Here is a 55,376-nt window from a genome sequence, read left to right as displayed (position 1 = left end):
GATCACCAGCGCCATCTCGTCCACCGCACCGTCGCTGGCGCGCGTCGATTCGGAATTCGTCCGCCAGGCCATCAACCACCGCCTGGCCGATCACCTGGGTTCGCTCGAAGCGGCGCTGTCGACCTTCGAGCGCCGCGTCGGCGTCGGCTCGCCCGCCGACCGGGAACTGGTGAGGGCCGTCGAATCCCGCCGCACCGACATGATCGAAAACCTGCAGCGGCTCAATGATTCCGTCGCCCGGCGCATCGTCATCGAGAACAGCATCGCCGAGCATACCCGCGGGGCGCTGCGGCTGCGCGCCCGGGTCCAGGATCTGGAGAGCGCCGGGCGCGAGCGCCGCCTGGCCGTACCCTTCGGCTGGCTGACCGAGGTCGACTGGGCGCTGGGCGCGCAGCTGGCCCTGCCGGCGGCGGATAGCTCGGTCCGGATCGGCCGGCTGGAGGACGAGTTCGAACGCCATGTCGGCATCGCCACCGAGCGGATGGACAACTTCGCCTCCGTGGCGCCCGTACCCGACGAGGTGGCGTCGGTCCACGAGGCCTTCGTCCGGCTGATCGAGGCGACGCGCGTCTCCTTCGGTCTGCAGCGCGAGCTGGTGATCCTGGAGCGCCGCCAGGAGGGCCTGCTGGCCAACAACAAGCTGCTGTCCAACCGGCTCAACAGCGCCGTGTCCGACCTTTTCTTCCACATCCGCGACGACACCGAGCGGCGCAATGCCAGCATCGTGCAGCTGGAGCGCGAGAGCACCGCGATCCTGACGGTCGCGCTGGTGCTGAGCGTGCTGCTGATCGGCGGTCTGCTGTTCTTCGTGCGCAACGACGTGCTGGCGCGCCTGTCGAACCTGAAGTCGTCCATGTTCGCCTGGGTCGAGGGCGAGCGCGCGCCGATCCCCGTCGACGGCCGCGACGAGATCGCCGACATGGGGCGCGCCTTCGACTACATGGTCGGCGCGGTCACCGAGCGCGAGCAGCGCCTGACCGAGGCCAAGGAGAAGGCCGAGGTGCTGGCCGAGGAGGCCGAGACCGCCAACCGCGCCAAGTCGATGTTCCTGGCCAACATGAGCCACGAACTGCGCACGCCGCTGAACGCCATCATCGGCTTCTCGGAGATGATCACGATCTTCAAGTTCGATCCCGGCAAGAACGAGGAATACGCCGGCTACATCAACACCAGCGGCAAGCACCTGCTGGCGGTGATCAACGACGTTCTGGACTTCTCCAAGATCGAGGCCGGCAAGCGCGAACTGGAGCTGGCGCCGCTGGCTCTCGGCGAGGCCGTGGCCGCGGTCACGCCCATGATCGAGTTCCAGATGGAGGACAAGGACCTGGAGCTGCGTCAGCGGCTGGAGCCCGACGTCCGGCTCAACGCCGACGCCCAGGCCATCCGCCAGATCCTGCTCAACCTGCTGTCGAACGCCGTCAAGTTCTCCCATCCGGGCGGCGTCATCGAGGTGCGCGCCCGCGACGCCGACGGCGAATACCTGGTCGAGGTCGCCGATCAGGGCATCGGCATCTCGCCGGACCAGCTGCGGGAAATCCTCCAGCCCTTCCATCAGGCGCGCAACCAGTACCAGTCCCAGGGCGGCGGCACGGGGCTGGGGCTCAGCATCGCCGACAGCCTGATGCGCATGCACGGCGGCCGGATCGAGATCGAGAGCCGCCGCGGCGCGGGCGCCACGGTGCGCCTCTTCTTCCCCGGCCACCTGGTGCTCCGCACCGAGACCGAACCGGCGGCGCGGCTGTCAGCAGGCGCCGCGGGCTGAAGCCGCGAGACAGACAGCCGCCGGTCTGAGGCCGAGATCCTCGTCGAGGCGGTTCGGGGCCGATCGGCCCCGGGCGAGGCGCACCCTGTAGACCTGCAGCCCCTCCAGCACCCGCTGCACGTAGTTGCGGGTCTCGTAGAACGGAATCATCTCCACCCAGTCGACGGGATGAACCGCGCCGCTGCGGGGATCGCCGTTCTCCTCGATCCACTGATTCACCCGGCTGGGCCCGGCGTTGTAGGCGGCGATGGCCATGGGCAGATAGCCGTCGAACCGGTCGATCAGCTCCCTCAGATAGCTGCTGCCGAGGGCGACGTTGTAGGCCGCGTCGCGGGTCAGCCGGGCGGGCGTGTAGGCGAGCGCGATATCGCCGGCCTTCTCGCGCGCGGTGTCGGGCATGAGCTGCATCAGCCCGCGCGCGCCGACGGGACTCACGGCCTCGACATTGAAGGTGCTTTCCTGGCGGGCGATGGCGTGGGCCAGGGCGGGATCGACGAAGCGGTTGTCGCGCAGGGCCGCGTGCACCGGATAGGCCGTCTGCATCACGTCGGCGCCCGCGGCGAGGCCGATCTTTCCGAGCAGGACCTGCATGTCGGTCATGCCGGTATCGTCGGCGAAGCGCGCGGCGGCGGCGTAGTCCTTCGGCGTTTCGGCGGTCTCCACGGCGTGCGACAGCAGGGTCCGGGCCAGGGCGTTCTGCTCCACCTCCATCAGCAGACGGGACATGACCGCCAGCGGACGTTCGGCGAAGGCGCGCGTGCGCGCTTCCGCGACCGGCTCCGGCGGCGGCAGCGCCAGATCCGCCCGGCCCAGGCGCAGCGCGGCGAGCTGGCCGTAATAGGTATTGGGATGGATCGCCGCCAGCTCCAGGAACTCCTGCGCCTCCCGCGCGTTGCCCAGCTCGTGATGGGCCATCGCCGTCCAGTAGGCGCCCCGGGCGCGGCTGATCGGCGTGCCGACGCCTTCGTAGAGGGCGCGGAAATGGGCCAGCGCCGCCTCCGGCCGGCCCACGAAACGCAGCGCCAGCCAGCCGGCCTCGAACTCCAGGCGGGCGAAGTTTATGCCCTCGTCGATGCCGTGATCGCTGGCGATGCGGTAGGCGCGCTCGAAATCGCGGTCCTGGATCAGATTGCGGACCTGGATGCGCCGCTCCACCCACCAGCGGCTGTCGATTCCCGGCATCGGTCCGGCTGTCGACAGGATGTCCTGGGCTTCGCCGTTGCGGCCCTGGCGGCGCAGATAGCGCACCCGCTCATAGACCAGCCCCGGATCGTCCCTCAGCGACTGCGGCACGCGGTCATAGGCCGCTTCGGCGCGGCTGCGGGCGAAGCGCAGGCTCAGGCGCGCGTCGGCCAGCAGCCAGTCGTCCTTGGGCACCAGCGGCTCCATCCGCCCCGCCGCGCTGCTCTGCCCGTTCCAGACCAGCCGGTCGAGGCGCTTCCAGTGGTCCTCGGTGGTGAAGGCATCGCCGAAGGCGGCGAGAAGATCCGCTTCCAGCGGCTTTTCCAGATCGTGGCCGCGCCAGGCTTCCCGGGCGATGCGGAGCGCCAGCTGGCGCTCGCCGGCCCGGTCGAGCAGCAGAGCGTGGCGCACCGCGCCCTCGCCGGTCTGCGGCGGGTGGTGTGCGAAATGGGCCAGCGCCTCGCTGACGCCCGCCTCCCGCGCCACCAGCCGCTCCAGCTCGACGCGGACTGCATCCAGGCTGGGAAACTCGGGATGGGCCTCCAGGAAGGCCCGGATCGCGTCGCGGTCCTCCACGCCCTCGCGGCGGATGCGCAGCCATTGCAGCACCGGAAACAGACGGTCGTCGCGGATGCCGCCGAGAATGCGGTCGAGCGCATCCCAATCGCGCTCGCGCGCCGCGTCGAAAGCGCGGCGGTAGGCCTGGCGGTCGCCAGCGGAGAGCATGGCGCTCTCGCGGCTCTGCACGCGCCGTTCCTCGTTGGCCGGGGGCAGGGGCGCGGCTGTGGCGGCGGCGGCGGTCATGGCCGACAGGACAAGGGCGATCGCAAGAATCGGGGAGGGTCGCAAACAGGGCCTCCGTTGCTGGGTCGAGCCTGCCCGACCATATGGGGACGTCAAGCCGGATTTCGCAGGGCCGTTGCGGCCGCCGCCACAACTCGCCGCTTGCCCGGCCTCGGGCGGCGTCGCTATAAGCGGTCGTTCCGGCCCCCGGCCTTAATCGACGGAGACAGTGAGATGGATATCAAGGGATCGATCCCCGCGCTGATCACGCCGTTCCAGAACGGCGCCGTGGACGAGGCCGGCTTCCGCAAATTCGTCGAGTGGCAGATCGCCGAAGGCAGCACCGGCCTTGTGCCCATGGGCACGACCGGCGAATCGCCGACGCTGTCGCATGACGAGCATCGCCGGGTGGTGGAGCTCTGCATCGAGGTCGCCGGAGGCCGCGTGCCGGTGATCGCCGGCACCGGGTCGAACAACACCCGGGAGGCGATCGGCCTCACCCGCCACGCGAAGGAAGCGGGCGCCGACGCCTGCCTGGTGGTCACGCCCTATTACAACAAGCCGAACCAGGAAGGCCTCTACCGCCATTTCGAGGCGCTCAACGAGATCGGTGTTCCCATCATCATCTACAACATCCCGCCGCGCTCGGTGGTCGACATGTCCGTGGAGACGATGGCGCGGCTGGCGAAGCTGGAGAACATCATCGGCGTCAAGGATGCGACGGCGAAGCTGGAGCGCGTCTCCCTGCAGCGCCAGGCCTGCGGGCCGGACTTCATCCAGCTCTCCGGCGAGGACGGCACGGCGCTGGCGCTGATGGCGCATGGCGGCCATGGCTGCATCTCGGTCACCGCCAATGTCGCGCCCAAGCTCTGCGCCGAGTTCCAGGCCGCCTGCATGGCCGGCGACTACGCCACGGCGCTGGCCTATCAGGACCGGCTGATGCCGCTGCACAACGCCCTGTTCCTGGAGCCCAGCCCGGGCCCGGTGAAGTATGCCGTCTCCCGCATCATGACCGATCTCTCACCCCACACGCGGCTGCCGCTGGCGCCCATCACCGACGAGACCAAGGCGGAGGTCGACGGCGCGCTGCGCCATGCGGGCCTGCTGAACTAGATCATCGTGGGACGGGTCGTCGCGGAAAACAGGAAGGCGCGCCACAACTACTTCATCGAGGACACGATGGAGGCGGGGCTGGTGCTGACCGGTACCGAGGTGAAATCGCTGCGCGCCGGGCGCGCCAACATCGCCGAGAGCTACGCCTCGCCCGAAGGCGGCGAGCTGTGGCTGATCAACGCCCACATCCCCGAATACAAGCAGGGCAACCGCAACAACCACGAGCCGCGGCGGCCGCGCAAGCTGCTGATGCGCAGCCGCGAGATCGGCCGGCTGATCGGGGCGCGCCAGAAGGAGGGCATGACCCTGGTGCCGCTGAAGCTCTACTTCAACGACCGGGGCATCGCCAAGCTGCTGCTCGGCGTGGCCAGGGGCAAGAAGCAGCACGACAAACGCCAGGCGCAGAAGGACAAGGACTGGCAGCGCCAGAAGCAGCGCCTGCTGCGGGCGAAAGGCTGAGTCTTCTCAGCGCACCAGCCAGAGCGAGAGTCCGGGGATCCAGGTCACCAGGATCAGCACGAACAGCATCAGCCCGATGAACGGCAGCACCGAACGGCAGATCAGCAGGAAATCCTCCTTGAACGCGGTCATGGCGACGATGAGGTTGAGGCCGATCGGCGGGGTGATGTAGCCGATCTCCAGGTTGACCACCATGATGATGCCGAAGTGGATGGGGTCCACGCCATAGGCCTGGGCGATGGGCAGCAGGATCGGCGCCAGGATCAGGATGGCCGCGCCGATGTCCACCAGGCAGCCGACGATCAGCAGGAAGATGTTCAGGAGCACCAGGAAGGTGAACTGACTGTCGACGAACCCGGTCATCCACACTGCCAGCTCCTGCGGGATGCGCTCGGCGGTGAGCAGCAGATTGATCGACAGCGCGATGGCGACGATGGGCAACAGCGTGCCGAGCAACCGCGATGTCTCGACTGCGATGCCGTAGAAGTCGCGCGCGCGCAGTTCCCGGTGCACGAAGACCTCGACAAGGACGGCGTAGCCCACCGCGACTGCCGCTGCCTCGGTGGCCGAGAAGAATCCGGAATAGATGCCGCCCAGCAGGATCACCGGCGTCATCAGCGCGAAGACGCCGTTCTTCAGCGCCTGCGCAAGCTGTCCCGCCTCGAAGGGCTGGGACTCGATCCGCCGGTTGTGGAACAGCGAGTAGGCCGTCAGCACGACCGTCAGCAGCAGGCCCGGCACGATGCCGGCCAGAAACAGGTCGACGATCGATTTCTCGGTGACGATACCATAGAGGATCAGCGGGATCGACGGCGGGATGACGATGCCCAGCGTGCCGGCCGAGGCCAGTGCGCCCAGCGAGAACTTCTTCGGATAGCCCTGCGCGATCAGGGCCGGATACATGATCGAGCCCACGGCCAGCAGGGTCACCGGCGAGGAGCCCGACAGCGCCGCGAACACCGCGCAGGAGAGGATGGTGCAGACCGCCAGGCCCCCGGGCAGCCACTGGGTCAGCGCCCGCATGATGGCGATCAGCCGCTCGGCGATGGAGCCGCGGGTCATGATGTTGCCGGCCAGCACGAACATCGGGATGGCCAGCAGCACCTCCCGGTTCACGCTGGTCCACAGGTCCTCGATCAGATAGGTGAGTTCCCCGTCGCCCCAGACGAAATGGACATAGGACGCGGCGACGAACAGGATCAGGATCACGCTCTGCCGCAGCGAGAGCAGCAGCAGGACGATGCCGACGAGAATCAGGACTTCCATCGGCGGGCCTCAGACTTCGGCAAGGTCGGGGGCGGGTTTCAGATCGGGCCGCGCGGCGAAGATCAGGTGCCTGAGCGCCGAAGAGAAGAAGGCGTAGACGATGACCGACTGGATCCACCACAGCTTCCAGCGGATCACCGCCGCCTCGTCGCCGTACTGGATGGTCTGGCTGACGAACTCAATTCCGATCCAGCCCAGCCCGATGAAGATGGCGGCCGAGATCAGGTCGCCGATGCGCCCGAGCGCCGGGCTCCAGCGCTCGGGCCACCACTTGTCGGCGAATTGCGGCCGGAGATGGCTGTTGGCGGCCGTCGCCAGGCACAGCCCCAGGAAGCCCGCATAGATGGCGGCGAAGACCGCCATCTTCTGCGAGCCCCATATGGTGCTGGCGAAAACCTCCCGCGCCACGATCTCGCCCAGCAGCAGGCCGGCCACGATCACGTAGGCCAGCGCCGCCGCGAGACTTTCGAGGCGCAGCAGCCATTTCAGCAGGGCCGCCATGGCCGTGGTCAGCGCGCGGCGGGGATCAGGAGCAGGCCGTCTTGGCCTTCGTGATCTTCTCCCAGATTTCCGGCGCGTCGCCGCCGATTTCCTCGATCAGGCGCTCGGTGGCGCGTACCGACGCCTCCTTCCAGCGCGCCTTCTCCGCCGCAGGCAGGCGGTAGACGGGCGCGCCGGCGGCCTCGACCTGACCCAGCAGGTGCGCCTCGGCGCCGCGGATGCCGGCACGCAGGGCCTGGACCTGTTCGTCGATCACGCCCAGCGCCGACTTCTGCTCGTCGTCCAGTTCGTCCCAGACCTTCTTGGAGACGGTCACCGTGCCGACGTCGTGGGTGGCGTGATGGACCAGGGTGAATGGCGCCAGCTTGGGCAGCCCGATAGCGATGCCATAGACCGTGGACGTGGTGATGCCGTTGACCTGTCCGGTCTTGAGCGCCGGCACCATGTCGACCACGCCCATGGGCACGCCGTTGGCGCCCAGCTCCTCGTAGAAGAACTGGCTGGCGTTGGTGGGCGGGATGCGCAGCTTCATCCCCTGAATGTCTTCCAGCGTCCGGATCGGCGACTTCGACGAGGTGTAGCTGTGACCCACCTCGACCCAGGACAGCAGCACCAGCCCCGAATCGGCCATCTGGTCAGCGAAGATCGGGCCGATGTGATTGTCGAACATGCAGTCCGACTGCTCCGGCGACTCGAACAGGAACGCCGCGTTGAGCAGTTCGAAGCTGGGCGCGATCAGCGACGTCGCGACGCCCGACTGTCCGGAAATGTCGATGCGCCCGCGCACGGTCTGGCGGATCGCCGTCTGCTCGTCGCCCAGTGCCGAGGAGAAATAGGGCACGATCTTCAGCTTGTCGGTCCGCGAATGGATCTCGGCCACGGTGCTGTTCAGGAACTTGCCCCAGGGCGTGCCTTCCGGCGCCGCCGTGGCGTAGCGCATTTCCCTCGGTTCGGCCTGGGCCAGCCCGGCGGCCAGGGCCATCGCGGCCGCAGCCGCCAGTGCAGTCTTGCGGATCATGTGTCCGTCCCTCCCTGTTGAGAATCGGCCGGCGTTGTCCGCCGGTCCGCCATATTTCCGAAAAACTCTAGGGCCGGATTCCACGCATTGGCAAAGGTAATTATCGACTGCGCCGGGAGTGACGTAGCGGCAGGCTCGGGCGGCTTGCGAAGCGCGGCGCGGCTGGCGAATATGCAGCCCGTTTCCGGGGAGGACGCGATGAGAGACTTTTCCGACTGGACCGTCATCCACCTGGTCCGCCGCCAGGCGGCGAAACTGGGCGAGAAGACCTATCTGACCTTCGACACCGGCCTGGAGCTGACCTATGCCGGCCTCGACCGGCGCTCCGACGATCTCGCCGCCGCGCTGGCAGGCGCCGGCATCGGCGAAGGGGACCGGGTGCTGGTGCTGGTGAAGAACCGCGCCGAGTTCATGGTGGCGCTGTTCGGCATCATGAAGGCCGGCGCGGTCTTCGTGCCGGTGAACACCGAGCTCCGCGGCGCCTTCCTGCAGCATCAGTTGCAGAACTCCGACCCGAAGGCGGTGCTGGTCGATATCGACCTGGTGCATCATTTCGAGGGCGTCGACCGCGGCGAAGCGAAGCCCGCCCACGTCGTGGTCGTCGGCGGCCCGCCGCCGGCCGAGCTGCCGGAAGCGCTGCTGGGCGCGGAGATCAGCAGCTTCGACGATTTCGAGGCCACGGGCCGGGGCAGGACGCCGCCGGCGGTGGAGCCCGGCATCCACGATCTCGCCGCCATCATTTACACCTCCGGCACCACCGGACCGGCCAAGGGCGTATTGCTGCCCCACGGGCATTTCTACGTCTGGATGGACCGGCAGCTGGCCAAGCTCGGGCAGACCGCGGACGACGTCTACTACATCTGCATGCCGCTGTTTCACGTCAACGCGCTCAACCTGCAGTGCCTGGGCACGATGATGGCCGGCGGCCGGGCGCACGTGGTGCAGCGCTTCAGCCCCAATCGCTGGCTGGACGAGGTGATCGAGACCGGCGCCACCATCACCAACCTGCTGGGCGTGATGCCGGAGTTCGTCTTCAACACGCCGCCGACCGACCGCGACCGCGACCACAGGCTCCGCATGGTCACCGCCGTGCCGATCTCGAAGGAATGGGGCGCGGCGATGGAGCAGCGCTTCGGCTTCAAGATCGTGCAGGGCTTCGGCATGACCGAATGCGGCATGACCGCCCTGGGCGACGTCAACGAATCGGGACTGGAGCCGGGCTGCGCGGGCTATATCGACGACGAGTTCTACGAGGTCCGCATCGCCGACCCGGAGACCGACTGGCCGCTGGGAACCGACGAGGTCGGCGAGCTTCTCATCCGCCCGAAATTCCCGGGCATCTTCTCTGCCGGCTACTACCGCATGCCGGAGAAGACGGTGGAGGCCTGGCGCAATCTCTGGTTCCACACCGGCGACGCCTGCCGCATCGACGCCAGGGGCCGGCTGCATTATGTCGACCGCATCAAGGACTGCATCCGCCGCCGCGGCGAGAACATCTCCGCCTTCGAGGTGGAGCAGGTGATCAACGCCCATCCCGCCATCGCCGAGAGCGCGGTGGTCGGCGTCAAGGTCGAGGGCGCCGGCGGCGAGGAGGAGGTCATGGCGGTGATCGTCGAGACCCCGGGCCGGTCCGTCGAGCCGAAGGAGCTGCTGGACTACTGCGCGCCGCGCATGCCGCGCTACGCCGTGCCGCGCTTCGTGCGGCGGATCGCCGAGCTCGACAAGACCGCCTCGGGCAAGCTGCGCAAGGGCGACCTGCGTGACGCGGGCGTCACCACCGACACCTGGGACCGCGAATCCATCGGCTACGTCGTGCAGCGGTAAGGGACCTGCAAACGGCCCCCCCGACCCGCCGGCGCGGGCCACCCTCTCCTTCGGGACGAGGGAGGGACGGGGTGGGGGATGCGTCCGCACATCGCCGGTCAGGACAGGTTCAGTTCGCGTCCCCATATGGCCCGGATGGAAACATGAAGGGGCTCCCCCATGAAACGCATCATCGCGCCCGCCGGCATGGCTCTGGCCGCCGCCCTCTGCATTGCCGCGCCGGCCGCGGCGCAGGAACGCTCCCGCGGCGGCGAGCTGATCGAGGACATCGTCCGCGATGTCGCCATCCGCGTGCTGGATGCGGCCGAGGCCGAGATCCGGCGCGGACGGGGCGGGATCGGCGGCGTCGGCGCGGCGCGCAGCTATCCGCCGCTGCCCGATGACGCTTCCGACGAGATCCGCCGTGAACTCCGCCAGCTCGACGCCGAGCACGACCGCAAGGTCGCGAAGCTGGAGCAGGAGCTGCGCCGCAAGGTCGAGAAGGCGGAGGCGGAATTCCGCCGCGAGGCGGCGAAGGAGGACAAGGCCGGGAAGATCGAGGAGAAGGGCCGCAAGCTCGACGAGAAGGTCTCGGACGCCTACGACAAGTTCGAGGACAAGCTGGCCGAGGAGAACGAGCGCTACGACGAGAAGCGGGCGGAGATCCTGGGCCGCGGCTGAGCCCCACTTCGCCAGCGTCACCGGCGACACCTGGGACCGCTGACCCATCGGCTGCGTCGTGCAGCGGTAGAATTTGTGCCGAATCCTGGGGCCGGCGTCAGCCGGAGCCCGGGATCCACGCCTGAGTGTATCCGCCTGCGTGGACCGGCCAGGATGTGCTCAGGCATGGGTCCCGCGCCGGCGCTTTGCGCCGCGCAGGACTCGAACCTGGAACGTCAGGGCCGCTTCAGCGCCGCGCGTTCGTCCTCGACCCGGGCGCGGAAGGCGCAGCCCTCGATGTGGTCGTTGACCAGCCCCATCGCCTGCATGAAGGCATAGGCCGTGGTCGGGCCGACGAAGCTCCAGCCGCGCTTCTTCAGCTCCTTCGACAGCCGCGCGGAAAAGGGCGTCGTCGGATTGGCCATGATGTGCGCATGGGTCACCGGGTCGGGCCGCGCGTCCGGTTCCGGCTCGAAGCTCCAGAAGAACCGCGCGAGACCGCCCGCCTCCCGTTCCAGCTCGATCGCCCGGCGGGCGTTGTTGATGGTCGATTCGATCTTCTTGCGGTGACGCACGATGCCGGCGTCGGCCAGCAGCCGCTCCACGTCCCCCTCGCCGTATTCGGCGACGCGGCGATAGTCGAAACCGTCGAAGGCGGCGCGGAAATTCTCGCGCTTGCGCAGGATGGTCAGCCAGCTCAGCCCCGACTGGAAGCCTTCCAGGCAGATCTTCTCGAACAGGCGGATGTCGTCGGTTTCCGGCCGGCCCCATTCGTCGTCGTGATAGGCGCGGTAGTCGTCGAGCCCGCCATGCCAGCCGCAGCGGCGGAGCCCGTCGGCCCCCTCGATCAGACCCTCGCTCATTGCCGGGTCCTCAGCGGTTCGCTCCCGGCGTCCACAGCACGTCGGCGCGGCCGTCGTCGTTCAGCACCCGGCCGAGGACGAAGAGGTGGTCCGACAGGCGGTTGACGTATTTCAGCGCCGCGTCGCTGATTTCGGCCGTCTCGGCGGCGCGCCACATCAGCCGTTCGGCGCGGCGGCAGATCGTGCGCGCCATGTGAAGCTGCGCCGCCGCCGCTCCGCCGCCGGGCAGGATGAAGCTCTTCAGCGGCTCTAGGCGTCCGTTCATCGCGTCGATCTCCGCCTCCAGGCGGTCGACCTGCGTCTGGACGACGCGCAGCGGCTCCCACTTGTAGCTTTCGGCGTGGGGCGTGGCGAGATCGGCGCCGAGATCGAACAGGTCGTTCTGGATGCGCGCCAGCATGGCGTCCGCCTCGCCTTCGGTGTGCAGACGGGCGACGCCGATGGCGGCGTTGGTCTCGTCGACCGCGCCATAGGCCTCGATCAGCGGATCGGTCTTCGCCCGCCGCGAGCCGTCAGAAAGCGACGTCTGCCCCTTGTCCCCGCCGCGGGTGTAGATCTTCGACAGCGTCACCATCGCTCAGCCGTCCAGCAGGAAGGCGAGGCCCAGCATCGCGATGGCGAGCATCTGGGCCCCCACGCGCAGGCGCATCAGCTTGTTGCCGTACTTCCGGTTGAACTCCCCGCCCCGGACCATCGAGACGATGCCGGTGAACAGGACGGCCAAGACGATGAACAGCGACAGGCCGACGAGGAAATCGAAGATGCTCATGACTCCGATATAGCGCCTCGCGGCCGCCGCGTCATCCGCCCGGCGGCCCGCCGCGCGCTTTTGCTGCGCTGCGATATCCTTGACAGGCTGCTAGACAGAGCGGGCACCGAAATCATCAAGGAGAAAGAACCGTGGCCCAGCCCGTGACGGAAGCCGAGCAGATTTCCAACATCGCCTTCGGGTTCATGGCGTCGAAGGCGCTGTTCGTCGCACTGCATGTCGGCGTCTTCACCCGGCTGTCCGAAGGACCCAAATCCGCCGCCGAGCTGGCGCGGGAGGCCGGCGTGCGCGAGAACCGCATGACCACGCTGCTCACCGCGCTCAACTCCATCGGCCTGCTGGTGCGGGAGGGTTCGGCCTTCGCCAACTCGCCCGGCGCGCAGGCCTTTCTGGTCCAGGGCGCGAAGTACGACTTCGGCGACTATCTGCGCTTCCAGATCGACCGTCAGATGTTCCCGTTCATGCAGGGCCTCGAGGCCGTCGTGAAGGACGACATGGAGCCCGAACAGATCGATTCCTACGCCCGCTGGATGGACGACCCGGAGGAGGCGCGTCTCTATTCCGAGAGCCAGCATTCCGGCTCGATCGGCCCGGCCCGTACGCTTGCCCGCATGGTCGACCTGTCGGAGGCGAAAAGCCTGCTCGACGTCGCCGGCGGCACCGGCGCCTTCGCCATCGAACTCTGCCGCGCCTGGCCGAACCTGAAAGTCACCATCCTCGACTTCCCGAACGTGGTGAAGCTGGGCGAGACCTTCGTCGCCGAGGCCGGCCTGTCGGACCGCATCGACTTCATCCCCGGCAATGCGCTGGAGACCGAATGGCCGGAGGGCCAGGACGCGCTGATCATGTCGTATCTGTTCAACGGCGTCCCCGGCGAGTCGATCCCCGACCTGGCGCGCCACGCGTACCGCGTCCTCAACCCGGGCGGGCGCTACATCGTCCACGACTTCATGGTGGAGGACGACCGCTCCGGCCCGACGCTGGCGGCGCTCTGGCAGCTGCAGCACATGGCCTTCACCCCGGCGGCGAAGTCGATCACACCCGACTGGGTCAGCGGCGTGATGGAGGGTGCGGGCTTTACCGGCATCCGCGTCGAGGAGCTGATTCCGGCCATGACCAAGGTCGTGATGGCGACCAGGCCGAAGGACTGACCGGCGGCGATCCGGCGCGTCCCCGCCGGCGTATCGCAGAGGCCCCTTCGCTTCACGCTTGAGCGCGGCAGCCGAGGGGCATAGATACGCCAGCGAGGAAACGCCGGAAGAAAAGGTCAGCCGCCATGTCCGACTACACCGCGCCCGTGCGCGACATGCGCTTCGTCCTGAACCACGTGGTGGATCTCAAGGCGCTCTCGGAACTGCCCGGCTACGACCATGCCGAGCCGGATCTGGTCGACGCCATCCTCGAGGAAGGCGCGAAGTTCGCCGGCGGCGTGCTGGCGCCCATCAACTGGGCCGGCGACCAGGAGGGCGCGAAGCTGGAGAACGGGGTCGTCCGAACCGCGCCGGGCTTTGCCGACGCCTACCGCCAGTTCTCGCAAGGCGGCTGGAACGGCGTGCCCTTCGATCCGGAGCTAGGCGGCGGCGGCCTGCCCTGGGCGGTGACCATCCCGCTGACGGAGATGTGGAACGCCGCCAACCTCGCCTTCTCGCTCTGCCCGCTGCTGACCCAGGGCGCCATCGACGCCCTCGAGGCGCACGGCTCCGACGAGCTGAAGGCGAAGTATCTCGAGAAGATGGTCTCCGGCGAGTGGACCGCGACCATGAACCTGACCGAGCCCCAGGCCGGATCGGACGTGGGCGCGCTGCGCACGAAGGCCGAGCCGCGCGGCGACGGCGCCTGGCTGATCCAGGGCCAGAAGATCTTCATCACCTTCGGCGAACACGACATGACCGACAACATCGTCCACCTGGTGCTGGCGCGGACGCCGGGCGCGCCGGAGGGGACGAAGGGCATCAGCCTGTTCCTGGTGCCGAAGTTCTTCGTCAACGACGACGGCACGCTTGGCGAACGCAACGACGTCCGCTGCGCCTCGCTGGAGGAGAAGATCGGCATTCACGGCAGCCCGACCTGCGTCATGTCCTATGGCGACAACGGCCAGTGCGTCGGCTGGATGGTCGGCGAGGAGATGAAGGGCATGCGGGCCATGTTCACCATGATGAACAACGCCCGGCTGTCGGTCGGCGTGCAGGGCGTCGCCATCGCCGACCGCGCCTATCAGCGCGCCGTGCGCTTCGCCCGCGACCGGGTGCAGGGCCGCAGCCTGCGCCCCGGCGGCACGGGCGCCATCATCGACCATGCCGACGTCCGCCGCATGCTGATGACCATGAAGGGCTATTCCGAGGCCGCGCGGGCGATCTGCATCTACAACGCCGAATGCCTCGACTTCGCCCGCCGCCACCCCGACGAGAGCGTGCGCCGGATCCGTCAGGGGATGGCCGAGCTGCTGACCCCGATCTCCAAGGGCTTCGGCACCGATATCGGCGTCGAGATGGCCTCGGTCGGCGTACAGGTGCATGGCGGCATGGGCTTCGTCGAGGAAACCGGCGCCGGCCAGCACTACCGCGACAGCCGCATCCTGCCGATCTACGAGGGCACCAACGGCATCCAGGCCATGGACCTTGTCGGACGCAAGCTGACGCTGAACGGCGGCGAGCCCATGCGCGCGCTGCTGGCCGACATCGTCGCCACCGCCGACATCGCCCAGGGCGCAGGCGACCCCGCCGTGCAGGCGATGGCCGGGCCGCTGGCCGAGGCGGCCGACGCGGCGCGCGAGGCCGGCGAAAAGCTGGCCGCGATGCTGGGGTCCGACATGAACGGGGCCGGCGCGGGCGCCGCGCCGTTCCTCAGGCTGATGGGCCTGACCGTGGGCGGCTGGCTGATGACGAAGGCGGCCATCGCCGCCGCCGACCTCGTCGAGCAGGGCGCGGACGACCGGCCCTTCCTGAAGGCCAAGATCGCCACGGCACACTTCTTCGCCACCCAGATCATGGTCCAGGCCCCGGCGCTCGCCCGCGCCGCCACCGCCGGCGCGGAGCCGCTCTACGCCATCGACGACGACGTGCTGGTGGCCTGACAGGTTGGCGCGCGGGGGATGGTCTGGCCGGCCCGCGCGCCTGCTGAACCGATCGCGTTCATCCCCCTCCCTGCCCTCCCCCTTCCGGAACCTGGCTAGTTCGCGGTCAGGCCGCCGTCGACCACGACCTCCGAACCGGTCATGAATTCCGAAAGGTCGGAGGCGAGGAACAGGATCGCGTTGGCGATGTCGAGGGGCTGGCCCAGCCGCCCGATCGGGTGACGGCTGTGCATCTGGCGGATACGCGCCTCCCGCTCCTCCGGCGGCACGCCGTCGATCAGGTCCTGCATCATCGGCGTCTCGATGATGCCGGGATGGACCGAGTTGACCCGCACCTTCTTGCCCTGCCCGGCCAGTTCCAGCGCCGTGGCCTTGGTCATCAGCCGGACCGCGCCCTTGGACGCGCAGTAGGCCGCCTGGCGCGGCGCGCCGATCAGCCCGGCCACCGAGGAGAGGTTGACGATCGAGCCGCCGCCCGAGTCGTGGATCGCTCCGGCACAGGCCTTGATGCCGAGGAACACGCCCAGGACGTTGATGTCCATGACGCGGCGGAAATCGTCCACGGAGATGTCGGCGATGGTCTTCACCAGCTCGATGCCGGCATTGTTGACCATGATGTGGAGTCCGCCGAAGGCTTCGAGGGTCGCCGTCACGGCGTCGGCCCACTGGTCCTCGTCGACCACGTCATGGGTCAGCGAGATCGCCCGGCCGCCCTGCCCCTCGATCATGCGCGCCGTCTCCTGCGCGGTGGCCGCCTTGATGTCGGTGCAGGCGACCGCCGCGCCGGCCCCGGCCAGCACCGTCGCGGCCTTGCGGCCGATGCCCGAGCCCGCGCCCGTCACCAGGGCCACCCGCCCCGAAAGATCGATTTCCTGCGTCATGGTTGCTGTTCCTCCCCTGCGTTGAATCCGCCCTATTCTACGGCGTTTCGGACTCCATCCGAAGCGTCCCGGCGTTCAGACGGCCAGGTAGCGCCGGCGCAGTTCGGCGTCGGCCATGAAGCCGGCCATCGCGCCCTCATGGGCCAGGGCGCCGTTCTCGATCACCAGGCAGCGTTCGGCGATCTCGGCGGCGAAGCCGAGATTCTGTTCGGCGATCAGCAGCGTCAGCCCCTCCGCCTTCAGCGTCTTCACCGTCTCCACGATGCGCTCCAGCACCACCGGCGCCAGGCCCTCGGCCGGCTCGTCCAGCAGCAGCAGCTTCGGATTGCCGGCCAGCGTCCGCGCGATGGTCAGCATCTGCTGCTCGCCGCCGGACATGCGGCCGGCGCGCCGGCCCTGCATGCGGCCGAGCTCGGGAAAAAGCTCGTAGAGCTTCTCCGCCGGCCAGTGCGGCGCGCCCTCGCGCGGGGCCTGACGGCCGACTTCCAGGTTCTCGGCGACGGTCAGTTCGGGGAAGACCCGCCGCTCCTCGGGCACGTAGCCAAGGCCCAGCCGGGCGATCCGCTGCGGCGCCATGCGCGAGATGTCCGTGCCGTCGAAGCGCAGTGTCTCCGCGGCGCGGCGCACCATGCCGACCAGCGCCTTGATGGTGGTGGACTTGCCCGCGCCGTTGCGGCCCAGCGCGGCCACTGCCTCGCCGCGCGCGATCGCGAAGGAGATGCCGTGGATCACGGTGGCCGGGCCGTAACCGGCGGTGAGATTGGAGACTTCAAGCATCGGCGGCCTTGCCCAGATAGACCCGGCGGACTTCCGGATCGGCCCGGATCTCGTCGACCGCGCCCTCGGCGATCAGCCGCCCGCCGGCCATGACCATGACCCGGTCGGCATGGCCGAAGACGGCGTCCATGTCGTGCTCGGTGAACAGCAGCGCCACGCCCTCTTCGGCGACGATGCGGCTGACCCGGTCCATCAGCGCCGCGCGTTCGCCCGCGGCCATGCCCGCCGTCGGTTCGTCCATGAACAGGATCTTCGGCTCGCCCGACAGCGCCAGCGCCAGGTCGAGGCGCTTCACGTCGCCATAGGGCAGCGCCGTCACCGGCCGGTCGATCGCGCCGGCCAGCTCGACGCGGCGGAGCAGATCCAGCACGCGCTCCCGGTCGGCGGGCCGGCGGCTGAAGGAGTACATGCGCCCGTCGGCCACCGCCAGCGCCGTGCCCGCCGCCTCGCCCACGGTCATGGACTGGAAGCTCTGGGCGATCTGGAAGGTGCGGCCGATGCCCAGGCGGACCAGCTCGCGTGGCTTGCGCCCGGTGATCACCCGTCCGTCAAGGCGTACTTCGCCCCGATCAGCCTTCAATTGGCCGTTCAGAAGGTTGAAACAGGTGGTCTTTCCTGCGCCGTTCGGGCCGATCAGGGCCACGCGCTCGCCCGCCCCGACGCGGAAGCCGACGCCATCGACGGCGGCCACGCCGCCGAACGACCGGGCCAGATCGATGACTTCCAGCAGCGCGCTCATGCCGCCGGCCGCCGCCGCAGGCGCCTGGCCAGCCCGGTCAGCTGCGGGTAGAGCCCGGTCATGCCGCCCGGCGCGGCGATGGCGATCAGCAGGATCAGCCCGCCCAGGAAGGCGCGCCAGAACTGGAACTGGTTCAGCGAGTCCTCGAGATAGCGGAAGGTGCCGGCGCCGATCAGCGCGCCGACCAGATGGTCGACGCCGCCCAGCAGGACGACGACCAGCGCGTCGATGGATTGCGGGATCGCCGCGGCGTCGGGGAAGACGCTGCCTTTCTGATAGACGAACATGCCGCCGGCCAGACCCGCCAGCATCCCCGCCAGCGTGAAGGCGAACCATTTCTGGCGGCGGACGTCGACGCCGATCGCCTCGGCGCGGAGCGGGGCGTCGCGCCCGGCGCGCAGCGCCATGCCGAAAGGCGCGCTCGCCGCCCGGCGCAGGATCGCCACCACGATCACGCCGCCGGCGAGGGCGAGATAGTAGTAGGCGTCGTTCGACGAAGCCCAGGACGCCGGCCAGATGCCGGTCAGGCCGTCGTCGCCGCCGGTATATTCCTGCATCTGCACCGCCGCGGCCCAGACGATCTGCGCCGCCGCCAGCGTCAGCATGGCCAGATAGACCCCGGTCAGGCGCACGCAGAACCAGCCGAACAGCAGCGCAGCCACACCGGCCGCGACCGGCGCCGCGGCCAGCCCGCCGATCATGCCGACGCCGAAATGATGGCTGAGCAGGGCCGCGCCATAGGCCCCAGCGCCGAAATAGGCGGCGTGGCCGAAACTGACCATGCCGCCCGGCCCCATCAGGAACTGCAGGCTGGCGGCGAAGACGCCAAGGACGACGATGTCGGTCGCCAGCACCACCAGGAAGTCGCCGACAAACAGCGGCAGCACCGCGAAGCCCGCCAGCACGATGAGCCAGCCCCGCCCGGACAGCGCGCCCATGCGCACCTCGGGCGGCGGATGGCTCTCGGGCGCGGACGGCGGCCGGCCCAGCAGACCGTAGGGGCGGATGACAAGCACCACGGCCATGGCGGCGAAGGCGACGATCAGCGTGATCTCGGGCAGGATCAGGATGCCGAAGGCGTTCAGCATGGCGATCAGCACCGCGGCCAGCCAGGCGCCCAGGATCGAGCCCATGCCGCCTACGACGGTGACCACGAAGACTTCGGCGATGATGGCGAGATCCATGCCCTGGGCGACCGATTCGCGCGGGATCTGCAGCGCGCCGCCCAGGCCCGCCAGCCCCGATCCGAGACAGAACACGGCGGTGAACAGCCGCGCCTGGTTGACGCCCAGCGCCGCGGCCATCTCCCGGTCCTGGGTGGCGGCGCGGACCAGGACGCCGAAGCGCGTGCGTTCGAACACCAGCCACAGCACGCCCAGCGCCAGCGGCCCCATGGCGATCAGGAACAGGTCGTATTCCGGCACCGGCTCGCCGAAGATCCGCACCACGCTGTCCAGACCCGGCGCACGCGGCCCGAAACGGTCGGCCGAACCCCATATGGCCAGCGCCACGTCCTGCAGGATGAGCACGATGGCGAAGGTGGCGACCAGCTGGAACATCTCCGGCGCACGGTAGACGCGGCGCAGCGCAGTGAATTCGATCAGCCCGCCCACCGCGGCGATGATCAGCGCCGTCAGCGGCAGGGCGAGCCAGAAGCCCACCTCCTTGCCGAACAGGCCGATGATGTCCAGGGCGACATAGGCCCCCAGCATGTAGAGCGTGCCGTGGGCGAAGTTGACGATGCGCGTGACGCCGAAAATCAGGCTGAGCCCGGCCGCGACCAGAAACAGAGACGAGGCGCTGGCCAGGCCCGTCAGCGCTTGCGCGAAGTAGAATCCCATGGGCCGGAAGTAGGCGCGAGGCGGCGCGGAGGGTCAAGCCGCTTGGCCGGCCGAGGCCCTTTCCCGGGCATACCCCCGGCGGTCCGGATCGTGTAACGCTGTGGCGCCGGGCCACGGAGCGGGAGGAACGCCGCATGCAGACCGCCGCCGCCTATCTGGGCGCCGCCATCGCCGAGATCGCCGGATGCTTCGCCTTCTGGGCCTGGCTGAAGCTGGACAAGCCGGTCTGGTGGATCGGTCCCGGCCTGGTCTCGCTGGCCCTGTTCGCCTGGCTGCTGACCCTGGCCGACAGCGCCGCGGCCGGCCGCGCCTACGCCGCCTATGGCGGGGTCTACATCGCCGCCTCGCTGGCCTGGCTGTGGCTGGTCGAGGGAGTGCGGCCCGACCGCTGGGACCTGATCGGCGTGACGCTCTGCCTCGCCGGCGCGGCGGTGATCATCGCCGGCCCCCGGCCGGTGGGCTGACCAATTCGGCAAGCGAAGAAATGCCAGCTTCGCTTCGTCGTCATGCCCGCCTCCGTGCGGGCATCCGGTTAATCGTCCGACTCGCGGCGAAGCCGCTCCGGACCCCCGCACAGGACGGGGGTGAGACGGTGAGCGAGTGCCGCTTCCGCGAAAAGACGGATCGGGGGCCCGGAGCCGCCTCAGGCGGCTTCCGAGCGGGTTTCGTCCATCTGGTCGGGGTGACAGCCGGCGCGCTTCAGCTCCGGTCCCAGCCGGCCGGCCAGCCACATGAAGTACATGCGGAAATCGCTGACCAGCGACCAGAAGGGATAGCGGAAGGTCGCCGGGCGGTTCTTCTCGACGAAGAAGTGCGCGAACCAGGCCGGCGCGTAGCCGGCCACGACCGCCGCCAGCAGATACCACGGGTTCAGGGTCAGCGCGGCGGCGAGCAGGAACAGGATCGACAGCGTCGTGCCGACATAGTGAATGCCGCGGGTCGCGGGCAAGCTGTGCTGGTTCAGATAGAAGGGCCAGAACTGGCGGTATGACGTCGGATGCGTCGTCAAGCTGAAGCCTCCGGAATGCGACAATCTGGGCGACCATGGTTGTTGACGTTTACGTAAGCGTCAACTACATCTCTGCGCAACCGGCCCCGACCCGGGGCGCCAGCGATCAAGGCAGAGACTACACAAATATGACCGATACGGAAAGATACAGCATCCGCGAGCTGTCGGATGAATTCGACGTGACCCCGCGGACGCTCCGCTTCTATGAGGACAAGGGGCTGCTCGGCCCGGAACGCAAGGGCCTGCAGCGTATCTACGACCGCCGCGACAAGGCCCGGCTGGCGCTGATCCTGCGCGGCAAGCGGCTCGGCTTCAGCCTGGCGGAGATCCGCGACTGGCTGAACCTCTACGAGCTGCGGGACGGCCAGGTGGCCCAGGCGCAGATGCTGCTCGCCGCCTCCCGCGAGCGCATGACCGCCCTGGTGCAGCAGCGCGAGGACATCGAGGCGACGATCCGGGAGCTGGACGAACAGATGAAGTTCGTCCGCGACTGGCTGGCCGAACGCGGCCTGCCGGCCGAGGAGCAGCCGGCGGAAGCCGCCGACTGACGACGCGATCCGCTGGCGCGCCCGGCCGGAGGAACGGCCGGGGCCGCCGGCCCAGAAGAAACCCGACCGGGAGCGACAGAAATCATGAAGAACGTGGTCATCGCGGGCTATCAGCGCTCGCCTTTCACCTTCGCGAGCAAGGGCGGCCTGGCCAAGGTCCGCCCCGACGAGACGGCGGCCCAGGTGGTCAAGGCGCTGGTCGAGAAGTCCGGCGTCAACCCCGACGACCTGGAGGACCTGATCCTCGGCTGCGCCTTCCCCGAAGGCGAGCAGGGCCTGAACGTGGCGCGGCTGGTCTGCTTCCTGGCCGGCCTGCCGCAGTCGATCGGCGCCACCACCGTCAACCGCTTCTGCGGCTCCTCCATGACCTCGGTGCACATGGCGGCCGGCGCCATCCAGATGGGCGCGGGCGACGCCTTCATCTGCGCCGGCGTGGAAAGCATGACCCGCGTGCCGATGCCGGGCTTCAACCCGATGCCGCATCCGGGCCTGTACCAGAACTATCCGGAAGCCTATATCGGCATGGGCATCACCGCCGAGAACCTGGCGAAGAAGTTCTCCATCTCCCGCGACGAGCAGGAGGAGATGGCCGTCGAGAGCCACAGGCGCGCCGCCGAGGCGCAGCAGGCCGGCCGCTTCGATGACGAGATCGTCGCCATCACCGACCGCAACAACCGCGTCGAGGCCGACGGCTGCATCCGCCCCGGCGCCACCAAGACCGACCTGGAGGGACTGAAGCCCGCGTTCGACCAGTCGGGCACGGTAACCGCCGGCACCTCCTCGCCGCTGACCGACGGCTGCGCGGCGGTGCTGGTGTGCTCCGAGGAATACGCCGACGCCAACGGCCTGGAGAAGCTGGCCCGCATCCGCTCCGTCGCCGTCGCCGGCTGCGCGCCGGAGGTCATGGGCATCGGCCCGGTCCCGGCCACGGAGAAGGCGCTGAAACGCGCCGGCCTGACCGTCAAGGACCTGGACATCATCGAGCTCAACGAGGCCTTCGCGGCCCAGGCGATCTCCGTCCTGCGCGAGACCGAGATCGACTTCGGCAAGACCAACCTCGACGGCGGCGCCATCGCGCTGGGCCATCCGCTGGGCGCCACCGGCGCGCGCATCACCGGCAAGGCCGCGGCGCTGCTGAAGCGCGAGGGCAAGGAGCTGGCGCTGGCCACCCAGTGCATCGGCGGCGGCCAGGGCATCGCGACGGTGCTGGAGGCCTGCTGAGATGACGGAGATCAACAAGGTCGCCGTCATCGGCGCCGGCGTCATGGGCGCGGGCATCGCCGCCCATGTCGCCAATGCCGGCATTCCGGTCGTGCTGCTGGACATCGTGCCCGAGGGCGCCGACGACCGCTCCTTCATCGCGAAGACGGCCGTGGAGCGCATGCTGAAGACCAATCCCGCGCCGTTCATGCACAGGAAGAACGCGCGGCTGATCGAGACCGGCAATCTGGAGGACAATCTCGATCTCGTCGCCGACTGCGACTGGATCTGCGAGGCGATCGTCGAGAACCCGAAGATCAAGCGCGACCTCTATGCGCGGCTCGACAAGGTGCGCAAGGCCGGCTCCGTCGTCACCTCCAACACCTCGACCATTCCGCTGGAGGTGCTGACCGAGGGGCTGGGCGAGGGTTTCGCGCAGGACTTCGCCATCACCCACTTCTTCAACCCGCCGCGCTACATGCGCCTGCTGGAGGTGGTGAAGGGGCCGCGGACCCGCGACGACGCCTATGCCGCGCTGAAGGCATTCGGCGATGTCCGGCTGGGCAAGGAAGTCATCGAGTGCAAGGACACGCCGGGCTTCATCGGCAACCGCATCGGCATCTTCTGGTCCACGGTCGCCACCCGCCAGGCCTATGACATGGGCCTGACCGTCGAGGAGGCGGACAGCATCGTCGGCCGGCCCACGGGCGTGCCCAAGACCGGCATCTTCGGCCTGGGCGACCTGACCGGCATCGACCTCGGCCCCCACGTCATTGCCTCCATGATCGACCTGGTGCCCGCCGAGGATCCGCTGCACGACTTCGTCAGCCAGGATCACCCGCTGACGAAGCTGACGGCGAAGATGATCGAGGAGGGCTATACCGGCCGCAAGGGCAAGGGCGGCTTCTACCGCCGCGTCAGGCAGGACGGCCGCACCATCAAGGAGACCATCGACCTGCGCAGCGGCGAATACCGCCCGACGCAGAAGGCGGATTTCGAAAGCGCGAAGGCGGCGAAGAAGGGCCTCCGCGCCCTGGTCGAGCATCCCGACAAGGGCGGCCAGTACGCCTGGGCGGTGCTCAGCCACGTGCTGAGCTATTCGGCGGCGCTGGCCGAGGAGATCGCCGCCGACATCCGCTCCGTCGATCTGGCGATGAAGACGGGCTACGCCTGGAAGTGGGGCCCGTTCGAGATGATCGACATGCTCGACGCGGGCTGGCTGGCCGACAGGCTGGCCGGGGAGGGCCGGCCGGTGCCGGCGCTGCTGGAGGCCGCGCGCGGCAGGAGCTTCTACCGGGAGGAGGGCGAGAAGCTCTCCATCCTGGGTTTCGACGGCGAATACCGCGACGTCGACCTGCCCGAGGGCGTCTGGATGCTGGCCGACATCAAACGCGGCCGGCAGCCGGTGAAGTCGAACGCCTCCGCCTCGATCTGGGACGCCGGCGACGGGGTCGCGGTGCTCGAGTTCCACTCCAAGATGAACGCCCTCGACGAAGGCTCGATCGAGATGATCCGGCAGGCGGCGAAGATCGACAAGCTCGGCTTCAGGGCGCTGGTGGTCGGCAACGACGCCGACAATTTCTCCGTCGGCGCCAATGTCGGCGTGGCGCTGTTCGGCGCCAACGCGGCCATGTGGCCCCTGATCGAGAACGGCGTCGCCGAGGGTCAGAAGGCCATGCAGGCGCTGAAGAACAGCCCCTTCCCCGTGGTCGCCGCGCCCGCCGGCATGGCGCTGGGCGGCGGCTGCGAGGTCTGCCTGCACGCCGACGCCATCCAGGCCCATGCCGAGACCTATATCGGACTGGTCGAGGTCGGCGTCGGGCTGCTGCCCGGCTGGGGCGGCTGCAAGGAGCTGACGATCCGCAACATGACCAACACGAAGCGCCCGGGCGGGCCCATGCCGGCCCTCTCGGCCGCCTTCGAGGCGATCAGCACGGCCAAGGTCGCCACCAGCGCCCAGGAAGCCCGCGACATGCAGATCCTGCGCGAGGGCGACGGCATCACCATGAACCGCCGCCGCGTGCTGGCCGACGCGAAGAAGAAGGCGCTGGCGATGGCGGCGGACTACACCCAGCCGGAGCCGATCGTCGTCAACCTGCCGGGACCGACGGCGCTCGCGGCCATGAAGATGGCGGTCGAGGGCTTCTACCTGCAGGGCAAGGCGACCGAGTACGACACGGTGATCGCCGAGCAGGTCGGCCGCGTCCTTTCCGGCGGCGATACCGACATCACCGAGGAGGTGACGGAGAAGAAGCTGCTGGAGCTGGAGCGGGAAGGCTTCATGACGCTGATCCGCAACGAGAAGACGCTGCAGCGGATCGAGCACATGCTGACGAAGAACCGCCCGCTCAGGAACTGACACGCAGTGTCACCCCCGCCCCCCGAACGGGGTCAGGGGCAGGCCTGTGCGGGGGTCCGGTGCGGCGTCGCCGCAAGACTGTTTGATTGCCGGATGCCCGCACAAGGCGGGCATGACGACCCGGCGAAGGCGCGAACCAGGGAGACGAGGAAATGGCGACGTATCAGGCGCCCGTGAACGACTTCAAGTTCCTGCTGCACGAGTTCATCGACCTGCAGCGCTATGCCAACCTGCCCGGCTTCGCCGATGCGACGCCGGACCTGGTGGACGCGATCCTGGAGGAGGGCGCGAAGTTCTTCGAGAACGAGATCCAGCCCCTCAACCAGATCGGCGACCGTCAGGGCTGCACCCGCCATGACGATGGCTCGGTAACAACGCCGGAGGGCTTCAAGGAGGCCTACAAGGCCTATGTCGAGGCCGGCTGGGGCGGTCTGACCGCCGATCCGGAATTCGGCGGCCAGGGCCTGCCCCACGTGCTGGGCTTCGCGGTCTCCGAGATGGCGTCCTCGGCCAACATGGCCTTCTCGATGTATCCCGGCCTCACCCACGGCGCCTACGAGGCGCTGCGCCACTGGGGCTCGGACGAGCAGAAGCAGACCTATCTGCCGAAGCTGGTCTCCGGACAGTGGACCGGCACCATGAACCTGACCGAGCCGCACTGCGGCACTGATCTCGGCATGATGCGCACGAAGGCCGAGCCGCAGGACGACGGCAGCTTCGCGATCACCGGCCAGAAGATCTTCATCTCCGCCGGCGAGCACGACATGTCGGAGAACATCATCCACCTGGTGCTGGCGAAGATTCCCGGCGGCCCGGAGGGCATCAAGGGCGTCAGCCTGTTCCTGGTGCCCAAGTTCATCCCCGACGAAAACGGCGATCCGGGCACGCGCAACGGCGTCGTCTGCGGCTCCATCGAGGAGAAGATGGGCATCCACGGCAACGCCACCTGCGTGCTGAACTATGACGGCGCAACCGGCTGGCTGATCGGGGAGCCCCACAAGGGCATGCGGGCCATGTTCACCATGATGAACGCCGCCCGGCTCGGCGTCGGCATCCAGGGCCTCAGCCAGGCCTCCGTCGCCTACCAGAACGCCGTGTCCTATGCGATCGACCGTATCCAGGGCCGCTCGCTGACCGGCGCGAAGGCGAAGGACAAGCCCGCCGACCCGATCATCGTCCACCCCGACATCCGCCGCATGCTGATGAAGCAGAAGGCCTTCGTCGAGGGCGCCCGGGCGCTGGCGCTCTGGACCGGGCTGATGATCGACTTCGCCGAGAAGCACCCGGACCCGGAGGAGAAGGCGAAGGCCGACGATTTCGCCGCCTTCATCACGCCGGTGGTCAAGGCCTACCTCACCGACATGGGTTTCGAATGCGCGGTCGACGCCATGCAGGTCTATGGCGGCCACGGCTATATCCAGGAATGGGGCATGGAGCAGTTCGTGCGCGACGCCCGCATCGCCCAGATCTACGAGGGCGCCAACGGCATCCAGGCGCTGGACCTGGTCGGACGCAAGCTGCCCGAGGGCATGGGCCGGCTGATGCGCCGCTTCTTCCACCCCGTCGACGCCTTCATCCAGGACAACGCCGGCGACGCCGCCCTGCAGCACTATGTCATGCCGCTGGCGAAGGCCTTCGCCAGGCTGCAGTCGGCGACCGCCGATCTGGGCCCGAAGATGATGGCCAATCCCGACGAGGCCGGCGCGGCGTCCACGGACTATCTGCGCTGCGTGGCGCTGGTCGCCATCGGCTTCATGTGGGCGCAGATCGCGAAGAAGGCGCAGGAGAAGCTCAACGCCGGCGAGGGCGACGCGCAGTTCTACAAGTCCAAGCTGGCGACGGCGCGGTTCTTCATGGACCGCATGCTGCCCGACGTCCACGCCCACGCCGCCAAGGCGGGCGCCGGCGCGGCGACCCTGATGGCGCTGGACGAGGAAGCCTTCGCCGCGTTCTGAAGGCGGGCGGCCGAGCCACCCGAGTCCTGGACGGACCACAGGTCCGATCCGGGAGCCATGCCGGAGCTGGTCCGGGCGCGCCGTCTCCGGCGGAGAGGCTCAGGCGTGGGTCCCGCGCCGCCGCTGCCGCGGTGCGGAGGACGCCGGAGCGCACCGGCCCTCGCCCATCGAGGGGGAGGAAGAACGCCGTTTCAGCCGAGGCGCGTCTTCAGCTCCGCCAGCACGGCCTCGAACATCGCCGGCGTCAGCCGGCCCGTGTTCACGTTGTAGCGCGAGCAGTGATAGCTGTCGGCCAGCAGCAGGCCGTTCGGCAGCTCGTGCACGGCGCCGTGTCCGAAGGGATGGGCCGCGAGCTTCAGCCCGAAGGTCCTGAGCACGGCGTCATGGGCGATGCGGCCCAGCGCCAGCAGCGCGCGGAGCTCCCCCATCGCCGCGATCTCGGCCTCCAGGAAGGGCCGGCAGCTACGGGTTTCCTCGGGCGTCGGCTTGTTCTGCGGCGGCACGCAGCGCACGGCGTTGGTGATGCGGCAGCCTTCCGGACGCAGGCCGTCGCCGGGCCGCGCGCCATACTCGCCGCGGGCAAAACCGGCCCCGATCAGGGAAGGGTAGAGCAGATCCCCGGCATAGTCGCCGGTGAAGGGCCGGCCGGTGCGGTTGGCCCCCTTCAGCCCCGGCGCCAGGCCGACGATCAGCAGCCGCGCGTCCAGCGGTCCGAAGGCCGGCACGGGATCGTTGTGGAAGCCGGGATGGGCGCGCCGGTTGTCGTCGCGGAAAGCCGCCAGACGGGGGCAGCGCCGGCAGTCCGCGGGCGGCTCATGCGCCTCGGGCGCCGCCATCAGCGGACGAGCGGGTCGTCGAATTCGTCGTCGCTGTCGTCATAGTCCGGCTCGGCGGCGTTCCCGTGCCGCTGGCTGAAGTTCTCGCGGCGGTTGCTCACGGGGCGGCCGCCCTCGCGGGCGATCAGGGGCTGCAGGTCGACCAAGTCGACGAACTGGTCGGCCTGGCGGCGCAGTTCGTCGGCGATCATCGGCGGCTGCGTCTTGATGGTGGAGACCACCGTGCAGCGCAGGCCCTTGCGCTGCACCGCCTCCATCACCGAGCGGAAGTCGCCGTCGCCGGAGAACAGGATGGCGTGGTCGATGAATTCGGCCATCTCCAGCATGTCGACGGCCAGCTCGATATCCATGTTGCCCTTGACCTTGCGCCGGCCGTCCTGGCCGACGAACTCCTTGGCGGGCTTGGTCACCATGGTGAAGCCGTTGTAGTCGAGCCAGTCCACCAGCGGCCGCAGCGGCGAATACTCCTGATCCTCCATCAGCGCGGTGTAGTAGAAGGCCCGGACCAGGGTGCCCTGGCGGGCGAATTGCGCGCGCAGCTTGCGGTAGTCGATGTCGAAGCCCAGGGTCCGCGCGGCGGCGTAGAGATTGGCGCCGTCGATGAAGATGGCGACCTTTTCCGTGGGGTATATGCCCAGATCGACCTCTGCCATTTCAAAAATCCCTTCAATGATCTATGCACTGGCCCGGCGGCCCGATCACGACACCGCGGTGCCGCGTACGAACACGCCGGGGACGATGTTCAAAGTTAGTGCTGACATAGGCTGGCGGGGGCGGGAATGCCAGTGATTTCCACTGCCGCGGAGCCGGCGTTTTTCCGCGAAAGGAGAGCCGTTTGATCATCATCGGCCTGGGGGCGAATCTGCCCCATCCGGAACACGGAGCGCCTGCGCGCACGCTGGAGGCCGCGCTGGACGAACTGGCGCTGAGGGGCGTCGGCCACAGCGCCCGCTCGCGCTGGTTCGCCAGCCCGCCCTGGCCCGCGTCGCTCAGCGGCCAGCCCTGGTACGTCAACGGCGCGGCGGCGCTGGAGACCGCACTGGGTCCGGACGAACTGCTGCGCACGCTGCACGAGGTCGAATGGGCCTTCGGGCGGGTGCGGACCGAACGCTGGGCGCCGCGGCGCATCGATCTGGACCTGATCGCCTTTCACGGCGTCAGCGCCCGGGCCTGCGGCGAGCACGGCATCGCCGCCCTGCCCCACCCGCGCATGAGCGAGCGCGCCTTCGTGCTGCTGCCGCTGAAGGACATCGCGCCGGACTGGCGTCATCCGGTCAGCGGACGCCATATCGACGAGATGATCGCGGCCGCCGACCGCTGCGGCGTCGAGCCGCTGGAGGCGCGGGTCGAGAAACACCTTGCGAGCGGGGCCGCGGGCAGCTAAATATCCGCCCTTCTCGGGAATTCTGAATGATCCAACGGAGGCCCCATGGCCCGCGTTACCGTCGAAGACTGCATCGACAAGGTCGACAATCGCTTTGATCTCGTGCTGCTCGCCGCCCAGCGCGCCCGCAGCATCTCCAATGGCGCGGAGATCAAGGTCGAGCGCGACAACGACAAGAACCCTGTCGTCTCGCTGCGCGAGATCGCCGACGACAAGCTGTCGCCGGACGACCTCATGGAACAGCTCATCGCCAGCTACCAGCGCCGCATCGAGCGCGACGAGCCCGAGGAGGACGACCTCGCCGAGCGCATGCGGCGCGAACTCGCCGCCCTGGCCGCGGGCGAATCCACCGAGGGTTGAGCTGACGCCCGCCCCGGGTCATCCGGCGGCGCTGCGCCGGCCGCCGATTCAAGGATAGACTCGCCGTCATGATGCGGCAGATGGAACTGGTGGAGACGGTCCGGGGCTACGACCCCGAGGCCGACGAGGACCTTATCAACAAGGCCTATGTCTTCGCCATGCGCGCCCACGGGGCGCAGAAGCGCGCCTCGGGCGACCCCTATATCAGCCATCCGCTGGAGGTCGCGGGCATCCTGACCCGCTACCGCGTCGACAGCCAGTCGATCGTTACCGCCCTGCTGCACGACACGCTGGAGGACACTCTCGCCACTCGCGAGGAGATCACCGGCCTGTTCGGCGACGAAGTGGCGCGGCTGGTCGACGGCGTCACCAAGCTGTCCAAGGTCGAGCTGGTTTCCGACGAGACCCAGCAGGCGGAGAACTTCCGCAAGCTGCTGCTGGCCATGTCCGACGACATCCGGGTGCTGATGGTGAAGCTGGCCGACCGGCTGCACAACATGCGCACCATCGGCTATCTGAAGCCGGACAAGCGCCGCCGCATCGCCCAGGAAACGATGGAGATCTACGCCCCGCTGGCGGAGCGGGTTGGGCTGAACGAGATCAAGGACGAGCTGCAGGACCTGTCCTTCCAGGTGCTGGAGCCGGATGCCTACGACACGGTGATGGGCCGGCTGCAGAAGCTGCGCGCCCACGCCGGCGACCTGATCCAGCGCATGAAGACCGAATTGGCGCAGAAGCTGTTCGCCGCCGGCCTGAGCGCCGAGGTCACCGGCCGCGAGAAACGGCCCTTCTCCATCTGGCGCAAGCTGGAGCAGAAGAAGATCAGCTTCGAGCAGCTGGCCGACGTCTTCGGCTTCCGCGTCATCGTCACCGATCCGGCGGACTGCTACCGGGCGCTGGGCGCCATCCACCGGGCCTATCCGATGGTGCCCGGCGAGTTCGACGACTACATCTCCACGCCCAAGCGCAACAACTACCAGTCCATCCACACGGTGGTGATCGGCCCGGAGCGCATGCGCACGGAAATCCAGATCCGCTCCCGCGAGATGCACGAGCGCGCCGAATACGGCCTCGCCGCCCACTGGCGCTACAAGACCGGCGGCAAGGGCCACGACCTGCAGACCCAGAAGGAGGAGCGCTGGCTCAAGGAGCTGCTGGAGATCCTCAACGACGCCGCCAGCTTCCGGGAGTTCCTGGAGCACACCAAGCTGAACATGTACGCCGACCAGGTGTTCTGCTTCACGCCCAAGGGCCGGCTGATCCAGCTGCCCCAGGGCGCGACGCCGATCGACTTCGCCTATGCGGTGCACACCGATCTCGGCAATACCTGCGTCGGCGCGAAGGTGAACGGCCAGATCAAGGCGCTGCACACCATTCTGCGCAATGGCGACCAGGTGGAGATCCTGACCTCCAGCGAACAGACCCCGCCGGCATCGTGGGAAAGCGTCGCCGTCACCGGCAAGGCCCGCGCCGCGATCCGGCGCACGCTGCGCCAGAAGACCCGCGCCGAACATCTCAGCGTCGGCAAGCGGCTGCTGCGCACGACCTTCGCCGGCGCCGGCCGCCGCTTCCGGGAGAAGGATCTCGGCAAGGCCCTGCTGACCCTCGGCTTCGGCTCGATCGACGATCTCTACACCGCGATCGGGGAGGGCGTGGTCGCGCCCCGTGACGTGCTGGCCGAGATCTATCCGGCCGAGAAGAAACGCCGCCGGCGCACGAAGCGCAAGGCGGACGCCGCCCGCGAAGGCGCGCTGCCGATCAGGGGGCTGCAGCCGGGGGTCGCGGTGCACTTCTCAGACTGCTGCCACCCGCTGCCCGGCGACCGCATCGTCGGCATCGCCCATCAGGGCCGGGGCATCCACATCCACGTCATCGACTGCGGCAGCCTGGAGCTGGTGCAGGACATGCCGGAGCGCTGGCTGGACACCTCCTGGACCGGCGATACGGAAGACGAGCAGCTCTATGTCGGGCGGATCGAGGCGGAGATGGTGAACCGGCCGGGCATGCTGAGCCGCACAACCGCGGTGATCGCCCAGCACGACGGCAACATCGTCTTCCTGCGCATGACCAAGAGCCAGTCGGACTTCGCCGTGCTGACCCTCGATATCGAGGTCCGCGACGTCCGCCATCTCAACGACATCATCGCCGCGCTGCGCCACGAGCCCGGCATCGACCGGGTGGAGCGCCCGCGCTCCTGATTTCGCCGGCAGGCGCGGCAGCGGGCGGTGCGGCCTGCGACGATCCTTGTGATGGATGGAACGACAGCTTTGCTTCGGCGTCATGCCCGCCATTGTGCGGGCATCCGGTCAGGGCCATAGACTTGCGGCGAAGCCGCTCCGGACCCCCGCACGGCGGCGGGGGTGACAGGTTGTGTGGACAAGTGGCCGGGACAACCCGGCGATCACCGAGCCGCCCACGCCTCCAGCCGGGCCATCCCGGGGCGGCGCAAATCCGGCGCCCCTGGAGCCGCCCGCCCCGCCGGCCCTTCGCCATCCTGCGCAGCGCGGTTTCTTCAGGTGTTCATCGAATCGAAGAAGTCCTGGTTGGTCTTGCTGTCCTTCAGCTTGCCGAGCAGGAACTCCATGGCGTCGGTGACGCCCATGGGCTGCAGGATGCGGCGCAGCACCCACATCTTCGTCAGCGTGCTCTTGTCGACCAGCAGCTCCTCCTTGCGGGTGCCGGAGCGCGTGATGTCGATCGCCGGGAAGGTGCGCTTGTCGGCCAGCTTGCGGTCCAGGATGATCTCGGAGTTGCCGGTGCCCTTGAACTCCTCGAAGATCACCTCGTCCATGCGGCTGCCGGTGTCGATCAGGGCGGTCGCGATGATGGTCAGCGAGCCGCCTTCCTCGATATTGCGCGCGGCGCCGAAGAAGCGCTTCGGGCGCTGCAGGGCGTTGGCATCCACGCCGCCGGTCAGCACCTTGCCCGACGACGGCACCACGGTGTTGTAGGCGCGCGCCAGGCGGGTGATGGAGTCCAGCAGGATGACCACGTCGCGCTTGTGCTCGACCAGGCGCTTGGCCTTCTCGATCACCATTTCCGCGACCTGGACGTGGCGCGCCGCCGGCTCGTCGAAGGTCGACGAGATCACCTCGCCCTGCACGGAGCGGGACATGTCGGTGACTTCCTCGGGCCGTTCGTCGATCAGCAGCACGATCAGGTAGACGTCAGGGTGGTTGGATTCGATGGCGTGGGCGATGTTCTGCATCAGCACCGTCTTGCCCGTGCGCGGCGGCGCAACGATCAGCGCGCGCTGGCCCTTGCCGATCGGGGTGACCAGCTCGATCACCCGGTTGGAAAGATCCTTCTTGGTCGGATCCGCAAACTCCATGTGCAGCCGCTCGTCGGGATAGAGGGGCGTGAGATTGTCGAAGGCGACCTTGTGGCGGACCGCTTCCGGATCCTCGAAGTTGATCTTGGCGACCTTGAGCAGGGCGAAATAGCGCTCGCCGTCCTTGGGCGAGCGGATCTCGCCCTCGACCGTGTCGCCGGTCCTGAGCGAGAAGCGGCGGATCTGGTTGGGACTGACGTAGATGTCGTCGGAGCCGGGCAGATAGTTCGACTCCGCCGAGCGCAGGAATCCGAAACCGTCGGAGAGGGTTTCGAGCACGCCGACGCCGGTGATTTCCTCACCGTCCTCGGCAAGCTGCTTCAGGATCGCGAACTGCATGTCCTGCTTGCGCATGGTGGACGCGTTCTCGATCTCCAGCTCCTCGGCCATCTCGAGGAGTTCGGTGGGCGATTTCGCCTTCAATTCGCGTAGGTTCATGGGTACCGGTCGCAGGAATATGTGATTGAACAGGTGTCCGGACGGACGGACCGCTGAGGTTCCAGATCGTGTCGGCAGTTTCCGGATCAAGCGCCGGCCAGGGAATTGGCCGGTTCTGGAGTGAAGTCGCTTCAGCGGCTGTCCGTTGTTAATACACGGATCGGGCCGGGCCGCAAGATCGAATTCGCGGCGCGGCTCAGTTTTTCAGCCAGATCGCCGCGCTGACATGGCTCTCCAGAAAGGCGGCGTGGGCCGCGAGTTCGGCCTCGGTCGGCGCATGCGGCCTGGGCGCGCGGTAGCGCCGCGCCGGGCCCGCCGCGCCTTCGCCCTGGTCCTCGCCGAAGGTCAGGCCCGCCTGCTTGACCCCCACCAGGTGGTAGTAGACGTCCGCCAGCAGCCGGGAATCGATCAGCGCCCCGTGCAGCGTGCGGTCGGTGTTGTCGACCTCGAAACGCCGGCACAGCGCGTCGAGGCTGTTCGCCGCGCCCGGAAAGCGCTTGCGGGCGATGGCCAGGGTGTCGACCACCCGGTCCATCGGCAGGGGCTCGCGGCCGATCTTGGTCAGCTCCCAGTTCAGGAACTTCATGTCGAAGGCGGCGTTGTGAGCGACGATCGGGGCGCCGTCGACGAAGGCCAGGAATTCTTCGGCGATCTCGGCGAACTTCGGCTTGTCCGCCAGATCGGCGTCGGAGATGCCGTGCACGCGATAGGCGTCGTCGGTCATGGCGCGTTCGGGATTGACGTATTGCTGCCAGGTCCGCCCGGTCCAGACGCGGTCGACCAGTTCCAGACAGCCGATCTCGACGATGCGGTGGCCGTCATTCGGGTCCAGGCCCGTGGTTTCCGTGTCCAGGATGATCTCGCGCATCACCGTACTCTATATCTGGCAGGCGGTAGGGCCCAAGCCTACTACATCCACCCGCCCGATGCCATCACCGCGATTGCGCTTCGCGGCGCAGTTCGGCCACGAGCGCCTTCACCTGGGCGGTCGTTTCATCGTGCGTCACGGCGGTGTCGATGACGTGGTGCGCGCGCTCGCGCTTCTCGTGGTCGGGGGTCTGCCGGGCCAGGATCGCCTCGAACTTCGCCTCGGTCATGTTCGGCCGCGCCAGCACGCGCTCGCGCTGCTGATCTTCCCCGGCACTGACCACCACCACGGCGTCCATGCGCGCCTCGCCGCCGGTCTCGAACAGCAGGGGCACATCGACCACGACGATGTCGTGGCCCGCCGCCTCGCATTCGGCGAAGAAGCGCTGGCGGTGCTGGCCCACCAGCGGATGCACGATCTCCTCCAGATCGCGGATCGCCTCGTCGTCGGCGACGACGCGGTGGCTCAGCTTCTCGCGGTCGACCGCACCGTCGACCACGACGCCGGGAAAGCGTTCGCCGACGGGTTCCACCGCCGCGCCGCCGGGGCTGTAGAGTTCGTGCACCGCGGCGTCGGCATCCCAGACCGGCACGCCCTCGTCGCGGAACATCCCGGCGACGGTGGACTTGCCCATGCCGATGGAGCCGGTGAGACCGACCACGTAGACCATTCAGAGTACCTCCAGCAGATGTCGGCGCAGCGCCGCGTCGACCTCGGGGCGCACGCCGTAGAACGCTTCGAAGGCCGGCGCCGCCTGATGGAGCAGCATGCCCAGCCCGTCCACCGTCTTCAGCCCGCGCCCGCGCGCGGCCGCCAGCAGCGGCGTCTCCAGCGGGACATAGACGATGTCGTGGACCACCGCCTGCGCGGGCAGCGGGGTCAGGTCTATATCCAGCGCCGCCTGTCCGGTCATACCAAGGGATGTGGTGTTGACCAGAAGGGCCGTATCGCTCAGAACCGCCTGCGAAACCGGGTAGGGCTGTACTGTGATGGCGGTATTGCCGAACTCTTCAGCCAGCTTCCTCGCGCTTTCGGGTGTCCTGTTGACCAGGCGTATGTCCGGCGCGCCCGCCTGAACCAACGCATGTAGGGCCGCCCGTGCGGCGCCCCCGGCGCCCATGACGGTAACGGGTCCTACCGCGGGGTCGACGCCGTGCTGGCGCAGATTGGCCATGAAGCCAGGTGCATCGGTATTGCGGCCGAGGATGCGGCCGTCGCGGAAGACCAGCGTGTTCACCGCGCCGATGGCGCGGGCCGCCGCGTCCAGTTCGTCGGCGATCTCGAAGGCGCGGCGCTTGTGGGGCACGGTGACGTTGACGCCCGACAGTCCGGCGGCCGCGAGACCGCGGATCGCCGTCTCGAATGCGGCCGCGGCGACGGGAAAGGGCGCATAGACGCCGTCGACGCCATGGCGGCGCAGCCAGAAGCCGTGCAGCCTGGGCGACAGGCTGTGCTCGACCGGCCAGCCGGTGACGCCGGCCACTCTCGCGGCGCCAGTGGGCGCGCCATCACTCATCCGCGTTCTCCCTCAGCCAGCCCAGCAGCACAAGCAGGGGCAGACCCAGAATATCGTGCCAGCCGCCGTCGATACACTCGAACAGGCGGATGCCGGGACCCTCGACCTGGTAGCCGCCCACGGTCGCCCAGACGCTTTCCGGCGCGGCCTCCAGATAGCTTTCGATCACCGTCTCCGGCAAGGCCCGCATGGTCAGCGCCGGCGCGCTCCGCGTCTCGAAGACGACCGCCCCGTCGCGCGCCAGGACCATGGCCGTCCTCAACACATGGGTGCGGCCGGCCAAGCGGCGGAGGTGGGCGGCGGCGCCATCGCGGTTTCCCGGCTTGGAGAAGATCTCGCCGTCGAGTTCGAGCACCTGGTCGGCGCCGATCACCAGCGCGCCAGGCTGGCGGGCCGAGACCTCCAGCGCCTTGGCGCGGGCCAGCGCGGCGGCGAGAGAGGCCGCGTCGCCGGTCCAACCTGCCTTTACCGCGTCCTCGTCGACCCGCGGCGGATCGATCTCGAACACGAGGCCGGCCTGTTCCAGCATGGCGCGCCGCGTCGCGCTGCCCGAACCCAGCACCAGACGCATGGTCATGAGGCGCGTTCGCCTTCGCGGCGCTGGTAGAGTGTCAATATGGCCGCCGCCGTCTCCTCGATCGACTTGCGCGTCACGTCGATGACCGGCCAGCCATGACGGGCGAAGACGCGCCGCGCGGCCAGCAGCTCCTCCTTCACCCGCTCCTGATCGGCATAGTCGCTGGCGGCCGTGTCCTTCAGCGAAAGCAGGCGGTTGCGGCGGATCTGGCTGAGCCGCTCCGGCGCCGTGGTCAGTCCGACCACCAGCGGCCGGCGCAGGTTTTCCAGCTCGGGCGGCAGGGCGACGCCCGGCACGAAGGGCACGTTGGCGACCTTCAGGCCGCGATTGGCCAGGTACATCGACGTCGGCGTCTTCGACGAGCGCGAGACGCCGACCAGCACGACATCGGCGCGGTCCAGGTCCGCCGCCTGCTGCCCGTCATCGTGGGAGAGCGTGTAGTGCATCGCCTCGATGCGGTCGAAATATTCCTGGTTCATCTCGTGCTGGCTGCCCGGCCGGCCGGTCGTCGCCTCGCCCAGGAACTCGTGCAGGCCCATCATCACCGTATCGAGAGCCGAGATGTGGCGCACGCCGAGACGCCGGCAGCCCTCCTCCAGCGCCGCCCGGGCCTCCGCGTCGACCAGGGTGTAGAGGACCAGCCCCGGCTCCTGCCCGATGCCCGCCAGCACGTTGGCGATCTGCGCCCGATTGCGGATCATCGGCCAGAGATGCTTGACCGGCTGGGCGTTCTCGAACTGCACCACCGCCGCATTGACGATCGTGGTGAGGGTCTCGCCGGTCGCGTCGGAGACGAGGTGCAGATGGAAACGGGTCATGCAGGCAGGCCGGAGTCGATAAGTCGGGTCGATCTGTGGATATCACGGATGACGGCGTCATGCTGGCACGGCTGTCCCGCCAAGGTCCAGTTCCATACAGCATCGCGCCGTCCACCGGTTGCGTTCTCCCACCGACAACCCGGAGGGAGGACAACCGGGCGCCGCGCCGGACCCGCGGGGGACGAAGGGCGCGGGCAAGGCTGCTGTCACCATGCCTGCGATTCCGTCCACCGCTGTGAAGACCGGGGATGAACCGTCGGCCTGACCTCGGCGCCTGTGCATGAATCGGGGACGGATTCGCTCCCCGATATCCACATGGACAACATCATCAACTTCAAGATTCTATATATAATATAAGATAAAGAGAGAAACCGGACCGGGGAGGAGTCCCAGCCATGTCGGCAAAGCCCGAACCGCCATCGACCCAGGACCTGCCGGAGCCCCCTTCGGGCCCGAGCGTCTGGACGGGACGCGAAATGCGCGCCCGGACCGACTGGATCGGCCATATGGATAGGGAGACGCTGTCCCGCCTGGAAGGAAAGGTGGACGCGTTTCTGGCGGGCGGACGGCCGCTGGCCGAGATGACGGCCGCGGACATGGCCGACCCGGCGCTGGAGCGGCTGGTGGGTGGCTGGCGGCATGAGCTGCTGGAGGGCCGGGGCTTCCTGCTGGTCCGTGGAATGCCGGTCGGGGAATGGGCCCACGAGAAGACGGCCGCGGCATATTTCGGGCTGGGGCTGCTGATGGGCGCGCCGCGCAGCCAGAACGCCGCCGGTCACCTGCTGGGCCATGTGCGCGACCTGGGCCTGTCGACGGACGATCCGCGGGTGCGCATCTATCAGACGACCGAGCGCCAGACCTTCCATACCGACAGCTGCGATGTCGTCGGGCTGCTGTGTCTCAAGACTGCCAGGACAGGCGGCGAGTCGGCGATCGTCAGCTCCATGGCGATCTACCGGGAGATGTATGAGAGCCGGCCCGACCTGCTGGCGCAGCTCTTCCACAGCTTTCCGACCGACCGCCGGGGCGAGATCCCGCCGGGCAAGGGCCCGTATTTCGAGATTCCGGTATTCAATCATTACCGGGGTCATCTCTCGGCGATCTACGCCCGGCGCTACATCACCTCGGCGCAGAAGTTCGACCATGCACGGCGTCTGACGCCGCTGGAAATCGAGGCGCTGGATGAGTTCGACCGGCTGGCCAACGATCCGGAGATGAACCTGAAGATGGAGTTCCGCCCGGGCGACATGCAGTTCCTGCACAATCACACCATCCTGCATGACCGGCTGGCCTACGAAGACTGGCCGGAACCGGCGCGCAAGCGCCATCTGCTGCGCCTCTGGCTGGCCGTGCCCGGTGCGCGGCCCTTGCCTCCGGTCTATGCGGAACGCTATGGCAGCGTGACGGTGGGCGACCGCGGCGGCATTGTCGTCGAGGGCGCCAGCCCCACCGTGCCGCTCCATCCATAGAACACAGGACAACGACGTCCCCCATGACTGACAAACGCTTGCTGCGGGCGCTCGCCGGCGAACCGGTAGACCGGCCGCCCTTCTGGTTCATGCGCCAGGCGGGCCGCTACCTGCCCGAATACCGCGCCACGCGCGAACAGGCCGGGGACTTCCTGGAGCTCTGCTACAACCCGGAGCTGGCCGAGGAAGTGACGCTGCAGCCGATCCGGCGGTTCGGAATGGACGCGGCGATCCTGTTCGCCGACATCCTGCTGCTGCCCCAGGCGCTGGGCCGGGAGGTCGCCTTCAGGGCCGGCGAGGGACCGGTGCTGGAGCCGCTGACCCGCACCGAGGATATCCCGGAGATGAATGCCGGCCGGCTGCACGATCATCTGGGCCCGGTCTACGAGACCGTTGGGCGGCTGTCGAACTCCCTGCCCGCCGACGTCGCGCTGATCGGCTTCGCCGGCGCGCCCTGGACGGTCGCCACCTACATGGTCGAAGGCGGCTCGTCGAAGGATTACGCGGCGGTGAAGGGCTGGGCCTTTGCCGACGGGGAAGGATTCGGACGGCTGATCGACGTGCTGACCGAAGCCACCGGCGCCTATCTGAAGCAGCAGATCCGCGCCGGCGCCGAAGTGGTGCAGATCTTCGACACCTGGGCCGGCGCCCTGCCCGCCGCCTGGCTGGAGCCGCTGGTCTTCGGGCCGCTCCGCCGTATCGTCGCCGACATTCACGAGAGCTTTCCCGACGTGCCGGTGATCGGCTTTCCGCGCGGCATCGGCGCGGCGGCCGAACGTGCGGCCGAGATCGAGGGACTCGCCGGGCTTTCGGTCGACTGGGCGACCGATCCCCGCTGGGCGGCGGAACGGCTGCAGCCGCACCTGACCGTGCAGGGCAATCTGGACCCGCGCCTGGTGGTGGTGGGCGGGGAGCCCATGCGGGCGGCGGCGCGCGACATTCTCCGGGCGCTTGCAAAAGGGCCGTTCATCTTCAACCTCGGCCACGGTATCGTGCCGGAGACCCCGCCCGAGCATGTCGGCGAACTCTCCGATCTGGTCCGCAACTGGAAGGCCGAGTGAATGGAAGACTACTACATCTGGTTCAAGGCGCTGCACCTGCTCGCGGTGATCGCCTGGATGGCCGGCATGCTCTACCTGCCCCGGCTCTACGTCTATCACGCCGACGCCGAGCCCGGCTCCGACAAGTCCGAGACCTTCAAGGTGATGGAGCGGCGCCTGCTGCGCGGCATCATGAATCCGGCGATGATCGCCACCTGGACCTTCGGTCTGCTGATGCTCTATGTCGGCTTCACCAACGAGTTCCTGACCATGGCCGACGGCTGGCTGCACGTGAAACTGCTGCTGGTCATCGTCATGAGCGGCCTGCACGGCATGCTCTCGGCCTGGCGCAAGGACTTCGCCGTCGACCGCAACCGCCGCTCAGCCAATTTCTACCGGATCATGAACGAGATCCCGACCGTCGCCCTGATCGTCATCGTCATCATGGCGATCGTGAAGCCGTTCTGAGCGGCCGGTCGGGCAGCAAGAATCCGGTCCTTGCCGCCGGCGAGGCCAGCCGCGCGCCGGAATAGAGGCGGGATACGGCGTCCTTCGTCAGCAGATCCGGATTGGCGTCGGCGAACGCGGCGAAGCTGTCATGGCCGCCTGACTGCATCCGCTCCGCGATCAGGCTGAGAAAGGCCACGGTGATGGTGGCGTTGTACTTCTCCGGCGCGCCGGCCGCCGCCGCAAGGGCGCGGATACCGGCGCCATAGCGGGCGACCGCGTCGGTGAAGTCGTCGCGGCGGAGCATGGCCCAGGCCACGGCGAGGTGTTCGGCATGGCCGAAACGGCGATTGTCGAGCGCCCGCGCCTCGAAGGCCGCAAGCAGTTCGTCCGCGTCGAGGTTCATGGCCGCGGTCCCGGTTCGCTCAGGCGGTGGCTGTCCGCGGCCCCCAGGTCGAGATCATAGACGTCCTTGAGCTGCGCGATCTTGGCCAGCGTGGCGTCGGAGAAGGGCGCCTTGCCCTCCATCGCGTGCAGACAGACGCCTTCCAGCAGGTCGCCGAGCGAGATGTCGAGATGCTCCGCCAGGCCCTTCAGCACCTTGACCAGGCGCTTTTCCATGCGGACGCCGGTCTGTATCCGTTCGATCTGTCTGTCCATGATCCTACCTTGGTACCAAGGTAGAAAAACGTCAAGTGGCCATGGCGGTCAGGTCCGTCCCGCGCGGTCCAGCATGGCCCGGAGCAGGACATTGCCGCCGGCGTGAATCCATTCCGGTTTCGCGTCCTCGATCTCGTTGTGGCTGATGCCGTCGATGCAGGGGATGAAGATCATGGCGGTGGGCGCGACGCGGCTGATGTTGCAGGCGTCATGGCCCGCGCCCGAGACGATGGCGCGCGAGGAATAGCCCAGCGCTTCCGCGCCCTTGCGCACCGCCTCGACGCAGGCCGGATCGAAGGGCAGGGGCGCCAGGTCCATGATCTGCTCGATCGTCGTCCCGACGCGGCTGCGTTCGGCGATTTCCGCCACGCCGGCCCGCATTTCCCGGTCCATGGCCGCCAGTTCGTCCGGATCCGGATGGCGGAAGTCGATGGTCATGAAGACCCGGCCGGGGATGACGTTGCGGCTGTTGGGATGGACGTTCAGCATGCCGACGGTGGCGCAGCCGGTGGGCGCGTGATCCAGACCGATGCGGTTGACCAGATCGACGATCCGGGCGGCGCCCAGCAGCGCGTCGCGGCGCACCGGCATGGGCGTCGGACCGGCATGGCTTTCCTGGCCCTCGATCTCCAGCTCGTACCATTTCTGGCCCTGGGCGCCGGTGACGACGCCGATGGTGACGTCCTCGGCCTCCAGAATCGGTCCCTGTTCGATATGGGTTTCGAAGAAGGCGTGAATCTCCCGCCCGCCGCAGGGCTCCGCGCCGGCATAGCCGATGCGTTCCAGTTCCTCGCCGATGGTGCGGCCGTCCTGGTCGGCGCAGGCCAGGCCGTAGTCCAGGTCGAAGACGCCGGCGAAGACACCCGAGGCGATCATCGACGGCGCGAAGCGGCTGCCTTCCTCGTTGGTCCAGACGGCGACCTCCACCGGGCGCTCGGTCTCGATCTCCAGGTCGTTGAGCGTGCGCACCACCTCGAGCCCGGCGAGGACGCCGTAGACCCCGTCGAAGCGGCCGCCCGTCGGCTGGGTGTCGAGATGGCTGCCGGTCATCACCGGCGCCAGGCTGTCGTCGCGGCCGGGACGGCGGGCGAAGATGTTGCCCATGCGGTCGACGCGGATCGAACAGCCGGCCTCTTCGCACCAGCGCACGAACAGGTCGCGCCCCTCCCGGTCGAGATCGGTCAGCGCCAGGCGGCAGTTGCCGCCTTTCTCGGTGGCGCCGATCTTCGCCATCTCCATCAGGCTGTCCCACAGCCGGTCGCCATCGATGCCGAGATTGTGTCCTTCGACCATGGTTTCGCGCCTCCCTGTCGCCGCCGCCCTGCGTCACGATGCCAACGCGCGGGCCCGGGCCCCGACGTTATCTAATGAAGGGTGTATTCCGGAAGGGAAACCATGGCGATACTGAAGATCGCGAAGATGGGCCATCCCGTGTTGCGGCAGGTCGCCGAGCCGGTGGAAGATCCCACGGCGCCGGAGATCCTGCGCCTGGTGGGCGACATGATGGCCACGCTGGAGGACATCGCCGGCGCCGGCCTCGCCGCGCCGCAGGTGCATGTGTCGAAGCGCGTGGTCATGTTCCACGTGCCGCCGGGCCGGGGCGATCCGGAGACCGTCCCCTTCACCGTGCTGGTCAATCCCCGGATCGAGGTTCTGACGGACGAGACCGAGGCAGGCTGGGAAGGCTGCCTTTCGGTGCCCGGCCTGCGCGGTCTGGTGTCCAGGCCCGCATACATCCGCTATTCGGGTTTCGGCGTAGACGGACAGAGGATCGAGCGCGAGGCGAAGGGCTTTCACGCCCGCGTCGTCCAGCACGAATGCGACCACCTGGACGGCGTGCTCTATCCCCAGCGCATGGACGACCTGAGCCGGCTGATCTTCGAGAGCGAATTCCGCCACCACCTGGAGGAGGCGACGACATGAGCGAGACCACCGCACCGGATCCGCAGGCCGACATCGAAGCCATGCGCGACAGGCTGCTGGAAGCGGCCCTGCCGCACGCGGCCTTCGACGGCTGGACGGAGCAGACCCTGCGCCGCGCCGCAGAGGATGCGGAGATGACGCCGCTTGATGTCTACCGGGCCTTTCCCGAAGGCTCGGAAGGCCTGCTGGATCACTTCATGGCGCGCGCCGACGAGCAGATGGTGCGCGATGTCCTGGCGCTCGATCTGGATCAGATGCGCATCCGCGACAGGATCACGGCCGCCGTGCGGCTCCGGCTGGAGCGGGCGGCGCCGCACAAGGAGGCCGTGCGCCGCGGCCTCTCCCATCTGGGGCTGCCGCACCGCGGTCCGCGGGCCATGCGCGCGCTCTACCGCACCGTCGACCTGATGTGGCGCGCGATCGGCGACACCTCGACCGACTTCAACTTCTATTCCAAGCGCGCCCTGCTGGCCGGGGTCTACGGCTCGACCCTGCTCTACTGGCTGAACGACAGCTCCGCCGGGCACGAGCGCACCTGGGGCTTTCTCGACCGCCGCATCGGCGACGTGATGAAGTTCGAGAAGGCCAAGGCGCGGCTCAGGAACGCCGGCGTCCGGCTGCCCAGTCCGGCGCGCATCGGCCGCCGCATCGCCGAACGCCGGAACAGCCCCTTCCGGGTCTAGGGAGAAATTTTCTTCCTGACTCTGCCGCCCTTGGACTCGATCCAAGGGCCCAGCGGACCGATGGACTGGGTCCCGGGGTCAAGCCCCAGGACGCCACATTTTTCGTTGATCCGCCTCAGACCCCGCCGATCAGCGTCTTCAGGTCCTTTTCGGGCCGGGCGCCGTAATGACTGATGACCTCGGCCGCCGCGATGGCGCCGAGACGGCCGCAGTCGGCCAGGCCGCGGCCCGCGGTGTAGCCGAAGAGGAAGCCGGCGGCGAACAGGTCGCCCGCGCCAGTGGAGTCGACCAGCATGTCGGGCTTGCTGGCGCTGATCACCAGCGGTTCGCCCTCGGAGACGATGACGCAGCCCTTCTCGGAGCGCGTGAGCACGGCCAGATGGGTCTCCTTCTGCACCTGGGCCAGGGCGCTGTCGAAGCTGTCGGTCTCGTAGAGCGACATGATCTCGGCCTCGTTGGCGAACAGGATGTCGACCGGGCCCTTCACCAGCTCCCGGAACTCGGCCCGGTGGCGGTCGACGCAGAAGCTGTCGGAGAGCGTCAGGGCGACCTTGCGGCCCGCGTCCTTGGCGGCGTCCATGGCCTTGCGGAAGGCGGCCTTGGCCGGCTCCGGATCCCACAGATAGCCCTCCAGATAGGTCACCTGGGCGCGGGCGATGATCGCTGGATCGATGTCGTCGGGGCCGAGTTCGGCGCTGGCGCCGAGAAAGGTGTTCATGGTGCGCTGGGCGTCCGGCGTCACCAGGATCAGGCAGCGCGCGGTGGCCGCGCCCGGCTTCGGCGCCGGCGGCTCGAAGGCCACGCCCGAGGCCCGGATGTCGTGGGTGAAGACCTCGCCCAGCTGGTCGTCCTGCACCCGGCCGATGAAGGCGGCCCTGCCGCCCAGCGCGGCGACGCCGACGACGGTGTTGGCCGCCGAGCCGCCCGACATCTCGACGCCGGGGCCCATGTCGCCATAGAGCTTCTTCGCCTGGGATTCGTCGATCAGCTGCATGCCGCCCTTGGGCAGGCCGTGCAGCTCCAGGAACCGGTCGTCCGACTCCGAAAGCACGTCCACGATCGCGTTGCCCAGCGCCACGACGTCCAGATCGGTTCCGTTCATTTCATTCTCCTCTGCGCCTCGTTATCGGGCCCCGGTTTACACGCTCGGGGCCGTGGCGCAAAATCCGCCCCGTCATGAACGAACTCATCCGGCTGTCCGCCAGCGAAGCCGTCGCCCGCCTGAAGGCCGGCGACGTCACCCCCTTGGACCTGATCGACGCGGCCGCCGGACAGATCGCCGCGGCGGACGGCGCCGTCAACGCGCTGCCGACGCTCTGTCTCGACCGCGCGCGGGACCACGCAAAGCGCCTGAAGCACCCCGACGATCCGCCGCCGGGCTATCTCTGGGGTCTGCCGGTGGCGATCAAGGATCTGACCGAGGTCGCCGGCGTCCGCACCACCTTCGGCTCGACCATCTTCGCCGATCACGTGCCGGAACGCTCCGACGCCATGGTCGAGCGTATCGAGGGGCGCGGCGGGGTGGTCGTGGCCAAGGCCAACACGCCCGAATTCGGCGCCGGGGCCCAGACCTTCAACGAGGTCTCCGGCGTGACCCGCAATCCCTGGAACACGGCGATGACGCCGGGCGGCTCCTCGGGCGGGTCCGCGGTGGCGCTGGCGACGGGACAGGTCTGGCTGGCCCAGGGCAGCGACATGGGCGGCAGCCTGCGCATCCCTGCGTCCTTCACCGGCGTGGTCGGCCTGCGCCCCAGCCCCGGACGGGTGCCGCACGGGCCGTCGGCGCTGCCCTTCTTGCCGAACTCGGTCGAGGGGCCCATGGGCCGGACCGTGGGCGACGTGGCGCTGTTCCTCGACACCATGGCCGGGCACATGGCGGTCGACCCGATCTCGCTTCCCGCGCCGGCGACGTCCTTCGCCGCCGCCGCGGCCAACGCCCGGCCGCCGAAGCGCATCGCCTTTTCCATGGACATGGGCATCTCGCCGATCCACCGGGACGTCCGCGCCGCGGTCGAGCCCGCGCTGGCGCATTTCCGGGCCATGGGCACGGAGATCGTGGAATCGGCCGTGGACTTCTCCTGCGCCGAGCCGGTCTTCCAGGTGATCCGCGCGGCCCAGTTCGCCGCCACCCACGGCGACAAGCTGAAGACCCACCGCGATCAGCTGAAGCCGGAGATGGTCTGGAACATCGAGAAGGGCCTGGCGCTCACCGCCGACGAAATCGGCCGTGCCGAGCGGCAGCGGGCGGACCTGTTCCAGCGCTTCCAGGCCCAGTTCGCCGATATCGACCTGTTCGTGACGCCGACGGTCAACACGCCGCCCTTCGACGCGGATACGCGCTATCTGGAAGAACTGGAAGGTGTGGCCTTCGATAGCTACATAAGCTGGCTGATCATGACCTTCGCGCTGACGCTGACCACCTGCCCGGCCATTTCCGTGCCCTGCGGCTTCACCACCGGCGGCCTGCCCGTCGGGCTGCAGCTGGTCGGGCCGCAACGGGGCGAGGCGGCGCTGCTGGCGGGCGCGGCGGTGTTCGAACAGGCCACCGGCCTGGCCGGCGCGACCCCGATCATGCCGCGGGAGCCGGTGGCTTGATTGGCGCCGTCGTCAACGGGGCGGCCAGGGGCTTCCAGCAACTCGCCTCGGATCCGAAGCTGCGCAAGGTGCTGTGGAAGGCGCTCGGGCTGAGCCTGATCGCGGTGGCGGTGACCGCCGCCGCCGCCTGGTTCGCAATCGACTACATCCTCGTCTACTATGTCGGCTCCATTTCCTCCTGGGCGCTGAACCTGATCGAGGGCACCGCCGTGCTCGGCCTGCTGGCGGTGATGTGGATCCTGTTCCCCGCCATCGTCACGGGCATCTGCGGCGTCTTCCTGGACGACGTCGTCACCGCGGTGGAGGCCCGGCACTACCCAGGCGACCCGCCCGGGCAGGAGCCGCCGCTCTGGCCGTCGATCTGGCGCGCCGTGAAATTCACTGTCCTGGTGCTGTCGATCAACATCCTGATCATGCCGTTCTACCTGATCGGCCTGCTGATTCCGCCCATCCTGATCGTCATCTTCCTGGTCAACGGCTGGCTGCTGGGCCGGGAGTATTTCGAACTCGCCGCCTTCCACCATCTGAACGACGACGAGGTGGTGGCGGTGCGGCGCCGCAACGGCACGCCGGTGTTGCTCGGCGGCATCGCCATCGCCGTCGGATTCACCGTGCCCTTCCTGAATCTCATCGTTCCGGTGGTCGGCGCGGCGATGATGGTGCATATTTTCAAGGACCTCGGCAGACGGGGCAGACTTCGCGCGCCATCGGGGGGCGGCCGCGATTGACGGGAACCGTGACGCATCATGTTCAGGAAGAGGGACACGGCCGAGCCCGCGCCGCCGGCCGGGAACGTTTCCGGCCTGCCCGACCGACCGGGTCAGCAGCAGACGATTCCGAAGGCGCCGCCGACAGGGCGGCGCGGCCGGGACGCCGAGGATAGGGAGAGACGCGCCATGGCGGCAGAAGCCAAGACGCTGGTGATCGGCAAGGAAATCCACGTGAAGGGGGAGATCGGCGACTGCGAGCGGTTGCTGATCCATGGCACGGCCGAGGCCACGCTGACCAACTGCCGCAGCTTCGAGATCTCCGAGACCGGCGTGCTGAAGGGCGAGGCCGAAGTGCAGCGCGCCGAGATCATGGGACGCTTCGAGGGCACGCTCAGGGTGCGCGGGCGGCTGACGGTCCGCGCGGGCGGCCGCGCCCACGGCAACATCGCCTATGCCGAGCTGGAGATCGAGCCCGGCGGACGCATCGACGGCGAGATCGAGACCATCGAGCCGGAACTGGTGACCTCGGCGGCGGCGGAATAGCCGCTTGGCCCCACTTCGATCCGCCCTGACGGCCGCCGTCGCCGCGGCCCTGCTTTCGGCCTGCGCGGAACTGGGTCTGCGCGACAGCGCCCCCGCCGCGCCCGAAGCGAAGAAGGCCCCGATCACCCGCTCCGACGATCTGCGCGCGGCGCTGGATGCGCGCAAGCGCCGTCAGGCGGCCCTGCCGGCGGTCGTGACGGCCAGCCCCGATACCGGCGGCGACGATCTGCCCGACGTGACACCGGCGGCGCTGCTGGGCGCGGAAGCCGGTCAGGTGCGCGGCTGGCTCGGCCGGCCCGCCCTGGACTGGCGGGAGGGCGAGCACGCCATGTGGCAGTACGTGACCGACGACTGCGTCATCCACCTGTTCGTCAACGGCCGTAACCTGATCGAGGATGTCTCGCTCGGCCGCCGCGACGGCAGGGGCGCCGAAGGCTGCGAACACGCCATCGCCGAACGGCTGATGGCGGCGAGAGGCCAGGGGTAGGCGCAGCGTCCATCTGCTCGGAGCTACCGGAGTAGGGCGGATGAAGCGCTGTAGGGCTCCTGTATTTCAGGGGATTCGGACAGTGGGTAGGGCGGCGGAGCGGCGAAGTCAGCCCGCCGGGAGGGGCGACGAGGGGCCGCCCGCGCGCGGATTGTCGCTGGGCAGCAGCCGCGCGGGCCGGCCAGACCATCCCCCGCGCGCCATGTGGGGCGCTGTTAAAGAATGAACTTCGACAGGTCGGCGTCCTCGGCCAGCTCGCTGACCTTGTCCTTCACATAGGCGGCGTCGATGTGGACGGTCTCGCCGGCGCGGTCGGAGGCGGTGAAGCTGACCTCCTCCAGCAGCTTTTCCATGATGGTGTGCAGCCGCCGGGCGCCGATGTTCTCGACCGAGTCGTTTACCTGCACCGCCAGATCCGCCAGGGTCTCGATGGCGTCGTCGGTGAACTCCAGCGTGACCTCCTCGGTCGCCATCAGCGCCGTGTACTGGCGGATCAGGCTTGCCTCCGTCTCGGTGAGGATGCGCTGGAAGTCGTTCTTCGTCAGCGGCTTGAGCTCGACGCGGATGGGCAGGCGGCCCTGCAGCTCGGGCAGCAGATCCGACGGCTTGGCGATGTGGAAGGCGCCCGAGGCGATGAACAGGATGTGGTCGGTCTTCACCGCGCCGTGCTTGGTGGAGACGGTGGTGCCCTCGATCAGCGGCAGCAGGTCGCGCTGCACGCCCTCGCGGCTGACGTCGGCGCCCTGGCGGTCGGAGCGGGCGGTGATCTTGTCGATCTCGTCGAGGAAGACGATGCCGTTGTTCTCCACCGACGAGATGGCCTCGGCCGTCAGCGTCTCCTCGTCGAGCAGCTTGTCGGATTCCTCGGCGATCAGGATCTCGTGGGATTCGTCGACCGTCATGCGGCGGGGCTTGGTGCGTCCGCCCATCATCTTGCCGAACATGTCGTTGAGATTGAGCATGCCCATCTGCGCGCCGGGCTGGCCGGGAATGTCGAAGGTCGGCAGGTTCATGCCGCCCTGGTCCTGGACCTGCAGCTCGATCTCCTTGTCGTCGAGCTCGCCATTGCGCAGCTTCTGGCGGAACTTCTCGCGCGTGTCGCGGCTGGCGCTCTCGCCGACCAGCGCGTCGAGCACCCGTTCCTCGGCGGCGAGCTCCGCCCGGGCCTTGACTTCGCGGCGGCGGCGCTCGCGCACCATGACCAGCGCCATCTCCACCAGATCGCGGATCATCTGCTCCACGTCGCGGCCGACATAGCCGACCTCGGTGAACTTGGTGGCCTCGACCTTGATGAAGGGGGCCTCGGCCAGTTTCGCCAGGCGGCGCGAGATCTCGGTCTTGCCGACGCCGGTCGGGCCGATCATCAGGATGTTCTTGGGCAGCACCTCCTCGCGCAGATCCTCGGGCAGCTGCTGACGGCGCCAGCGGTTGCGCAGCGCCACCGCGACGGCCCGCTTGGCCTCGTTCTGGCCGATGATGAAGCGGTCCAGTTCGTGCACGATCTCGCGCGGGGAAAAATTGGCCATGTCGTCCTGTACTCTCGTTGGGGTCCGGAGCGCCGGGGCGGTTCAGCCCTCCACCGTCTCCACGACGACGCTCTCGTTGGTGTAGACGCAGATATCGGCGGCGACCTTCATCGCCCGGCGCGCGATCGCCTCGGCGTCCATGTCGTCGCGGTCGATCAGCGCCCGCGCCGCCGCCAGCGCGTAGTTGCCGCCCGAGCCGATGCCGATCAGCCCGTCCTCGGGCTCGAGGACGTCGCCGGTGCCGGTCAGCACCAGCGAGACGTCGGCGTTGACCACGGCCATCATCGCCTCCAGCCGGCGCAGATAGCGGTCGGTGCGCCAGTCCTTGGCCAGCTCCACCGCGGCGCGCAGCAGCTGGCCGGGGTGCTGCTCCAGGCGCGATTCCAGCCGCTCGAACAGGGTGAAGGCGTCGGCCGTGGCGCCGGCGAAGCCGCCGACGATGTCGCCCTTGCCCAGGCGGCGCACCTTGCGCGCATTGGACTTGATCACGGTGTCGCCGAGCGTGACCTGACCGTCGCCGGCCACCACCACCTTGCCGCCCTTGCGGACCGAAAGGATCGTGGTGCCGTGCCAGAGATTGGAATTGCCGTCGTTCATGGAGTCTCCGCATAGCGCAGGGGCGCGGCCGGGTCGAGCGGTGGATGTATGTCTGCGGTCCCGCGCTTCAAGGCGTCGGCCCTCGGGTCGGCGGCCCGGTCACCCGGCGAGGCTCTCGACGATGCGGAACTTCTGCACCTTGCCCATGGGGTTGCGGGGCAGCTCGGCGGCGATCTCCACCCGGCGCGGCGCCTTGTAGTGGGCCAGATTGGCGCGGCAGTGGGCGATGACGTCCTCGGCCGTCAGCTTCGCCGCGCCGCGCGGCACCACCATTGCCGTGACCATCTCGCCCCAGCGCTCGTCGGGCAGGCCGACCACGGCCGCCTCCAGGATGTCGGGATGTTCGACCAGGATGCGCTCGACCTCGGCGGTGTAGATGTTCTCGCCGCCCGAGATGATCATGTCCTTCTTGCGGTCGACGATGCAGAGCCGTCCGTCCGGCTGCCAGATGCCGATGTCGCCGGACATGACATAGCCGTTCTTCCAGGCCTCGGCGGTGGCCTCGGGGCGGCCGAGATAGCCGGAGAAGTGGGTCACCGACTTCACGCCGACCTCGCCGGGCTCGCCCACGGGGGCGGGGGTGCCGTCTTCGCGGAAGACCTGAACCTCGTTGCCGGCGGTGGGCCAGCCGACGGAATGGGCCAGAAGGGTCGCCTTCTGCTTGACCTCGAAGGTGCACCAGCCGCCTTCTGTCCAGCCATAGGCCTCGGCGATGCGGGCGTTGGCGAACATTTCCATCGCCTGGGTGGTCATCGACAGCGGGCCCGGGGCGCCCGACGAGATCATGAAGCGGAAGGCATGGACCTCCGGCTTGCCGCGGGCCTTCCATTCCTCGGCGATCATGGTGGTCATGGACGGCACCAGGAAGGCGAAGGTGCAGGTCTCCGTCAGCTCGTCCAGCGCCAGCGCCGGGTCGAAATGCTGCATGATCCTGACGCGCGCGCCGATCATCAGCGCCCCCATGGCGAGGCCGGCATAGGAGAGGTGGAAGATCGGCCCCGGCACCAGCATGACGTGGTCGGCGGTGAGCCCGTATTCCCAGCCCCAGCGCATCTGCGCGGTCAGATAGTGATCGTTGGAGTAGAGCGCGCCCTTCGGGAACCCGGTGGTGCCCGAGGTGTAGCCGACGACGCAGTCCTTCGCCCCGAAATCGTGCTCGCCCAGCACCGGCCGGTCGACGCCGGCGGGCGTCTCGACCGTGTCGGCGTCGATCACCTTCGCGCCGGTCCGCGCGCCCGCCTTCTTCGCCGCCTCCAGCCATTCGCCGGCGGCGAGGATGGTTCTGGCGCCCGAATCGGTGATCTGGAAATCGACCTCCGGCTCGGCCAGGCGCGAATTGACCGGCACCGCGGCGTAGCCCAGCCACATGCAGGCGAGATAGCCCAGCACGTGGTCGGCGGCGTTGGGCAGGTAGAGCGCCACCATCGTGCCGTGCGGGCCGGACTCGGCGCCGCGGATGGCCTCGGCCAGGGCCACGATGCGCGGCAGGATCTGGCCATAGGTATAGGTGGGGCCCCCCTGCAGGACCTCGATGGCGGTCCTGTCCGGCTGGCTGATCGAGCGGACGGCGATGGTCTCGGCCACCGTCAGGCGCATGGCGTTCCTCCCCTGAAACCGTGCACTTGCTTTCAACATGATGCCCCGATGCCTATCCTTGTGGCCATGAGTGATTTTTCCGGGCAATCCGCCGCCTCTTCCGGGTCATGCCCGCCTCCGTGCGGGCATCCGGTGGACCAGCGACTTGCGGCGAAGCCGCTCCGGATCCCCGCACAAGGCGGGGGGTGACAGGTGGGTGTGATGACAGAGCGCGGCGATTCAACGGCGGGCGCCGGGCAGCAGGACGGCTTCGCCGTGCTGCAGGGGCGGCTGAAGTCCCTGCCCGAGTCTCCCGGCGTCTACCGCATGCTCAACGACAGGGGCGACGTGCTCTATGTCGGCAAGGCGCGCAACCTGAAGGCGCGGGTGACCAGCTACACGCGGGCGCGGGGACTCTCCATCCGCATCGCCCGCATGGTGCAGATGACCGCCGAGCTGGAGATCATCACCACCCACACGGAAGTCGATGCGCTGCTGCTGGAGGCCAATCTCATCAAGCGGCTGAAGCCGCGCTTCAACATCATCCTGCGCGACGACAAGACCTTTCCCTATATCGAGGTCAACCTGGACCACGATTACCCGATGCTGGTGAAGCACCGCGGCGCGCGGGAGAAGGACCGGGACTATTACGGCCCCTTCGCCAGCGCCACGGCGGTCAACCACACGCTGACGGCGCTGCAGCGCGCCTTTCCCTTAAGGTCCTGTTCCGACGGGGACTTCGCCACCCGCACGCGGCCCTGCCTGCAATACCAGATCAAGCGCTGCCTGGCGCCCTGCGTCGGCTATGTCAGCCAGGAGGACTATGCCGAGCTGGTGGGCGAGGCGCGTGACTTCCTGTCCGGCCGCAGCCAGGCCGTGCGCGACGAGCTGGGCCGCAAGATGCAGCAGGCGGCGGATGCGCTGGAGTTCGAGGACGCGGCCATGTACCGCAACCGGCTCTGGGCGCTGGCGCAGATCCAGCAGAAGCAGGGCGTCAACGTGGAGGGGCTGGAGGAGGCCGACGTCATGGCCGCGGCGGCGGCCGGCGGCCAGACCTGCGTGCAGGTGTTCTTCTACCGGGCGGGGCAGAACTACGGCAACCGCGCCTATTATCCCAGCCATGCGAAGGACGACGAGACCGCCGACGTGCTCGCCGCCTTCGTCGGCCAGTTCTACGATTCCCGGCCCGCGCCCCGGCAGGTGCTGCTGAGCCACGAGGTGGAGAACCAGGAGCTGATCGCCGAGGCGCTGGGCGTCCGCGCGGGACGCAGGGTGCAGCTGCTGACGCCGAAGCGCGGCGGCAAGAAGGAACTGGTCGACCAGGCCATCCGCAACGCCGAGGAGGCGCTGGGCCGCAAGCAGGCGGAGACCCAGGCGCAGACGAAGCTGCTGAAGGGCGTCGCCGAGACCTTCGGGCTGGCAGCCCCGCCGGCGCGCATCGAGGTCTATGACAACAGCCACATCATGGGCACCAACGCGGTCGGCGGCATGATCGTTGCGGGCTCGGAAGGCTTCAGGAAAGCGGCCTACCGCAAGTTCAACATCAAGTCGACGGAACTGACGCCCGGCGACGATTTCGCGATGATGCGGGAGGTGCTGACCCGGCGGCTGCAGCGCCTGAAGAAGGAGCATGCGCGCCGCGACGGCGACTGGCCTGACCTGCTGATCATCGACGGCGGCAAGGGCCAGCTCGGCGTCGCCGAAGCGGTGCTGGAAGAGCTGGCGCTGAAGGACGAGGTCGCCGTGGTCTCGATCGCCAAGGGCGTCGACCGCAATGCCGGCCGCGAGGAGTTCCACGTTCCCGGCAAGACGCCGTTCCGCCTGCCCGAGCGCGATCCGGTGCTCTACTACCTGCAGCGCCTGCGCGACGAGGCGCACCGCTTCGCCATCGGCACCCATCGGGCGCGGCGCTCGAAGCAGATCGGCCAGTCGCCGCTGGACGAGATCGAGGGCATCGGTCCGAAGCGGAAGAAGGCGCTGCTGCTGAAGTTCGGCTCCGCGAAGGGCGTGGCCCGGGCCGGGCTCGCCGACCTGGAGCGCGTCGACGGCATCTCCGGCGCCATGGCGAAACAGATCTACGATCATTTCAATGGTTAACGGCGTTGATGCAGGGGGCGCGGGGGATGGCTGGGCCGGCCCGCGCCCCTTCTGAATCATGGAAGCGCCGTGTCCGACGGACCTGCTCAGGCGTGGGTCCCGGCTCTCCGCCGCTCGATGGCGGCTGCGGCCGGGATGACACCGAGGGATAGCGCTGAAACAATGGTGTCATCCTGGGCGGAGCGCAGCGGAGACCCGGGACCCATGCGTCCGGCGCTCTTCCCCCCTGCGGCCCCGGCGCGCTAGGCTGCGGGCCGCATCAGGAGCCAGGGGAGGGCGCGTCATGCAGAGCTGGAAGATCGGCAAGGTCAAGGTCACCAAGATCGTGGAGATGGAGGTGCCCGGCGGCACGCGCTTCATCCTGCCCGATGCCACCAAGGAAGCCTGCCAGCCCATCGAGTGGATGAAACCGCACTTCATGACCGAGGAGGGGCGGCTGATCATGTCGATCCACGCCCTGGTCATCGAGACGCCGGACCGCCGCATCGTCGTCGACACCTGCCTCGGCAACGACAAGAAGCGCGAGATTCCGGCCTGGTCGGACCTGTCGCTGCCGTTCCTGGAGGACATGGAAAAGGCGGGCTATCCGGTCGATTCCATCGACACGGTGATGTGCACGCACCTGCATGTGGACCATGTCGGCTGGAACACCCGGCTGGTCGACGGCAAGTGGGTGCCGACCTTCACCGGCGCGCGCTACCTGATGGCGGCGCCGGAATTCGACTACTGGCGGGCGAAGGACGACGATCCGGCGAGCCAGCAGATCTTCGCCGATTCCGTGCAGCCGGTATTCGACGCGGGCCTGGTCGATTTCGTCGACACGAGCCACCGGATCTGCCCCGAGGTGCGCCTGATGCCGACCCACGGCCACACGCCGGGCCATGTCTCGGTGCTGATCGAATCGGAAGGCGAGAAGGCCATGATCACCGGCGACTTCGTCCACCATCCCTGCCAGATGGCCCGGGTCGACTGGTGCAGCACCGCCGACTATGACCAGAAGGCCGCTCAGGCGACGCGGGAGCGGGTCTTCGCCGAATTCGCGGAGACGCCGACGCTGATCATCGGCACCCATTTCGCCGGCGCCACCGCGGGGTATCTGAAGAAGGACGGCGACGCCTACAGGCTGGACGTCTAGGAAACAGGCGGGGCCGGGGATGGCTGAGCCGGCCAGCTCGGTATCCTGCAGCACTTGGTGGTTGACGCCCTTGGACTTGATCCAAGGGCCCAGCGAACCATTGAACTGGGTCCTGGGGTCAAGCCCCAGGACGCCACCGGGAATTATCCCGCCAGCTGTGTTTACCAGAAGCGCTCAAGCGTAGGTCCCGGGTACCGGCTGAAGCCGGCCACGGGACTCCGGCACTGCAGGTTCCGCGTCCTGCGCGGCGCGTCAGCGCCGGCCCCGGGACCCATGCCTGAGCAGGTCCGGGGGGACGCGGCGGTTCCATGATTCAGAAGGCGCGCGGGCCGGCCCAGCCAACCCCCGCGCGCCATGGGGCGCCGCTGTCTACGGCAGCAGCACCGTCTGGCCCGTCGTCTTGCGCGCCTCCAGGTCCCTGTGCGCCTGGGGCGCATCGGCGAGTGCGTAGCGCTGGTTGATCTCGATCTTCACCTTGCCCGAGGACACCATCTCCATCACCCGCCCGGCGGAGAGCTCCAGGTCGGCGCGGGTGGCGGTGTAGGTCATCAGCGTCGGGCGGGTCATGTAGAGCGAGCCCTTGGCCGCCAGCGTCGCCGGGGCGAAGTTCTCGATCGGCCCGGAGGCGTTGCCGAAGGTAACGTAGAGGCCGCGCGGCTGGAGGCAGTTCAGCGAGCCCTCGCAGGTGGCGGCGCCGACCGAGTCGTAAACCACCGGTACGCCCTTGCCGCCGGTCAGTTCCATCAGCTTCTCGCGGAAGTCCTCGGCGTTGTAGTCGATCACCTCGTCATAGCCGTGTTCGAGGGCGAGTTTCACCTTCTCCGGGCCGCCGGCGGTGCCGATGGCGCGCACGCCCAGCGCCTTCAGCCACTGGCCCGCGATCTGGCCGACGCCGCCCGCCGCGGCGTGGAACAGCACTGTTTCGCCCGCCTTGCATTCGTAGGTGCGGTGGACGAGGTACTCGACGGTCATGCCCTTCAGCATCATTGCGGCCGCCGTCTCGTCGTCGATGCCGTCGGGCACCTTCACCAGCTTGGAAGCGTCCATCACCCTGGCTTCGGAATAGGAGCCCGGGGGCGGGGCGGCATAGGCCACGCGGTCGCCGACGGCAATATGGCTCACGCCGTCGCCCAGGGCCTCGACCACCGCCGCGCCCTCCATGCCGACGCCATAGGGCGCCGACTGCGGGTAGAGGCCGGT

General features: G+C 68.5%; 54 protein-coding genes (2 of these 54 cut by a window edge). 26 read left to right on the top strand and 28 right to left on the bottom strand.

The window, feature by feature from the left end:
* Window positions 1-1,762: the 3' portion of an ATP-binding protein gene (locus tag CWC60_RS03960; RefSeq protein WP_109792707.1), read on the top strand. Its footprint begins 173 nt before the window's first position; the window shows 1,762 of its 1,935 coding nt (coding positions 174-1,935); its start codon lies beyond the left edge, outside the window; it ends in the stop codon at window positions 1,760-1,762.
* Here CWC60_RS03960 and CWC60_RS03955 read toward each other — a convergent pair.
* Entirely contained in the window at window positions 1,742-3,793 is a 2,052-nt protein-coding gene (locus CWC60_RS03955; protein WP_109796339.1) for a lytic transglycosylase domain-containing protein, read from the bottom strand. The two genes, CWC60_RS03960 and CWC60_RS03955, sit on opposite strands and share 21 nt — an antisense overlap.
* A gap of 168 nt (window positions 3,794-3,961) precedes the next feature.
* On the opposite strand from CWC60_RS03955, the gene dapA reads away from it, so the two are divergent.
* Both dapA and smpB read left to right on the top strand, forming a co-directional pair.
* The gene (gene dapA, locus CWC60_RS03950) at window positions 3,962-4,840 is read left to right on the top strand and encodes a 4-hydroxy-tetrahydrodipicolinate synthase (RefSeq protein ID WP_109792705.1); all 879 of its coding nucleotides are present in this window, start codon (window positions 3,962-3,964) and stop codon (window positions 4,838-4,840) included.
* Window positions 4,841-5,299 (top strand): SsrA-binding protein SmpB, encoded by a 459-nt coding sequence (smpB, locus tag CWC60_RS03945; RefSeq protein WP_206419756.1) that lies wholly within the window; start codon window positions 4,841-4,843, stop codon window positions 5,297-5,299.
* A 6-nt stretch (window positions 5,300-5,305) separates the two neighbouring features.
* Here the strand turns inward: smpB and CWC60_RS03940 are convergent, their stop codons facing one another.
* From CWC60_RS03940 to CWC60_RS03930, 3 genes are read right to left on the bottom strand one after another with little or no spacing between them, the layout of a single operon-like run.
* Window positions 5,306-6,565, bottom strand: coding sequence for a TRAP transporter large permease (locus CWC60_RS03940; RefSeq protein ID WP_109792703.1), 1,260 nt, complete (start codon window positions 6,563-6,565; stop codon window positions 5,306-5,308).
* Window positions 6,566-6,574: 9 nt separating this feature from the next.
* Window positions 6,575-7,066 (bottom strand): TRAP transporter small permease, encoded by a 492-nt coding sequence (locus CWC60_RS03935; RefSeq protein WP_109792702.1) that lies wholly within the window; start codon window positions 7,064-7,066, stop codon window positions 6,575-6,577.
* Window positions 7,067-7,091: 25 nt separating this feature from the next.
* Window positions 7,092-8,084, bottom strand: a complete 993-nt coding sequence (locus CWC60_RS03930) for a TRAP transporter substrate-binding protein (protein WP_109792701.1) — start codon at window positions 8,082-8,084, stop codon at window positions 7,092-7,094.
* Between the two features lie 198 nt (window positions 8,085-8,282).
* On the opposite strand from CWC60_RS03930, the gene CWC60_RS03925 reads away from it, so the two are divergent.
* Window positions 8,283-9,908, top strand: a complete 1,626-nt coding sequence (locus CWC60_RS03925) for an AMP-binding protein (protein ID WP_164516348.1) — start codon at window positions 8,283-8,285, stop codon at window positions 9,906-9,908.
* 159 nt (window positions 9,909-10,067) lie between these two features.
* On the top strand, window positions 10,068-10,568 hold the full coding sequence (locus tag CWC60_RS03920; RefSeq protein WP_109792699.1) for a hypothetical protein: 501 nt from the start codon (window positions 10,068-10,070) through the stop codon (window positions 10,566-10,568).
* A gap of 215 nt (window positions 10,569-10,783) precedes the next feature.
* On the opposite strand, the gene CWC60_RS03915 is transcribed toward CWC60_RS03920, so the two are convergent.
* The 3 genes from CWC60_RS03915 to CWC60_RS03905 are packed head-to-tail and all read right to left on the bottom strand — an operon-like array spanning window position 10,784 to window position 12,179.
* The gene (locus CWC60_RS03915) at window positions 10,784-11,410 is read right to left on the bottom strand and encodes a DNA-3-methyladenine glycosylase I (protein WP_109792698.1); all 627 of its coding nucleotides are present in this window, start codon (window positions 11,408-11,410) and stop codon (window positions 10,784-10,786) included.
* 10 nt (window positions 11,411-11,420) lie between these two features.
* Window positions 11,421-11,984: a cob(I)yrinic acid a,c-diamide adenosyltransferase gene (locus CWC60_RS03910; RefSeq protein WP_109792697.1), complete on the bottom strand. Its 564-nt coding sequence runs from the start codon at window positions 11,982-11,984 to the stop codon at window positions 11,421-11,423.
* Window positions 11,985-11,987: 3 nt separating this feature from the next.
* Complete coding sequence (locus CWC60_RS03905; protein ID WP_109792696.1) at window positions 11,988-12,179, bottom strand: twin transmembrane helix small protein; 192 nt, start codon at window positions 12,177-12,179, stop codon at window positions 11,988-11,990.
* 131 nt (window positions 12,180-12,310) lie between these two features.
* Here CWC60_RS03905 and CWC60_RS03900 point away from each other — a divergent pair, with 131 nt between their 5' ends.
* Both CWC60_RS03900 and CWC60_RS03895 read left to right on the top strand, forming a co-directional pair.
* Window positions 12,311-13,330, top strand: coding sequence for a methyltransferase (locus CWC60_RS03900; protein WP_206419754.1), 1,020 nt, complete (start codon window positions 12,311-12,313; stop codon window positions 13,328-13,330).
* A gap of 125 nt (window positions 13,331-13,455) precedes the next feature.
* Complete coding sequence (locus tag CWC60_RS03895; RefSeq protein ID WP_109792695.1) at window positions 13,456-15,252, top strand: acyl-CoA dehydrogenase; 1,797 nt, start codon at window positions 13,456-13,458, stop codon at window positions 15,250-15,252.
* Window positions 15,253-15,347: 95 nt separating this feature from the next.
* Here the strand turns inward: CWC60_RS03895 and CWC60_RS03890 are convergent, their stop codons facing one another.
* The 4 genes from CWC60_RS03890 to CWC60_RS03875 all read right to left on the bottom strand — a co-directional run bounded on the left by CWC60_RS03890 (window position 15,348) and on the right by CWC60_RS03875 (window position 19,490).
* On the bottom strand, window positions 15,348-16,133 hold the full coding sequence (locus CWC60_RS03890; protein ID WP_109792694.1) for an SDR family NAD(P)-dependent oxidoreductase: 786 nt from the start codon (window positions 16,131-16,133) through the stop codon (window positions 15,348-15,350).
* 75 nt (window positions 16,134-16,208) lie between these two features.
* The gene (locus CWC60_RS03885) at window positions 16,209-16,910 is read right to left on the bottom strand and encodes an ABC transporter ATP-binding protein (protein WP_109792693.1); all 702 of its coding nucleotides are present in this window, start codon (window positions 16,908-16,910) and stop codon (window positions 16,209-16,211) included.
* On the bottom strand, window positions 16,903-17,649 hold the full coding sequence (locus CWC60_RS03880; RefSeq protein ID WP_109792692.1) for an ABC transporter ATP-binding protein: 747 nt from the start codon (window positions 17,647-17,649) through the stop codon (window positions 16,903-16,905). The genes CWC60_RS03885 and CWC60_RS03880 overlap by 8 nt, the downstream gene beginning before the upstream one ends.
* Entirely contained in the window at window positions 17,646-19,490 is a 1,845-nt protein-coding gene (locus CWC60_RS03875) for an ABC transporter permease (protein WP_109792691.1), read from the bottom strand. The genes CWC60_RS03880 and CWC60_RS03875 overlap by 4 nt, the downstream gene beginning before the upstream one ends.
* A gap of 134 nt (window positions 19,491-19,624) precedes the next feature.
* Here CWC60_RS03875 and CWC60_RS03870 point away from each other — a divergent pair, with 134 nt between their 5' ends.
* On the top strand, window positions 19,625-19,954 hold the full coding sequence (locus tag CWC60_RS03870; RefSeq protein WP_109792690.1) for a YnfA family protein: 330 nt from the start codon (window positions 19,625-19,627) through the stop codon (window positions 19,952-19,954).
* 179 nt (window positions 19,955-20,133) lie between these two features.
* Here the strand turns inward: CWC60_RS03870 and CWC60_RS03865 are convergent, their stop codons facing one another.
* Window positions 20,134-20,499 (bottom strand): Mpo1-like protein, encoded by a 366-nt coding sequence (locus CWC60_RS03865; protein WP_109792689.1) that lies wholly within the window; start codon window positions 20,497-20,499, stop codon window positions 20,134-20,136.
* 128 nt (window positions 20,500-20,627) lie between these two features.
* Between CWC60_RS03865 and CWC60_RS03860 the strand changes: the two genes are divergently transcribed.
* The 4 genes from CWC60_RS03860 to CWC60_RS03845 all read left to right on the top strand — a co-directional run bounded on the left by CWC60_RS03860 (window position 20,628) and on the right by CWC60_RS03845 (window position 26,561).
* Window positions 20,628-21,047, top strand: a complete 420-nt coding sequence (locus CWC60_RS03860) for a MerR family transcriptional regulator (protein ID WP_109792688.1) — start codon at window positions 20,628-20,630, stop codon at window positions 21,045-21,047.
* An 84-nt stretch (window positions 21,048-21,131) separates the two neighbouring features.
* Window positions 21,132-22,268: a thiolase family protein gene (locus CWC60_RS03855; protein ID WP_109792687.1), complete on the top strand. Its 1,137-nt coding sequence runs from the start codon at window positions 21,132-21,134 to the stop codon at window positions 22,266-22,268.
* A 1-nt stretch (window position 22,269) separates the two neighbouring features.
* Complete coding sequence (locus tag CWC60_RS03850) at window positions 22,270-24,606, top strand: 3-hydroxyacyl-CoA dehydrogenase/enoyl-CoA hydratase family protein (protein WP_109792686.1); 2,337 nt, start codon at window positions 22,270-22,272, stop codon at window positions 24,604-24,606.
* Between the two features lie 152 nt (window positions 24,607-24,758).
* On the top strand, window positions 24,759-26,561 hold the full coding sequence (locus tag CWC60_RS03845) for an acyl-CoA dehydrogenase C-terminal domain-containing protein (RefSeq protein WP_109792685.1): 1,803 nt from the start codon (window positions 24,759-24,761) through the stop codon (window positions 26,559-26,561).
* A 191-nt stretch (window positions 26,562-26,752) separates the two neighbouring features.
* Here the strand turns inward: CWC60_RS03845 and CWC60_RS03840 are convergent, their stop codons facing one another.
* Both CWC60_RS03840 and CWC60_RS03835 read right to left on the bottom strand, forming a co-directional pair.
* Window positions 26,753-27,397 (bottom strand): uracil-DNA glycosylase, encoded by a 645-nt coding sequence (locus CWC60_RS03840; protein ID WP_109792684.1) that lies wholly within the window; start codon window positions 27,395-27,397, stop codon window positions 26,753-26,755.
* A complete protein-coding gene (locus CWC60_RS03835; RefSeq protein WP_109792683.1) occupies window positions 27,397-28,050 on the bottom strand; it encodes a LabA-like NYN domain-containing protein in 654 nt (217 codons plus the stop codon). The genes CWC60_RS03840 and CWC60_RS03835 overlap by 1 nt, the downstream gene beginning before the upstream one ends.
* Window positions 28,051-28,232: 182 nt before the next feature.
* On the opposite strand from CWC60_RS03835, the gene folK reads away from it, so the two are divergent.
* From folK to CWC60_RS03820, 3 genes are all read left to right on the top strand, one after another.
* A complete protein-coding gene (gene folK, locus CWC60_RS03830; RefSeq protein ID WP_109792682.1) occupies window positions 28,233-28,781 on the top strand; it encodes a 2-amino-4-hydroxy-6-hydroxymethyldihydropteridine diphosphokinase in 549 nt (182 codons plus the stop codon).
* Between the two features lie 45 nt (window positions 28,782-28,826).
* Window positions 28,827-29,141, top strand: coding sequence for a DNA-directed RNA polymerase subunit omega (gene rpoZ, locus CWC60_RS24335; protein ID WP_109792681.1), 315 nt, complete (start codon window positions 28,827-28,829; stop codon window positions 29,139-29,141).
* 68 nt (window positions 29,142-29,209) lie between these two features.
* Window positions 29,210-31,339 carry a RelA/SpoT family protein gene (locus CWC60_RS03820; protein WP_109792680.1) on the top strand — a complete coding sequence of 710 codons (2,130 nt, stop codon included), beginning with the start codon at window positions 29,210-29,212 and terminating at the stop codon, window positions 31,337-31,339.
* 314 nt (window positions 31,340-31,653) lie between these two features.
* Here CWC60_RS03820 and rho read toward each other — a convergent pair whose 3' ends face one another.
* From rho to CWC60_RS03790, 6 genes are all read right to left on the bottom strand, one after another.
* A complete protein-coding gene (gene rho / locus CWC60_RS03815) occupies window positions 31,654-32,910 on the bottom strand; it encodes a transcription termination factor Rho (protein ID WP_109792679.1) in 1,257 nt (418 codons plus the stop codon).
* Between the two features lie 196 nt (window positions 32,911-33,106).
* Window positions 33,107-33,778, bottom strand: a complete 672-nt coding sequence (gene dnaQ, locus CWC60_RS03810) for a DNA polymerase III subunit epsilon (protein ID WP_109792678.1) — start codon at window positions 33,776-33,778, stop codon at window positions 33,107-33,109.
* A 64-nt stretch (window positions 33,779-33,842) separates the two neighbouring features.
* A complete protein-coding gene (gene coaE / locus CWC60_RS03805; RefSeq protein ID WP_109792677.1) occupies window positions 33,843-34,448 on the bottom strand; it encodes a dephospho-CoA kinase in 606 nt (201 codons plus the stop codon).
* On the bottom strand, window positions 34,449-35,294 hold the full coding sequence (locus CWC60_RS03800; protein WP_109792676.1) for a shikimate dehydrogenase: 846 nt from the start codon (window positions 35,292-35,294) through the stop codon (window positions 34,449-34,451).
* On the bottom strand, window positions 35,287-35,871 hold the full coding sequence (locus CWC60_RS03795; protein ID WP_206419753.1) for a Maf family protein: 585 nt from the start codon (window positions 35,869-35,871) through the stop codon (window positions 35,287-35,289). The genes CWC60_RS03800 and CWC60_RS03795 overlap by 8 nt, the downstream gene beginning before the upstream one ends.
* Entirely contained in the window at window positions 35,868-36,689 is an 822-nt protein-coding gene (locus tag CWC60_RS03790) for a pyruvate, water dikinase regulatory protein (RefSeq protein WP_109792675.1), read from the bottom strand. The genes CWC60_RS03795 and CWC60_RS03790 overlap by 4 nt, the downstream gene beginning before the upstream one ends.
* Window positions 36,690-37,084: 395 nt before the next feature.
* Here CWC60_RS03790 and CWC60_RS03785 point away from each other — a divergent pair, with 395 nt between their 5' ends.
* Genes CWC60_RS03785 through hemJ form a run of 3 tightly spaced genes read left to right on the top strand, consistent with a single transcriptional unit; the run spans window position 37,085 to window position 39,666 of the window.
* Window positions 37,085-38,158, top strand: a complete 1,074-nt coding sequence (locus CWC60_RS03785; protein WP_109792674.1) for a TauD/TfdA family dioxygenase — start codon at window positions 37,085-37,087, stop codon at window positions 38,156-38,158.
* A gap of 23 nt (window positions 38,159-38,181) precedes the next feature.
* Window positions 38,182-39,219, top strand: coding sequence for a uroporphyrinogen decarboxylase (hemE, locus tag CWC60_RS03780; protein ID WP_109792673.1), 1,038 nt, complete (start codon window positions 38,182-38,184; stop codon window positions 39,217-39,219).
* On the top strand, window positions 39,220-39,666 hold the full coding sequence (gene hemJ / locus CWC60_RS03775) for a protoporphyrinogen oxidase HemJ (RefSeq protein ID WP_109792672.1): 447 nt from the start codon (window positions 39,220-39,222) through the stop codon (window positions 39,664-39,666).
* On the opposite strand, the gene CWC60_RS03770 is transcribed toward hemJ, so the two are convergent.
* From CWC60_RS03770 to CWC60_RS03760, 3 genes are read right to left on the bottom strand one after another with little or no spacing between them, the layout of a single operon-like run.
* Window positions 39,641-40,051: a hypothetical protein gene (locus CWC60_RS03770; protein WP_109792671.1), complete on the bottom strand. Its 411-nt coding sequence runs from the start codon at window positions 40,049-40,051 to the stop codon at window positions 39,641-39,643. The two genes, hemJ and CWC60_RS03770, sit on opposite strands and share 26 nt — an antisense overlap.
* Window positions 40,048-40,305, bottom strand: a complete 258-nt coding sequence (locus tag CWC60_RS03765; RefSeq protein ID WP_109792670.1) for a hypothetical protein — start codon at window positions 40,303-40,305, stop codon at window positions 40,048-40,050. The genes CWC60_RS03770 and CWC60_RS03765 overlap by 4 nt, the downstream gene beginning before the upstream one ends.
* Window positions 40,306-40,353: 48 nt before the next feature.
* Window positions 40,354-41,598, bottom strand: a complete 1,245-nt coding sequence (locus CWC60_RS03760; protein WP_109792669.1) for a Zn-dependent hydrolase — start codon at window positions 41,596-41,598, stop codon at window positions 40,354-40,356.
* A 102-nt stretch (window positions 41,599-41,700) separates the two neighbouring features.
* Here CWC60_RS03760 and def point away from each other — a divergent pair, with 102 nt between their 5' ends.
* Together def and CWC60_RS03750 are read left to right on the top strand one after the other, a co-directional pair.
* A complete protein-coding gene (def, locus tag CWC60_RS03755) occupies window positions 41,701-42,228 on the top strand; it encodes a peptide deformylase (protein WP_109792668.1) in 528 nt (175 codons plus the stop codon).
* Entirely contained in the window at window positions 42,225-42,911 is a 687-nt protein-coding gene (locus CWC60_RS03750) for a COQ9 family protein (protein WP_164516347.1), read from the top strand. Before def ends, CWC60_RS03750 begins: the two co-directional genes overlap by 4 nt.
* 115 nt (window positions 42,912-43,026) lie before the next feature.
* Here the strand turns inward: CWC60_RS03750 and CWC60_RS03745 are convergent, their stop codons facing one another.
* Complete coding sequence (locus CWC60_RS03745; protein WP_109792666.1) at window positions 43,027-44,013, bottom strand: adenosine kinase; 987 nt, start codon at window positions 44,011-44,013, stop codon at window positions 43,027-43,029.
* 74 nt (window positions 44,014-44,087) lie between these two features.
* Here CWC60_RS03745 and CWC60_RS03740 point away from each other — a divergent pair, with 74 nt between their 5' ends.
* From CWC60_RS03740 to CWC60_RS03725, 4 genes are all read left to right on the top strand, one after another.
* Window positions 44,088-45,506: an amidase gene (locus CWC60_RS03740; protein ID WP_109792665.1), complete on the top strand. Its 1,419-nt coding sequence runs from the start codon at window positions 44,088-44,090 to the stop codon at window positions 45,504-45,506.
* Window positions 45,503-46,234, top strand: coding sequence for an EI24 domain-containing protein (locus tag CWC60_RS03735; protein ID WP_109792664.1), 732 nt, complete (start codon window positions 45,503-45,505; stop codon window positions 46,232-46,234). The genes CWC60_RS03740 and CWC60_RS03735 overlap by 4 nt, the downstream gene beginning before the upstream one ends.
* Before the next feature lie 168 nt (window positions 46,235-46,402).
* The gene (locus CWC60_RS03730; RefSeq protein ID WP_164516346.1) at window positions 46,403-46,759 is read left to right on the top strand and encodes a bactofilin family protein; all 357 of its coding nucleotides are present in this window, start codon (window positions 46,403-46,405) and stop codon (window positions 46,757-46,759) included.
* A gap of 4 nt (window positions 46,760-46,763) precedes the next feature.
* Window positions 46,764-47,246 (top strand): hypothetical protein, encoded by a 483-nt coding sequence (locus CWC60_RS03725; protein WP_109792662.1) that lies wholly within the window; start codon window positions 46,764-46,766, stop codon window positions 47,244-47,246.
* Between the two features lie 215 nt (window positions 47,247-47,461).
* Here CWC60_RS03725 and hslU read toward each other — a convergent pair whose 3' ends face one another.
* The 3 genes from hslU to CWC60_RS03710 form a co-directional block, all read right to left on the bottom strand.
* Complete coding sequence (hslU, locus tag CWC60_RS03720) at window positions 47,462-48,772, bottom strand: ATP-dependent protease ATPase subunit HslU (protein WP_109792661.1); 1,311 nt, start codon at window positions 48,770-48,772, stop codon at window positions 47,462-47,464.
* Between the two features lie 42 nt (window positions 48,773-48,814).
* Window positions 48,815-49,369 carry an ATP-dependent protease subunit HslV gene (gene hslV, locus CWC60_RS03715; RefSeq protein WP_109792660.1) on the bottom strand — a complete coding sequence of 185 codons (555 nt, stop codon included), beginning with the start codon at window positions 49,367-49,369 and terminating at the stop codon, window positions 48,815-48,817.
* Window positions 49,370-49,468: 99 nt separating this feature from the next.
* On the bottom strand, window positions 49,469-50,965 hold the full coding sequence (locus CWC60_RS03710; RefSeq protein ID WP_164516345.1) for a class I adenylate-forming enzyme family protein: 1,497 nt from the start codon (window positions 50,963-50,965) through the stop codon (window positions 49,469-49,471).
* 201 nt (window positions 50,966-51,166) lie between these two features.
* Between CWC60_RS03710 and uvrC the strand changes: the two genes are divergently transcribed.
* On the top strand, window positions 51,167-53,041 hold the full coding sequence (gene uvrC / locus CWC60_RS03705; RefSeq protein WP_109792658.1) for an excinuclease ABC subunit UvrC: 1,875 nt from the start codon (window positions 51,167-51,169) through the stop codon (window positions 53,039-53,041).
* Between the two features lie 283 nt (window positions 53,042-53,324).
* Complete coding sequence (locus CWC60_RS03700; protein WP_109792657.1) at window positions 53,325-54,176, top strand: MBL fold metallo-hydrolase; 852 nt, start codon at window positions 53,325-53,327, stop codon at window positions 54,174-54,176.
* 369 nt (window positions 54,177-54,545) lie between these two features.
* Here CWC60_RS03700 and CWC60_RS03695 read toward each other — a convergent pair whose 3' ends face one another.
* Window positions 54,546-55,376, bottom strand: the 3' portion of a protein-coding gene (locus tag CWC60_RS03695; protein WP_109792656.1) for a quinone oxidoreductase family protein. The gene runs 144 nt beyond the window's last position; 831 of the gene's 975 nt are visible here — the last part of the coding sequence; its start codon lies beyond the right edge, outside the window; it ends in the stop codon at window positions 54,546-54,548.

Source organism: Minwuia thermotolerans, from assembly GCF_002924445.1.
Taxonomy (GTDB): Bacteria; Pseudomonadota; Alphaproteobacteria; order Minwuiales; family Minwuiaceae; genus Minwuia; species Minwuia thermotolerans.
Note: the sequence above shows the minus strand (reverse complement) of the source record. Positions and strands in the feature narration are given on the sequence as shown.

Excerpts from the sequence above, each read along its gene's own strand:
- CWC60_RS03710 (WP_164516345.1), bottom strand. The coding sequence starts at position 50,965 with ATGCGCCTGACGGTGGCCGAGACCATCGCCGTCCGCTCGATCAGCCAG.
- coaE (WP_109792677.1), bottom strand. The coding sequence starts at position 34,448 with ATGGTCTACGTGGTCGGTCTCACCGGCTCCATCGGCATGGGCAAGTCC.
- CWC60_RS03795 (WP_206419753.1), bottom strand. The coding sequence starts at position 35,871 with ATGACCATGCGTCTGGTGCTGGGTTCGGGCAGCGCGACGCGGCGCGCC.
- CWC60_RS03935 (WP_109792702.1), bottom strand. The coding sequence starts at position 7,066 with ATGGCGGCCCTGCTGAAATGGCTGCTGCGCCTCGAAAGTCTCGCGGCG.
- hslV (WP_109792660.1), bottom strand. The coding sequence starts at position 49,369 with ATGAACGACGGCAATTCCAATCTCTGGCACGGCACCACGATCCTTTCG.
- CWC60_RS03915 (WP_109792698.1), bottom strand. The coding sequence starts at position 11,410 with ATGAGCGAGGGTCTGATCGAGGGGGCCGACGGGCTCCGCCGCTGCGGC.
- CWC60_RS03875 (WP_109792691.1), bottom strand. The coding sequence starts at position 19,490 with ATGGGATTCTACTTCGCGCAAGCGCTGACGGGCCTGGCCAGCGCCTCG.
- hemJ (WP_109792672.1), top strand. The coding sequence starts at position 39,220 with ATGGAAGACTACTACATCTGGTTCAAGGCGCTGCACCTGCTCGCGGTG.
- CWC60_RS03770 (WP_109792671.1), bottom strand. The coding sequence starts at position 40,051 with ATGAACCTCGACGCGGACGAACTGCTTGCGGCCTTCGAGGCGCGGGCG.
- CWC60_RS03890 (WP_109792694.1), bottom strand. The coding sequence starts at position 16,133 with ATGACGCAGGAAATCGATCTTTCGGGGCGGGTGGCCCTGGTGACGGGC.
- CWC60_RS03765 (WP_109792670.1), bottom strand. The coding sequence starts at position 40,305 with ATGGACAGACAGATCGAACGGATACAGACCGGCGTCCGCATGGAAAAG.
- CWC60_RS03870 (WP_109792690.1), top strand. The coding sequence starts at position 19,625 with ATGCAGACCGCCGCCGCCTATCTGGGCGCCGCCATCGCCGAGATCGCC.
- rho (WP_109792679.1), bottom strand. The coding sequence starts at position 32,910 with ATGAACCTACGCGAATTGAAGGCGAAATCGCCCACCGAACTCCTCGAG.
- CWC60_RS03745 (WP_109792666.1), bottom strand. The coding sequence starts at position 44,013 with ATGAACGGAACCGATCTGGACGTCGTGGCGCTGGGCAACGCGATCGTG.
- CWC60_RS03750 (WP_164516347.1), top strand. The coding sequence starts at position 42,225 with ATGAGCGAGACCACCGCACCGGATCCGCAGGCCGACATCGAAGCCATG.
- CWC60_RS03700 (WP_109792657.1), top strand. The coding sequence starts at position 53,325 with ATGCAGAGCTGGAAGATCGGCAAGGTCAAGGTCACCAAGATCGTGGAG.
- CWC60_RS03930 (WP_109792701.1), bottom strand. The coding sequence starts at position 8,084 with ATGATCCGCAAGACTGCACTGGCGGCTGCGGCCGCGATGGCCCTGGCC.
- CWC60_RS03910 (WP_109792697.1), bottom strand. The coding sequence starts at position 11,984 with ATGGTGACGCTGTCGAAGATCTACACCCGCGGCGGGGACAAGGGGCAG.
- hemE (WP_109792673.1), top strand. The coding sequence starts at position 38,182 with ATGACTGACAAACGCTTGCTGCGGGCGCTCGCCGGCGAACCGGTAGAC.
- CWC60_RS03855 (WP_109792687.1), top strand. The coding sequence starts at position 21,132 with ATGAAGAACGTGGTCATCGCGGGCTATCAGCGCTCGCCTTTCACCTTC.
- CWC60_RS03850 (WP_109792686.1), top strand. The coding sequence starts at position 22,270 with ATGACGGAGATCAACAAGGTCGCCGTCATCGGCGCCGGCGTCATGGGC.
- CWC60_RS03845 (WP_109792685.1), top strand. The coding sequence starts at position 24,759 with ATGGCGACGTATCAGGCGCCCGTGAACGACTTCAAGTTCCTGCTGCAC.
- rpoZ (WP_109792681.1), top strand. The coding sequence starts at position 28,827 with ATGGCCCGCGTTACCGTCGAAGACTGCATCGACAAGGTCGACAATCGC.
- CWC60_RS03905 (WP_109792696.1), bottom strand. The coding sequence starts at position 12,179 with ATGAGCATCTTCGATTTCCTCGTCGGCCTGTCGCTGTTCATCGTCTTG.
- CWC60_RS03840 (WP_109792684.1), bottom strand. The coding sequence starts at position 27,397 with ATGGCGGCGCCCGAGGCGCATGAGCCGCCCGCGGACTGCCGGCGCTGC.
- def (WP_109792668.1), top strand. The coding sequence starts at position 41,701 with ATGGCGATACTGAAGATCGCGAAGATGGGCCATCCCGTGTTGCGGCAG.
- CWC60_RS03925 (WP_164516348.1), top strand. The coding sequence starts at position 8,283 with ATGAGAGACTTTTCCGACTGGACCGTCATCCACCTGGTCCGCCGCCAG.
- dnaQ (WP_109792678.1), bottom strand. The coding sequence starts at position 33,778 with ATGCGCGAGATCATCCTGGACACGGAAACCACGGGCCTGGACCCGAAT.
- CWC60_RS03785 (WP_109792674.1), top strand. The coding sequence starts at position 37,085 with ATGTCGGCAAAGCCCGAACCGCCATCGACCCAGGACCTGCCGGAGCCC.
- CWC60_RS03880 (WP_109792692.1), bottom strand. The coding sequence starts at position 17,649 with ATGAGCGCGCTGCTGGAAGTCATCGATCTGGCCCGGTCGTTCGGCGGC.
- hslU (WP_109792661.1), bottom strand. The coding sequence starts at position 48,772 with ATGGCCAATTTTTCCCCGCGCGAGATCGTGCACGAACTGGACCGCTTC.
- dapA (WP_109792705.1), top strand. The coding sequence starts at position 3,962 with ATGGATATCAAGGGATCGATCCCCGCGCTGATCACGCCGTTCCAGAAC.
- CWC60_RS03820 (WP_109792680.1), top strand. The coding sequence starts at position 29,210 with ATGATGCGGCAGATGGAACTGGTGGAGACGGTCCGGGGCTACGACCCC.
- CWC60_RS03860 (WP_109792688.1), top strand. The coding sequence starts at position 20,628 with ATGACCGATACGGAAAGATACAGCATCCGCGAGCTGTCGGATGAATTC.
- CWC60_RS03790 (WP_109792675.1), bottom strand. The coding sequence starts at position 36,689 with ATGACCCGTTTCCATCTGCACCTCGTCTCCGACGCGACCGGCGAGACC.
- CWC60_RS03740 (WP_109792665.1), top strand. The coding sequence starts at position 44,088 with ATGAACGAACTCATCCGGCTGTCCGCCAGCGAAGCCGTCGCCCGCCTG.
- CWC60_RS03835 (WP_109792683.1), bottom strand. The coding sequence starts at position 28,050 with ATGGCAGAGGTCGATCTGGGCATATACCCCACGGAAAAGGTCGCCATC.
- CWC60_RS03885 (WP_109792693.1), bottom strand. The coding sequence starts at position 16,910 with ATGCTTGAAGTCTCCAATCTCACCGCCGGTTACGGCCCGGCCACCGTG.
- CWC60_RS03800 (WP_109792676.1), bottom strand. The coding sequence starts at position 35,294 with ATGAGTGATGGCGCGCCCACTGGCGCCGCGAGAGTGGCCGGCGTCACC.
- CWC60_RS03730 (WP_164516346.1), top strand. The coding sequence starts at position 46,403 with ATGGCGGCAGAAGCCAAGACGCTGGTGATCGGCAAGGAAATCCACGTG.
- CWC60_RS03760 (WP_109792669.1), bottom strand. The coding sequence starts at position 41,598 with ATGGTCGAAGGACACAATCTCGGCATCGATGGCGACCGGCTGTGGGAC.
- CWC60_RS03920 (WP_109792699.1), top strand. The coding sequence starts at position 10,068 with ATGAAACGCATCATCGCGCCCGCCGGCATGGCTCTGGCCGCCGCCCTC.
- CWC60_RS03940 (WP_109792703.1), bottom strand. The coding sequence starts at position 6,565 with ATGGAAGTCCTGATTCTCGTCGGCATCGTCCTGCTGCTGCTCTCGCTG.
- uvrC (WP_109792658.1), top strand. The coding sequence starts at position 51,167 with ATGACAGAGCGCGGCGATTCAACGGCGGGCGCCGGGCAGCAGGACGGC.
- CWC60_RS03895 (WP_109792695.1), top strand. The coding sequence starts at position 13,456 with ATGTCCGACTACACCGCGCCCGTGCGCGACATGCGCTTCGTCCTGAAC.